The sequence below is a fragment of the Alkalihalobacterium elongatum genome (assembly GCF_019024285.1).
In the GTDB taxonomy this organism is placed as follows: domain Bacteria; phylum Bacillota; class Bacilli; order Bacillales; family Bacillaceae_F; genus Alkalihalobacterium; species Alkalihalobacterium elongatum.
Genome location: NZ_WMKZ01000005.1, coordinates 1 through 57,671, shown reverse-complemented (window position 1 = coordinate 57,671; position 57,671 = coordinate 1). Strand labels below are relative to the sequence as shown.

The 57,671-nt window shown below is 35.7% G+C and carries 55 protein-coding genes, 2 pseudogenes and 1 riboswitch (1 of these 58 running past the window's edge); of the genes and pseudogenes, 39 read left to right on the top strand and 18 right to left on the bottom strand.

Annotated features, from left to right (window positions below; translation table 11 throughout):
- The 21 genes and pseudogenes from GKP30_RS08680 to GKP30_RS08580 all read left to right on the top strand — a co-directional run.
- Positions 1-825: the 3' portion of a glycosyltransferase gene (locus GKP30_RS08680; RefSeq protein WP_216829036.1), read on the top strand. 366 nt of this gene lie to the left of the window's left edge; the window shows 825 of its 1,191 coding nt (coding positions 367-1,191); its start codon lies off the left edge, out of view; the stop codon is at positions 823-825.
- Positions 826-831: 6 nt separating this feature from the next.
- Positions 832-2,019, top strand: coding sequence for a glycosyltransferase (locus GKP30_RS08675; protein WP_216829035.1), 1,188 nt, complete (start codon positions 832-834; stop codon positions 2,017-2,019).
- A 14-nt stretch (positions 2,020-2,033) separates the two neighbouring features.
- Positions 2,034-3,242, top strand: a complete 1,209-nt coding sequence (locus GKP30_RS08670; protein WP_216829034.1) for a glycoside hydrolase family 88 protein — start codon at positions 2,034-2,036, stop codon at positions 3,240-3,242.
- A complete protein-coding gene (locus GKP30_RS08665; RefSeq protein ID WP_236034979.1) occupies positions 3,226-3,786 on the top strand; it encodes an acyltransferase in 561 nt (186 codons plus the stop codon). The genes GKP30_RS08670 and GKP30_RS08665 overlap by 17 nt, the downstream gene beginning before the upstream one ends.
- Positions 3,787-3,819: 33 nt before the next feature.
- On the top strand, positions 3,820-5,373 hold the full coding sequence (locus tag GKP30_RS08660) for a lipopolysaccharide biosynthesis protein (protein WP_216829033.1): 1,554 nt from the start codon (positions 3,820-3,822) through the stop codon (positions 5,371-5,373).
- Between the two features lie 133 nt (positions 5,374-5,506).
- Positions 5,507-6,526, top strand: a complete 1,020-nt coding sequence (gene galE, locus GKP30_RS08655; RefSeq protein ID WP_216829032.1) for a UDP-glucose 4-epimerase GalE — start codon at positions 5,507-5,509, stop codon at positions 6,524-6,526.
- A 48-nt stretch (positions 6,527-6,574) separates the two neighbouring features.
- A pseudogene (locus tag GKP30_RS23465) lies at positions 6,575-7,750 on the top strand (glycosyltransferase family 4 protein).
- The gene (locus GKP30_RS08640) at positions 7,747-8,574 is read left to right on the top strand and encodes a glycosyltransferase (RefSeq protein ID WP_236034978.1); all 828 of its coding nucleotides are present in this window, start codon (positions 7,747-7,749) and stop codon (positions 8,572-8,574) included. Before GKP30_RS23465 ends, GKP30_RS08640 begins: the two are co-directional and overlap by 4 nt.
- A 298-nt stretch (positions 8,575-8,872) precedes the next feature.
- Positions 8,873-8,998 (top strand): hypothetical protein, encoded by a 126-nt coding sequence (locus GKP30_RS23755; protein WP_268884679.1) that lies wholly within the window; start codon positions 8,873-8,875, stop codon positions 8,996-8,998.
- Positions 8,999-9,733: 735 nt separating this feature from the next.
- The gene (locus GKP30_RS08635) at positions 9,734-9,889 is read left to right on the top strand and encodes a hypothetical protein (protein WP_216829030.1); all 156 of its coding nucleotides are present in this window, start codon (positions 9,734-9,736) and stop codon (positions 9,887-9,889) included.
- Between the two features lie 28 nt (positions 9,890-9,917).
- Positions 9,918-12,797, top strand: coding sequence for a hyaluronate lyase N-terminal domain-containing protein (locus tag GKP30_RS23460; RefSeq protein WP_236034977.1), 2,880 nt, complete (start codon positions 9,918-9,920; stop codon positions 12,795-12,797).
- 289 nt (positions 12,798-13,086) lie between these two features.
- The gene (locus GKP30_RS08625) at positions 13,087-15,027 is read left to right on the top strand and encodes a lasso peptide isopeptide bond-forming cyclase (RefSeq protein ID WP_216829029.1); all 1,941 of its coding nucleotides are present in this window, start codon (positions 13,087-13,089) and stop codon (positions 15,025-15,027) included.
- Between the two features lie 14 nt (positions 15,028-15,041).
- On the top strand, positions 15,042-15,197 hold the full coding sequence (locus GKP30_RS08620) for a paeninodin family lasso peptide (protein ID WP_216829028.1): 156 nt from the start codon (positions 15,042-15,044) through the stop codon (positions 15,195-15,197).
- A 454-nt stretch (positions 15,198-15,651) separates the two neighbouring features.
- A complete protein-coding gene (locus GKP30_RS08615) occupies positions 15,652-17,607 on the top strand; it encodes an asparagine synthase-related protein (RefSeq protein WP_216829027.1) in 1,956 nt (651 codons plus the stop codon).
- Positions 17,608-17,621: 14 nt separating this feature from the next.
- A pseudogene (locus tag GKP30_RS23455) lies at positions 17,622-17,705 on the top strand (paeninodin family lasso peptide); the annotation flags it as partial.
- A 227-nt stretch (positions 17,706-17,932) separates the two neighbouring features.
- Complete coding sequence (locus GKP30_RS08605; protein ID WP_216829025.1) at positions 17,933-18,871, top strand: aldolase; 939 nt, start codon at positions 17,933-17,935, stop codon at positions 18,869-18,871.
- Complete coding sequence (locus GKP30_RS08600; RefSeq protein ID WP_216829024.1) at positions 18,868-19,167, top strand: lasso peptide biosynthesis PqqD family chaperone; 300 nt, start codon at positions 18,868-18,870, stop codon at positions 19,165-19,167. Before GKP30_RS08605 ends, GKP30_RS08600 begins: the two co-directional genes overlap by 4 nt.
- Before the next feature lie 33 nt (positions 19,168-19,200).
- Positions 19,201-19,677 carry a lasso peptide biosynthesis B2 protein gene (locus tag GKP30_RS08595; protein ID WP_216829023.1) on the top strand — a complete coding sequence of 159 codons (477 nt, stop codon included), beginning with the start codon at positions 19,201-19,203 and terminating at the stop codon, positions 19,675-19,677.
- Positions 19,670-20,842 (top strand): nucleotidyltransferase domain-containing protein, encoded by a 1,173-nt coding sequence (locus GKP30_RS08590; protein WP_216829022.1) that lies wholly within the window; start codon positions 19,670-19,672, stop codon positions 20,840-20,842. The genes GKP30_RS08595 and GKP30_RS08590 overlap by 8 nt, the downstream gene beginning before the upstream one ends.
- 12 nt (positions 20,843-20,854) lie before the next feature.
- On the top strand, positions 20,855-22,666 hold the full coding sequence (locus GKP30_RS08585; RefSeq protein ID WP_216829021.1) for an ABC transporter ATP-binding protein: 1,812 nt from the start codon (positions 20,855-20,857) through the stop codon (positions 22,664-22,666).
- A gap of 274 nt (positions 22,667-22,940) precedes the next feature.
- Positions 22,941-23,420, top strand: coding sequence for a VanZ family protein (locus GKP30_RS08580; protein ID WP_216829020.1), 480 nt, complete (start codon positions 22,941-22,943; stop codon positions 23,418-23,420).
- Between the two features lie 80 nt (positions 23,421-23,500).
- On the opposite strand, the gene GKP30_RS08575 is transcribed toward GKP30_RS08580, so the two are convergent.
- Positions 23,501-24,304: a class I SAM-dependent methyltransferase gene (locus GKP30_RS08575; protein ID WP_216829019.1), complete on the bottom strand. Its 804-nt coding sequence runs from the start codon at positions 24,302-24,304 to the stop codon at positions 23,501-23,503.
- A 308-nt stretch (positions 24,305-24,612) separates the two neighbouring features.
- Positions 24,613-24,822 carry an anti-repressor SinI family protein gene (locus GKP30_RS08570; RefSeq protein ID WP_216829018.1) on the bottom strand — a complete coding sequence of 70 codons (210 nt, stop codon included), beginning with the start codon at positions 24,820-24,822 and terminating at the stop codon, positions 24,613-24,615.
- Positions 24,823-24,860: 38 nt separating this feature from the next.
- Positions 24,861-24,956, bottom strand: a riboswitch (cyclic di-GMP riboswitch).
- A 494-nt stretch (positions 24,957-25,450) separates the two neighbouring features.
- On the opposite strand from GKP30_RS08570, the gene sigK reads away from it, so the two are divergent.
- On the top strand, positions 25,451-26,185 hold the full coding sequence (gene sigK / locus GKP30_RS08565) for an RNA polymerase sporulation sigma factor SigK (protein ID WP_216829131.1): 735 nt from the start codon (positions 25,451-25,453) through the stop codon (positions 26,183-26,185).
- 45 nt (positions 26,186-26,230) lie between these two features.
- Here the strand turns inward: sigK and GKP30_RS08560 are convergent, their stop codons facing one another.
- Positions 26,231-26,806 (bottom strand): class D sortase, encoded by a 576-nt coding sequence (locus GKP30_RS08560; RefSeq protein WP_216829017.1) that lies wholly within the window; start codon positions 26,804-26,806, stop codon positions 26,231-26,233.
- 157 nt (positions 26,807-26,963) lie between these two features.
- On the opposite strand from GKP30_RS08560, the gene GKP30_RS08555 reads away from it, so the two are divergent.
- The 3 genes from GKP30_RS08555 (at position 26,964) to GKP30_RS08545 (ending at position 31,329) form a co-directional block, all read left to right on the top strand.
- On the top strand, positions 26,964-28,118 hold the full coding sequence (locus GKP30_RS08555) for an iron-containing alcohol dehydrogenase (protein WP_216829016.1): 1,155 nt from the start codon (positions 26,964-26,966) through the stop codon (positions 28,116-28,118).
- Positions 28,119-28,130: 12 nt separating this feature from the next.
- Complete coding sequence (locus GKP30_RS08550) at positions 28,131-29,798, top strand: ATP-binding protein (RefSeq protein ID WP_216829015.1); 1,668 nt, start codon at positions 28,131-28,133, stop codon at positions 29,796-29,798.
- Between the two features lie 67 nt (positions 29,799-29,865).
- Complete coding sequence (locus GKP30_RS08545) at positions 29,866-31,329, top strand: sigma-54-dependent transcriptional regulator (protein ID WP_216829014.1); 1,464 nt, start codon at positions 29,866-29,868, stop codon at positions 31,327-31,329.
- Between the two features lie 66 nt (positions 31,330-31,395).
- Here the strand turns inward: GKP30_RS08545 and GKP30_RS08540 are convergent, their stop codons facing one another.
- The 5 genes from GKP30_RS08540 to pssA all read right to left on the bottom strand — a co-directional run bounded on the left by GKP30_RS08540 (position 31,396) and on the right by pssA (position 36,270).
- A complete protein-coding gene (locus tag GKP30_RS08540) occupies positions 31,396-32,052 on the bottom strand; it encodes a carboxymuconolactone decarboxylase family protein (RefSeq protein WP_216829013.1) in 657 nt (218 codons plus the stop codon).
- Positions 32,053-32,084: 32 nt separating this feature from the next.
- Positions 32,085-33,605, bottom strand: coding sequence for an aldehyde dehydrogenase (adh, locus tag GKP30_RS08535; protein ID WP_216829012.1), 1,521 nt, complete (start codon positions 33,603-33,605; stop codon positions 32,085-32,087).
- Between the two features lie 185 nt (positions 33,606-33,790).
- The gene (locus GKP30_RS08530) at positions 33,791-34,951 is read right to left on the bottom strand and encodes an iron-containing alcohol dehydrogenase (RefSeq protein WP_216829011.1); all 1,161 of its coding nucleotides are present in this window, start codon (positions 34,949-34,951) and stop codon (positions 33,791-33,793) included.
- A gap of 373 nt (positions 34,952-35,324) precedes the next feature.
- The gene (locus GKP30_RS08525; protein WP_209122946.1) at positions 35,325-35,597 is read right to left on the bottom strand and encodes an HU family DNA-binding protein; all 273 of its coding nucleotides are present in this window, start codon (positions 35,595-35,597) and stop codon (positions 35,325-35,327) included.
- A gap of 133 nt (positions 35,598-35,730) precedes the next feature.
- On the bottom strand, positions 35,731-36,270 hold the full coding sequence (pssA, locus tag GKP30_RS08520; RefSeq protein ID WP_216829010.1) for a CDP-diacylglycerol--serine O-phosphatidyltransferase: 540 nt from the start codon (positions 36,268-36,270) through the stop codon (positions 35,731-35,733).
- Between the two features lie 121 nt (positions 36,271-36,391).
- Between pssA and GKP30_RS08515 the strand changes: the two genes are divergently transcribed.
- The 4 genes from GKP30_RS08515 to GKP30_RS08500 all read left to right on the top strand — a co-directional run bounded on the left by GKP30_RS08515 (position 36,392) and on the right by GKP30_RS08500 (position 41,217).
- Positions 36,392-37,189: a phosphatidylserine decarboxylase gene (locus GKP30_RS08515; protein WP_216829009.1), complete on the top strand. Its 798-nt coding sequence runs from the start codon at positions 36,392-36,394 to the stop codon at positions 37,187-37,189.
- Positions 37,189-38,313, top strand: a complete 1,125-nt coding sequence (locus tag GKP30_RS23750) for a CdaR family transcriptional regulator (protein WP_216829008.1) — start codon at positions 37,189-37,191, stop codon at positions 38,311-38,313. The genes GKP30_RS08515 and GKP30_RS23750 overlap by 1 nt, the downstream gene beginning before the upstream one ends.
- Before the next feature lie 160 nt (positions 38,314-38,473).
- Positions 38,474-39,886, top strand: a complete 1,413-nt coding sequence (gene glcD / locus GKP30_RS08505; protein ID WP_216829007.1) for a glycolate oxidase subunit GlcD — start codon at positions 38,474-38,476, stop codon at positions 39,884-39,886.
- Positions 39,883-41,217, top strand: coding sequence for a (Fe-S)-binding protein (locus GKP30_RS08500; RefSeq protein ID WP_216829006.1), 1,335 nt, complete (start codon positions 39,883-39,885; stop codon positions 41,215-41,217). The genes glcD and GKP30_RS08500 overlap by 4 nt, the downstream gene beginning before the upstream one ends.
- Before the next feature lie 525 nt (positions 41,218-41,742).
- On the opposite strand, the gene mnhG is transcribed toward GKP30_RS08500, so the two are convergent.
- From mnhG to GKP30_RS08465, 7 genes are read right to left on the bottom strand one after another with little or no spacing between them, the layout of a single operon-like run.
- Positions 41,743-42,111, bottom strand: coding sequence for a monovalent cation/H(+) antiporter subunit G (gene mnhG, locus GKP30_RS08495; protein WP_216829005.1), 369 nt, complete (start codon positions 42,109-42,111; stop codon positions 41,743-41,745).
- Complete coding sequence (locus tag GKP30_RS08490) at positions 42,086-42,367, bottom strand: Na(+)/H(+) antiporter subunit F1 (RefSeq protein ID WP_216829130.1); 282 nt, start codon at positions 42,365-42,367, stop codon at positions 42,086-42,088. Before GKP30_RS08490 ends, mnhG begins: the two co-directional genes overlap by 26 nt.
- Positions 42,367-42,843 carry a Na+/H+ antiporter subunit E gene (locus GKP30_RS08485; RefSeq protein ID WP_216829004.1) on the bottom strand — a complete coding sequence of 159 codons (477 nt, stop codon included), beginning with the start codon at positions 42,841-42,843 and terminating at the stop codon, positions 42,367-42,369. The genes GKP30_RS08490 and GKP30_RS08485 overlap by 1 nt, the downstream gene beginning before the upstream one ends.
- Positions 42,844-42,848: 5 nt before the next feature.
- Entirely contained in the window at positions 42,849-44,330 is a 1,482-nt protein-coding gene (locus GKP30_RS08480) for a Na+/H+ antiporter subunit D (protein WP_216829003.1), read from the bottom strand.
- A complete protein-coding gene (locus GKP30_RS08475) occupies positions 44,323-44,661 on the bottom strand; it encodes a Na(+)/H(+) antiporter subunit C (protein ID WP_216829002.1) in 339 nt (112 codons plus the stop codon). Before GKP30_RS08475 ends, GKP30_RS08480 begins: the two co-directional genes overlap by 8 nt.
- Positions 44,661-45,086: a Na(+)/H(+) antiporter subunit B gene (locus GKP30_RS08470; protein ID WP_216829001.1), complete on the bottom strand. Its 426-nt coding sequence runs from the start codon at positions 45,084-45,086 to the stop codon at positions 44,661-44,663. Before GKP30_RS08470 ends, GKP30_RS08475 begins: the two co-directional genes overlap by 1 nt.
- Positions 45,083-47,506: a Na+/H+ antiporter subunit A gene (locus GKP30_RS08465; RefSeq protein ID WP_216829000.1), complete on the bottom strand. Its 2,424-nt coding sequence runs from the start codon at positions 47,504-47,506 to the stop codon at positions 45,083-45,085. Before GKP30_RS08465 ends, GKP30_RS08470 begins: the two co-directional genes overlap by 4 nt.
- A gap of 538 nt (positions 47,507-48,044) precedes the next feature.
- Here GKP30_RS08465 and GKP30_RS08460 point away from each other — a divergent pair.
- The gene (locus GKP30_RS08460; RefSeq protein WP_216828999.1) at positions 48,045-48,248 is read left to right on the top strand and encodes a hypothetical protein; all 204 of its coding nucleotides are present in this window, start codon (positions 48,045-48,047) and stop codon (positions 48,246-48,248) included.
- A 135-nt stretch (positions 48,249-48,383) separates the two neighbouring features.
- Here GKP30_RS08460 and sda read toward each other — a convergent pair whose 3' ends face one another.
- Positions 48,384-48,524 (bottom strand): sporulation histidine kinase inhibitor Sda, encoded by a 141-nt coding sequence (gene sda / locus GKP30_RS08455; RefSeq protein WP_216828998.1) that lies wholly within the window; start codon positions 48,522-48,524, stop codon positions 48,384-48,386.
- A gap of 715 nt (positions 48,525-49,239) precedes the next feature.
- Between sda and yqeH the strand changes: the two genes are divergently transcribed.
- From yqeH to GKP30_RS08420, 7 genes are read left to right on the top strand one after another with little or no spacing between them, the layout of a single operon-like run.
- Positions 49,240-50,346: a ribosome biogenesis GTPase YqeH gene (gene yqeH, locus GKP30_RS08450; protein ID WP_216828997.1), complete on the top strand. Its 1,107-nt coding sequence runs from the start codon at positions 49,240-49,242 to the stop codon at positions 50,344-50,346.
- A 15-nt stretch (positions 50,347-50,361) separates the two neighbouring features.
- Positions 50,362-51,201: a shikimate dehydrogenase gene (aroE, locus tag GKP30_RS08445; RefSeq protein WP_216828996.1), complete on the top strand. Its 840-nt coding sequence runs from the start codon at positions 50,362-50,364 to the stop codon at positions 51,199-51,201.
- A gap of 4 nt (positions 51,202-51,205) precedes the next feature.
- Positions 51,206-51,499, top strand: a complete 294-nt coding sequence (yhbY, locus tag GKP30_RS08440) for a ribosome assembly RNA-binding protein YhbY (RefSeq protein WP_216828995.1) — start codon at positions 51,206-51,208, stop codon at positions 51,497-51,499.
- Between the two features lie 26 nt (positions 51,500-51,525).
- The gene (locus GKP30_RS08435; RefSeq protein ID WP_216828994.1) at positions 51,526-52,122 is read left to right on the top strand and encodes a nicotinate-nucleotide adenylyltransferase; all 597 of its coding nucleotides are present in this window, start codon (positions 51,526-51,528) and stop codon (positions 52,120-52,122) included.
- On the top strand, positions 52,091-52,663 hold the full coding sequence (gene yqeK / locus GKP30_RS08430) for a bis(5'-nucleosyl)-tetraphosphatase (symmetrical) YqeK (protein WP_216828993.1): 573 nt from the start codon (positions 52,091-52,093) through the stop codon (positions 52,661-52,663). Before GKP30_RS08435 ends, yqeK begins: the two co-directional genes overlap by 32 nt.
- An 8-nt stretch (positions 52,664-52,671) precedes the next feature.
- Complete coding sequence (gene rsfS / locus GKP30_RS08425) at positions 52,672-53,025, top strand: ribosome silencing factor (RefSeq protein ID WP_216828992.1); 354 nt, start codon at positions 52,672-52,674, stop codon at positions 53,023-53,025.
- 21 nt (positions 53,026-53,046) lie between these two features.
- The gene (locus GKP30_RS08420; protein WP_216828991.1) at positions 53,047-53,799 is read left to right on the top strand and encodes a class I SAM-dependent DNA methyltransferase; all 753 of its coding nucleotides are present in this window, start codon (positions 53,047-53,049) and stop codon (positions 53,797-53,799) included.
- A gap of 43 nt (positions 53,800-53,842) precedes the next feature.
- On the opposite strand, the gene comER is transcribed toward GKP30_RS08420, so the two are convergent.
- Together comER and GKP30_RS08410 are read right to left on the bottom strand one after the other, a co-directional pair.
- Positions 53,843-54,679, bottom strand: coding sequence for a late competence protein ComER (gene comER, locus GKP30_RS08415; protein ID WP_216828990.1), 837 nt, complete (start codon positions 54,677-54,679; stop codon positions 53,843-53,845).
- 127 nt (positions 54,680-54,806) lie between these two features.
- A complete protein-coding gene (locus tag GKP30_RS08410; protein WP_216828989.1) occupies positions 54,807-55,061 on the bottom strand; it encodes a DUF2533 family protein in 255 nt (84 codons plus the stop codon).
- A 33-nt stretch (positions 55,062-55,094) separates the two neighbouring features.
- Here GKP30_RS08410 and GKP30_RS08405 point away from each other — a divergent pair, with 33 nt between their 5' ends.
- Positions 55,095-55,712 carry a helix-hairpin-helix domain-containing protein gene (locus GKP30_RS08405; protein WP_216828988.1) on the top strand — a complete coding sequence of 206 codons (618 nt, stop codon included), beginning with the start codon at positions 55,095-55,097 and terminating at the stop codon, positions 55,710-55,712.
- 113 nt (positions 55,713-55,825) lie between these two features.
- Positions 55,826-57,112 carry a homocysteine synthase gene (locus GKP30_RS08400; protein ID WP_216828987.1) on the top strand — a complete coding sequence of 429 codons (1,287 nt, stop codon included), beginning with the start codon at positions 55,826-55,828 and terminating at the stop codon, positions 57,110-57,112.
- Positions 57,113-57,671: the final 559 nt, after the last annotated feature.

Below are 57,671 nucleotides of genomic sequence, written 5' to 3'. Positions count from 1 at the left end.
GAATATGATGTTGCAATAGGATACCTTGAAAAAGCATCTATTTATTTTGTAATAGATCGAGTAAGCTCACAAAAGAAAATTGGTTGGATACATACAAATTATACTAACTCTGGTATGGATAAGGAAATAGATTACCCCTACTTTAAAAAGCTAGACTACATTATTACAGTGTCAGAAGAGTGTGCAAACTCAATTAAGGGGACTTTTCCAGGATTCAATGACAAAGTAAAAGTAATATACAATATTCTGTCTACTACAACGATAGAATCGTTATCAAATAAAAACGAAGAAATCAAAATGGATACAAATTTTATTAATGTTGTAACTATGGGAAGATTAAGTTACGAAAAAGGAATTGACATAGCAGTAAAGGCATGCGATATCTTAGTCAAAAAGGGTTACGATATAAGATGGTATGTGTTAGGTGAAGGGAAAGAAAGAGAAAAGTTAGAATCTTTAATAAGTAAAAAAAAATTAGAAAGTCATTTTTTCTTACTGGGACTAAAAGAAAATCCATATCCTTATATAAAAAATGCAGATATCTACGTACAACCTTCGAGATATGAGGGAAAGTCTATTGCTGTTGATGAAGCAAAAATATTAAAAAAACCCATTGTAGTAACTAATTTTAGTACAGCAAAAGATCAAATTACTAGCAATGTAAATGGGTTAATTAAAGAATTAAATGAATTTGAGCTCGCACAAGGAATTGAGTTTTTAATAGAAAATGAAGAAAATAAAAATAGTTTAATAGAAAACCTTCATAAGGAACAACTGGGTACTGAAGTAGAAATTGAAAAACTTTATCAAATTATAAGGCGGTGATAAAGTGTGAAAAAAAACATTCTATTTATACTAAATAATTTAAACTGTGGAGGTGCGGAAAAAGCACTAATTTCACTATTAGAAACAATTGATTATTCAAGCTTTAATGTTGATCTGTTCCTCTTTAAACATGAAGGAATATTCTTTAGCCAAATCCCGCAACAGGTAAATATATTAAAAGAGCCCAATAATTATATTTATTTTGATATGCCAATAAAGAAAGCTCTTCTAGAAAGTACAAAAAAAGGAAATTTTTTCTTAGCGTTGTCAAGGGTGCAGGCAGGTTACATTTTCAAAACAGAAAAAAATCCTGCTAGATGTGAACAAAGAGTATGGAAATATCTTAAAAGAAACTTAGATAGTTTACATAAGGAATATGATGTAGCTGTTGGATATTTAGAAAAAAATCCAGTTTATTTTTGTTTGGATAAGGTAAAGGCAAAATTAAAGTTTGGATTTATCCATAATGATTATGATAAGTTGGGAATGGATTCACAGATTGATAAAAAATACTTTGATCGATTAGATAAAATATTAACTGTATCTAATGAATGTGCAAATGTATTGAAGCAAAAATTTCCACAGCATAATGAAAAAATTGGTGTTATGTACAATATTGTATCCCCTAGTATTATTCACAAAATGTCAATGGAAAAACTAGATATTCGCTACGATGGAGTTCGAATTGTAACTGTTGGTAGATTGAATTATCAGAAGGGCCTTGATATGGCAATAGAAGCTTGCGAAATATTAGTCAATAAAGGATACAAAATTAAATGGTTTGTAATAGGTGAAGGAGAAGAAAGAAGGAAATTAGAATTATTAATAAAGGATAAAAAGCTTGAAGATATATTTATTCTTTGTGGTCTAAAAGACAATCCATATCCTTATATAAGGACTGCTGATATCTATGTTCAACCTTCAAGGTTTGAAGGGAAGTCAATTGCAATTGATGAAGCTAAAATCCTTCAGAAACCCATTATTGTTACAAACTTTTCAACAGCAAAAGATCAAATTAATCATGAAGAGAACGGTTTAATTGTAGATATGAGTGGTGACTTCTTAGCACAAGGTATGCAACGGTTAATTGATGATGAAACAATGAAAAACACATTAATAAAAAACTTATCACAAGAAAACTTAGGTACAGAAGATGAAATCAAGAAATTCTATAATTTTATTAATGCAGTATAGAGAGGACTAAAATAATGTTCCTATTATCGATAGGTATTGTAACTATTCTTCTTTTTTTTGTTCTAATAATTTTTTTAATTGATATAGTCCCATTATTTAAAGACTGGTTAGGTAGAATACACATTGGTCGATACTCTGATAGCGATCATTGGAAACAAACAATCACCAGACAAGGGATTCGTTGGTTAAATCATACACCTAAAATAAAAGTGACGGATAATACGAGGTTAGTTTTTATAGATATGTTAAAAGGAAGGTATACTAAGGATCAAATTCAACATTGGCAAGAGGCTGCGGTATTATTAGGTTTAAGTGAATGCTTGAAATTTAAAGATGATGAAATTATAAAGAAAGAAATAAGAACGTACCTAAATCGTAAATTTGATCAAACAGGACATTGGGTAGAAAAGCCTCAACATGTGGATGGTGCCATTCTTGCTTATGCCATAATTAAGTTAGGATTTTTAGAAACAGATCAATATAAAAAAGCATTAGATTGTACATGGCAATTAATTAAAGAGCACATTGGTAAAGACGGTACAGTAGGATATAGGAAATCTATGATGGACTACAGATACGTAGACACAATAGGTTTCATATGTCCTTTTTTAGTGGCTTATGGCTTGAAATATCAAAATGATGAATGCATTGACTTGGCTGTGAAGCAAATAAAAGAATATGAACAATGGGGGATGTTAAAAGAACATTTTATTCCCTGTCATGCCTATAAAGTTGAGAATAAAACTCCACTTGGCTTGTATGGTTGGGGTAGAGGCCTTGGTTGGTATGCAATTGGACTTATTGATGCTTGGGGAGAATTACCGCAAGATCATTATTATAAGGCCATCCTAGAAGAGAGTGTTAAGAAGTTTGCTAGAGCAGCTATGAGTCTTCAGCAAGACAATGGTAGTTGGAACTGGACAGTAACCAGAAATGAAAGTAGTCCAGATTCTTCAGCAACAGCAACTTTAGGTTGGTTTTTACTTAATGCAGCAGAAATAAAAAGCATTTCAAAAGAATGTCTAAAAAGCACCGAAAAATCTATCGGTTATTTAACGAGTATCACAAGAAAAAATGGTTCAGTTGACTTTTCCCAAGGAGACACTAAAGATATTGGAGTATATTCTACAGTATTTAATATACTACCTTTTACTCAAGGTTTTTCTATAAGGTTAATAAACTCTATTACGTTAAGGAGTTCCGATATTGTTAAAAGTAATTAATTTTTTAAGAGTAAGGTTAAGAAAATATTTTTTAGAGGAGAAATGGTTAGAAGACTACATCAGGTTAGGACTAAAGATAGGAGAAAACTGTTCTATACAACCAGGTGTACTCTTTGATTATTCCCATTGTTGGTTAATAAAAATAGGAAATAATGTAACTATAGCGCCACAAGCATATATTTTAGCTCATGATGCTAGTACAAAAAGATTAATTAATTATACAAAAGTAGGTAGTGTAACAATCGAAGATAACGTTTTTATAGGGGCTAGGGCATTAATTATGCCAGGAGTAACTATTGGCAAAAACTCTATAGTTGCAGCTGGAAGTCTAGTAACAAAATCAATACCTCAAGGTAGTGTGGTAGCTGGTAACCCAGCTAGAATAATAACTACCGTAGAAAAATATATTGAGGAAAAAGAGGAGGAATTATCTAAAAGTCTATTAGTTTTTGATAATTCTTATACTTTAAATGGAAATATATCAACTTTTAAAAAAAATAAAATGTATGAAGGGATTATAAATGAGATGGGTTATGTTAAATAAAAAACTGTAGAATATAAACCAAAAGGAGTATATATGAGAGTTAAATATTCTCTTCTAAACATAGTTACAGGTTTAGGAAGTCAAGTAATCATAACCTCTTTAAGTTTTATTTCCAGAACAATCTTCATCACTTATTTAGGTATAGAATACCTAGGTATAAGTGGGTTGTTCACTAGTATATTAGCTATGTTAGCACTTGCAGAAGCTGGGATAGGGGCAAGTATTGTTTATAGCCTATATAAACCAGTAGCTGACAACGATCAAGAAAAAATAAATGTACTAATGAAATTATACCGAAATGCTTACTTAGTAATAGCATTAATTGTTTTACTTCTAGGTTTAGCAATTATGCCATTTCTTGATTTTTTTATAAATGATACGAGTATAGAGAACATTCATTTAATTTATTTTATCTTTTTAGTAAATACGGTTTTACCTTACTTTTATTTACACAAAAACTCTTTTTTAAGTGTATGTCAAAAGACATATATTGTTACAGGAATTTATTCGGCCTCATCTATTGTTACGGTGTGTATTAAGATAGCAATACTTTATTACACACAGAACTTTATATTGTATCTTGTTGTAGAAAGTGTTATTACCTTAATTACATCTATTATTTTAGCAATAATTGTTAATCGTATGTATCCTTTTTTGAAAAACAAGGTTACAACAAAGTTAGACGAAGAAACCAAAGGAAATATCATTCGGAATATTAAAGCAATTGTTTTACAAAATATAGGAGTTTACTTAGTTTTTGGTACTGATAATATAATTATTTCGGCTTTTGTTAGTATTACAGCAGTTGGAATTTACTCTAATTATCATATGTTAATTGAAATTTGCAGAACTTTTGTCAATCAAGTATTTAATAATATTTATCATAGCGTAGGTAATTTAGTAGCAAAAGAAAATAGGGAAAAAGTATATAGTATATATAAAGTTACGCAATTACTTAATTTTTGGTTATATTCATTATTTACAATATTTTTATGTATCATGTTAGAACCATTTATCTCTATATGGATAGGTTCAGAATATTTAATGAGTAATAGCGTTTTAATTTTATTAATGGTTATTTTTTATGAAAGAGGAATGAGAAATTCCATTTCAACTGTAAAAACGACATCAGGGATTTTTCATGAAGATAGATATGCTCCTTTGTGCCAAGCTGCTGTGAACTTAGGAATTTCTATTGTTTTGGTACAACATATTGGAATAGCAGGTGTTTTTATTGGGACCTTAGTAAGTGCGCTTGTAGTACCATTTTGGGTAACTCCTTATCTGGTATACAAAAAAGTATTTAATAAGCCATTAATAATTTATTTTACAAAATATGTATTCTATTTAGTGATTGGGATAGGAACGTATTATATTACTAGTTATATTTCAAACTTGATTACACCAACAAGTTTTCTAACATTAATACAATCTGGTTTAGTTTGTTTAATTATTCCAAATTTAATTTATATAGCAGTTTTTCATAAAACCAGTGAGTTTAAATATTTATTTAGTATCATTAGAAATATTTTAACGATGTTACAAGATATGCTTAAAAATAGAACTAGAACCAAAAAATCTGCATAAATAAATTGTTAATAAAAGTAATTTGATTTTGAAATAAAGTAAGGTGGTGCGACTCAATATTTATTATTGAGTTGTTTTTTTGGAGGGGATACAGAACTAATTATAATTTTTTAAAAGGTTAGGTGAGGTAGAAATGAAAGTATTAGTAACAGGCGGTGTAGGATATATAGGTTCACATACTTGTGTTGAGTTATTGAATGCAGGATATGAGGTTGTCGTTGTTGATAATTTAATGAATAGTAAACAAGAGGCATTAGAAAGAGTGAAGGATATTACGGGTAAGGGAGTACTGTTCTATAATGTAGACTTACTAGATAAAGAAGCACTTAGCAAGGTGTTCTTAGAACATGAGATAAGGGCTGTTATTCACTTTGCTGGACTTAAAGCAGTAGGAGAGTCTGTTTTTTTACCATTGAAATACTACCACAATAATATTACTGGGACACTTATTTTATGTGAGGTGATGGAAGAGTTTGGAGTTCACCAAATGGTTTTTAGTTCATCTGCCACTGTCTATGGACTTCAGGATTGTGTCCCATTTCATGAAGGCTTAACTCTTCAGGCAACCAATCCTTATGGAAGAACAAAACTGATGATAGAAGAGATATTACAAGATGTCTATGATTCTAATAATAACTGGGGAATTGCTTTATTGCGTTACTTTAACCCAGTAGGTGCTCACTTGAGTGGGGTGATAGGAGAAGATCCAAACGGGATACCGAATAATTTGTTTCCGTACATCACTCAAGTAGCAGTAGGGAAGCTAGAAAAACTAAGTGTTTTTGGTGGCGATTATCCTACACATGATGGTACGGGTGTACGAGACTATATCCATGTTGTTGATTTAGCCATTGGCCATTTAAAAGCATTAGAACATGTTCTAAATACAACTGGAGTCAATGCATATAATTTAGGAACAGGTAAAGGTTATAGTGTTCTCGAAATGATCCACTCTTTTGAAAAAACAACTGGTAAGAAAATCCCTTACCAAATCACTGAACGTCGATCAGGTGACATAGCTATTAGTTATGGGGATCCTTCGAAAGCGAAAAAGGAGTTAGGGTGGGAAGCTGTAAAAGGAATAGATGAGATTTGTGAGGATGCCTGGCGATGGCAATCCAAAAATCCAAATGGGTATGAAACAAAATTGTAAAGGCAAGTTACAAGATAGTGATAGATTACTAAAAGAGAGCGTGAGAATGTGAATAAGGTTAAGCTCTGTGTTGTAACAACAACCTCGATAACAATTAGAAGCTTTCTGATAGAACAACTAGAATTTCTAACGAATAATGGCTTTGATGTTACGGTTATTTGTGACGAAGATGAAGAGTTGAGAAGAGAGTTACCTAAAGGTATTCAATATCTATCCATTAGAATGAAGAGGGGATTGGCCCCATTCGGTGCTTTAAAAAGTATCTATCTTCTCTATCAAACATTTAAGGAAGAAAAATATGACATTGTGCAATATTCCACACCTAATGCTGCTCTATATACTTCACTTGCTTCCTATTTAACAAAAACTCCCGTTCGTTTATATTGCCAGTGGGGTATTAGGTATGTTGGTTTTAAAGGGCTGCGTAGAAAGCTTTTTAAGATGATTGAAATGATCGTTTGTTCGTTATCCACCTCTATACAGCCTGATAGTTTAGGCAACCTTTCTTTCAGTCATCAAGAAAACCTTTATACCGCTGAGAATAGTAAAGTAATTGGGAACGGTAGTGCAAACGGAGTCAACCTTTTAAAGTTTGCTGTTTCTAAAAGAGAATATTGGAGTCGTGAAATTCGCCAAAAATATAATCTACTAGAAAGCGATATTATCTTTGGTTTTACAGGAAGAGTAACGAAAGATAAGGGAATTAATGAACTTTTAGAGGCATTTCAGGTTCTATCAAAAAAAATCAATAACGTGAAGCTATTAATCGTTGGCCCGAGTGAGAACTATGGTATAGACTCGAGCTTATATGATTGATCCAAGCAAAGTAATTCCGTTATTTATTGTGGATATACAGATCAAGTCGAGAAGTATTATGCGGCTATGGATGTGTTTGTTTTACCAAGTTACCGTGAAGGTTTTGGCACTGTTGTTATTGAGGCGGAAGCTATGGGTGTTCCTGTGATAGTGTCCGATATTCCTGGTCCTACGGATGCGATGCTAGAAGGAATAACGGGAATGGTCGTACCAAAAGCTGAAGTGGAGCCATTAATAGAAGCGATGAAGAAAATGTTAGATACTTCACTTCGAAAAGAGATGGGAAAACATGCGGTGAAGTTTGTATGTAAAAAATTTGAACAAAAAAAACATTGGCAACATATTCTTAATGATCGCAAACAACTTGTAGCTGAGTTAGAGAACGGCAAAAGGGAGGGTTCCCTTTGACTATACAGCTGAAAGTATCCATCATTATGGGGGTATATAATGATGCACAAACCTTAAATGAAAGTATAGATTCATTATTAAGCCAAACCTATACCAATTGGGAATTAATTATCTGTGATGATGGTTCATCTGATGAAAGCTACCAAATATCAAAGCGGTACGAAAAGATATATTCGAATATTAAGGTAATTAAAAATGATCAAAACCAAGGACTAGCGTCTAGTCTTAACCGTTGTCTAGAATATTGCAAGGGCGAATATATTGCCAGGCAGGATGCTGATGATCGTTCTCTTCCTACTCGTTTAGAAGAAGAGGTGGAGATATTAAATCAATATCCTAAATTTGATATTGTCAGTACTGGGATGAGGTTTTTTGATGAAAATGGTACCTGGGGAGAAATCCGCCCTGTTAAAGAGCCATTAGCAGCTGATTTCATTATTCAATCTCCTTTTTGTCATGCCCCATCTATGGTCCGACGCAAAGCTCTGTTAGCTGTAAATGGGTATGATGTTACTAAAAAGACGTTACGAGTAGAAGATTATAACCTATGGTTTCGGATGTACGCAAACGGTTCTCGTGGACGAAATATTATCGAACCTCTATATGAAGTACGAGATGATCGACATGCCATTAATCGAAGAAAATACTCATTGAGGATCAAAGAAGCTTATGTTCGTTTCACTGGTTACAGAATGTTATGTTTACCAAAGTCTTCTTATATATATATTTTAAGACCACTTATTGTAGGTTTACTACCAGCGAGTGTTTATAGATTTCTTCGTAAGTTTAGATATATGAGACACGAAAAAATAGTAGCCAAATAAACATACAATATAGGGGTATTATCATAAAAGGTTGCTGACATATGTAATCAGCAGCCTTTTTGGTATGTTACTTTTGAGCATCTGTTCGTACTTAAAATATTTTTCTTTAATTCAAGGAGTGGCATTATAGAGTCTATTGTCTTCGATAATATAGGGAGAAGTATTTTTCCCAGAATAAATCTTAGAAATTCCTTAGTTTTCAAGATTTGATTTGATTAAATAGTATTTTTTCTTATCGTGTTCTAAGCCCTTTAACTATCTGAAATAGTAAATAACCATTTGGATGGAACAAAAATTTATGCCTACAATTACGCAAAGCTTTCAAGAAAATAATACGAATAATGAATTAGCAGCTTTCCTCGGTCATAATTTAGTAGGCACTGATATGGAGTTTACGGATAGTTTTCATAGAACCACCATTTGATAAACCATCCCCTGTGAAATTTATTACTTTCACGTTATCAAACGTAATTTTATTTCCCACACTCAGAATAATTCCAATGCCATGCTCATGAGTTCCTTTTCTTGAATAGTCATGAGTGTCTTTATCCCCTTTTAAAGTTACATTTTAAACGAAAGGTCAAACGTGTAGCAACTTATAAGAAGAATAATCATTCGTTTCTTTTTGTACTACAGCCTTTTCATCTAACCAGAATGTGACGTTATAAAACATCTCAATGTGACTATATTTGTCTATTAGATAAGTACCTTCAGGGACTGTGAAAACAGTATAGTTGTTTTCACTTCCTAATTGAAGTGCGTCATTGATCCCTTTAGTTGTTTTAATAGGGGGAGTCCCATTGTTGTATATCTTCCATTCCTTTAAGTCTAATTCATAAATGGTTTCATCTATTGTAAAACATTGTGAGAAGGTCTTGTTTTCCTGGAACTGATAGAAATGTTATTTGTACATAAAAAAGGGAAAAAAACATGTCAATACATACATTGCAATTTTTTTCATATAGCATATACCTATATTATAGCATTCAATCTATTACCTAGACTTTTCATTAATCCAAAACATATACATTTTAAGTATTGGTAGGTCCCCAGAGTATTAAACTTTTTGACAAAAACTCAACTTAAGTAGTAAGGAGCACAAGAAATTGATTTTTTATTTAATATAGATAAATTAAGAGGAGAATTGGAGGTGCATAAAATGAAATTTGGAAATGTAAATAGAACCTCTATTCCATCTAATATTACAAAAATTGATGGTGGCAATTTTATAACGATTGTAATAGATGGTGGTAACTTTTTAAGTGAACCAAATAACCTTAGTATAAACGGAGGTTATTTTGACGAATTAGCTTAAGAATGAAAAACTTTGTGGAGGGATATAAATGTCTTATAAGATTCAAATAAGGCGTGGACTAAAAGCTGATTTACCAGCATTAGATGAAGGCGAGTTAGGATTATGTACAGATACTGGTGAATTGTTTATCGGTACAAGTGAGGGAAACCGTCAATTAGGTGACCATACAGAGATACATGAGGTACTGAGCTCAAAAGTAGATCATGAAGAATTGTTGAATCAGTTAAAAGGCTTAACTAACGGACTCAGTAATAAAGTTGATGCTCAATATGTTGTTGAGCAATTAGAAAATAAAGCGGACGCAGATCATCAACATATCCTAGAGGATATTTTAGATGTTGATTTAACAATAAGTGAGCCGAAGAATGGAGATGTACTATCATTTCAAAACGGTACATGGAAGCCTTCACCAATGACTACTCCTCCGCCAGGAGAAGGTTCTTCTATTACGAGTGCGGTGTATATGATTGAGCTCGAAAGATGGGGAATTACAGAAGGAATACCTTCTAAACCTTATACGAACGATAATTATTATATGGCAGATGCAAATGTTCAAGGTATAAATCAAGCTTTAAATTACGCTTATAATAATGGATTTACACAAGTAGTCCTTCCTAGAGGGCAATATGCAATATGTTATCCTCGAACGATACAAATGCAGAGTCAGCTATCCTTTCACCTTAATCAATCGGTTCTAAAGGTGATTTATGACTCAGATAGTAAATCTCCATTTGATACACGGACAGGAACGGATTATTACAACTTTACAGGAACAAGTATAACTTTTAGTAATGTGACAAATGCACATTTAATTGGTGGAACAATAATCGGCTGTAGAGCTGACCGTAGTTTTGTGAATTCAAACGAGAGAAGACAGGAACACACTTATGGTGTCTTACTATCTCGTGGAACCAATCATAGCTCAGTAAAGCACTGTATTGTTAGAGATTATATGGGTGATGGTATTTCTATGGATAGTAGGTCTCCATCAGAGTTAGCTGAATTTAATTTGAATTTGTCATTAAACAGTATTGATAATTCGACAGGTGAATTGATTAGCTCGAATAATTCATTAGCATCAGGGTTTATTAGTTTACGAGACTATCCTTCTTTTCAAGTCACTGGGTTTGGGTATACCCGTACAACAAATATTCTTACTAAAGAAGTAGATGTTTTTTTCTACAGAGAAGATAATACCTACTTACAAAAAAGGCAAATGAATAGAAAAATTTATACACCGATTTCTATCCCAGTTGGTGCAAGAAAAGTTAGATTTGTTTTTAGGCAAGAAACGAATCCTTTGAAGAATATGGGAATCACATTGAGATTTGGTAATCCTCCACATCATAATGTTATAGAGCATAATGAAGTATTTGCTAACCATCGGGGAGGAATTACTCTCGGAGGCAGTTATAATATTATACAGCATAATGTAATTAGGGACAATGGATTTAATACGTTAGATGATAAACCACTTTTTAACGATCCAACTAGATATGGGATAAATCAAGAAGACTCCTATGGAGACAATTGTGTCATTAGACATAATCTTATCTATAACACCAATCACGCCATTTTAGCAGGTTGTTATTCCATACACATTGAAAATAATCATATATACAATGTATCTGGGATTGGAATAAATCTTTACACGTTATCATTTGCTACAGTGAAAGGTAACTATATATATAGATGTGGCACGAGTGCTTTTGGGTTAATGACTACGAATTTACCTGGTGCTCATGTCCATATTACTGATAATAGTGTTCATAATACCAATATTAACTTAAACATTTCCAATGGCTATACACTATATGTTAGAGGAAATACTTTTGTTGATATCCCAATGATAAATATGCCTGCTAACACGGTAACTGATGCATTTAAAGAAAATGCACTTAAATATACGGGGCATTATTTAGGAAATGAGCCTGTACTACGCATAGATAAAATAGAGAATTGTACATTTGTATTTAATTCAAATTCTCTTCTGCAGGTACGTTTAATAACTACTAGCATATCGGGATCAGTGTTTAATAGTATTGGTTTATATTTAGATACAAGAAATAGTAACACAGTTGAGGGAGAAATATCTATTCATGACTGTACTTTTAATAATAGTAGAATAGATAATCATATTTTTGGAGGAAAGAAAAGAGCGGTTAATGTTACGGATAGTGTTTTTCAAAATTCAAGGCTATATGTTGGTAATATTAACACACCACATGAAAATCCACTATTGACTGTAGATAATAGTAAGTTTTTAATAAATACAATTACTACTCTAATCAATAATGATATCAATAATGAAGATGGTTATGGGATTATCAAAATAAGGAACTCTAATATTGAAATTGCTAATGCTAACTTTAATCCATTAATTACTAACGCTTTTACGAGGAGAACGTTTGAATTCCATATGAAAAATTGTAACTTAAGATATACAGGTGAAGGACCTTTAAATCTTGTGTATTACAGTAGACCAACAAGTATGAGAAAATTTGTATCCGCAAATAATCACTTTTTAAATATTAACCTTCCTGTAGAAGATCCCGATTTATTTATCGGATACGATCCTGAAACTCATAGCACGAATAAACCTAGTTCGGGTTATTATATGTTAAGCCAAATTATAAAAAATGCAAAACCGGAAGTGGGAAATTATATTGGCTGGGTTTGTATTCATGAAGGTTATGCTAGTCAAAATTTCTGGACTGCAAATACTAGTTACTCTATTGGAACACTTGTTACTTCTAATAATAACGTGTATGAATGTACGGTAAGTGGAGTAACGGGAACGCTCTCTCCATCCCATACTTCTGGAAGTTATATTGATGGAACCGTCACATGGAAATATAAGGGGAGTAGTGCATTATTCGAACCTTTTGGGTTAATTGGAAGTAACTAATTACAATAAAATCAATTGTTAATAACTTTACCACTATGTAAAGTTACCTATATATTATTACCTTTAGCTTTCCTTTTGGAAGGCTTTTTTGTAGTTTTATAAATTATTGTTAATCATATTGACACTTATATTAGAAAATGATATCTTAGTATTGTTCTTTATTAAGAACAGAGTTTCAAGGATAATACAAAAACATTTCAATAATAGGAGTCTTTTTGTATTAATTGTTCTTACTAAAGATCAATTATTGGTTTGGAATTGACAAGCATGTTTTATTTGGGGGGAAAAAATGAGTGCTATAGCTGGAATTTACAACATTAATAAAGAGCCTATTAGAATAGAGCATATGAATAGCATGATGTCCTCTTTACAAGTTTTCCCTGCTAACGATACAAGAACATATTATAAAGAAAATCTCTTCCTAGGTTGCCATATGCAATGGGTTACTCCCGAGTCGGTTTTTGAGCAGTTACCTTTTTACGATCGACAGAGGCAATTGATTATTACAGCAGATGCTATTATAGATAATCGCCAAGAGCTATTTGATAAATTAAATATTGAACAATCAAACCAAAAAAAAATTTCTGACAGTCAGTTAATTTTACTTGCTTATAATAAGTGGGGAGAAGAGTCACCAAAGTATTTAGTAGGTGATTTTGCGTATATGATATGGGATGAAAAAAAACAAAAGCTTTTTGGTGCGAGAGACTTTTCAGGAAGTAGGACTCTTTATTATTTTAAAGATAACGAGTATTTTGCTTTTTGCACAGCTATTAATCCGTTATTGTCGTTACCATATGTAGAGAAAAGGTTAAATGAACAATGGTTAGCTGAATTTCTTGGAATTGCAGGAATGATTGATACGGTAGATGCTTCCATTACTCCTTTTAATAAAATTGATCAAGTTCCTCCATCCTATAGTATTTCGATAGTAGGTAATCAAGTCAAACTTAAAAGATATTGTATATTAAAAAATGAGTGTACTCTTAAGTTAAAATCGAATGAAGAATATATAGAAGCATTCCAAGATGTTTTTCAACAGGCTGTTAATTCACGTTTGCGGACTCACCTTGAGGTTGGGGCACAACTTAGCGGTGGATTAGATTCAGGTTCAATTGTAGCTTTCTCTGCAGATCCTCTTCGAAAGGAAAATAAGGCACTACATACATTCAGTTATGTTCCTCCTAGTGATTTTAATGATTTTACCCCTAGGAATCTTATGCCTGACGAGACTTCCTTTATTCGCTCAACTGTTGAATATGTTGGTGGAATAAAGGATCACTATTTAAATTTTGATGGAAGAGATCCATATTCAGAAATGGATGATTTTCTTGACATTATGGAAATGCCTTATAAATTTTTCGAAAATTCTTTTTGGCTTAAAGGAATGTTTGAAAAAGCTCATGAGTCAAATGTTGGAATATTATTAAATGGTGGTAGAGGAAATTTGACAATATCTTGGGGGTCGGCCATAGATTATTATTCCATTTTATTAAAAAAATTTAAATGGCTTCGTCTTTTTCAAGAATTAAATCAGTATAGCCAAAAAGCTGGAGGAGCTCGCCTTAGAAGAATTCCCTTTATTGCCAAAAAAGCATTTCCATTTTTGCAGGAAATAATTCCTTCAAAAATTTCGTACTCTAACCCAATGCTTATTAACCCAGAGTTTGCTAGTGAAATAGATGTTTTTAGTAAACTAAAAAAGCACGGTATGGATGAGTCTGGCTGGTTTTCATCACAAAATATTTATGAACAAAGAAAAAGGCATTTTGAGGATGTATTTCATTGGAATGCTAGTAATACATTAGCAACCAAATTGTCATTAAGGTTCCCACTGTGGAAAAGGGATCCTACTAATGATCTTCGAGTGGTTCGTTTTTGTTTATCATTACCAGAGGATCAATATGTTCAAAATGGGCTAGATCGTGCTCTGATTCGGAGAGCAACCGAAAGTTATTTGCCAGATAAAGTACGTTTAAATCAACGAATTCGTGGTGTGCAAGGTGCGGATTGGGTCCATAGAATGTCACCTGTCTGGACAATTTTCATTGAGGAAATTAATCAGCTTATTAGTAATAAAACATCTATGTATTATTTAAATGGACAAGTAGTTAAAAATGCCTTTGAAAAAGCAAGAAATGGAGTTCATCCTGATTATGTTAAAGACCCAAGTAGTAAAGTACTTATGCGTAGTTTAATAGTTCATAGATTTCTAAGAAAGTTTACTTGAAAGGGGGTGACAATATGAAAAAGCAATGGTGCAAACCAGAATTAGAAGTTTTAAATGTTAATGAAACAATGGCTTCAACTGTATGGGGACCATACACTGATGAAGCTTATGTTCCTGGTGAAGAAGTGGATAAAGAGGACCCTGGGACATGGAATCGTTTTACGAGCTAATCTATACTTAGTATCATTATTTTGCATTACTATCGAGTACTTTTCCCTTATATACTCTAAAGTGTATATAAGGGAACTTTTATTTCTGTATTTAAATTTATGGGCTGTTAGAGTTTAAAGTTGGTAAGGTTCATTTTATTTTTCAACCTTTTAGTCTTGGAAGCCTTGTGAATATAAAATTCCACACGATATTTTAAAATTAACGTATAACAATTGCTTTAAAACAGCAAAAAGTTATAAAAATGCTTTTTGGTTATTGACTTGTTTCAAAGATGATGTTAGTTTATGTATATAGTACTGTTCGTTATAAAGAATTAAGTGGAGTGGAATAGCTAAATATACCTAAATTAACTTGTTAAAAGATTATTTTTTTTATCTTTATGTTCTTTATCAAGAACTATTTATTAAAAAAAGATAATTGCCGTAGGAATAACAGGGCGGGTTGGAGGAACTAATGAGTGCGATAACTGGTGTCATTCATTTTAATAAGCAACCAATTAATAAAATACATAGAGACAGTTTATTAGAAATTTATAGTCAATATATTTTTGATGATATTGGTTTTTGGTTTAAGGAAAATGTCTTCCTAAGCTGTCATGCTCAATGGATCACACCAGAATCAATTGGAGAAAAACAACCTTATTATGATTATGTCCGTCAATTAGTTATAACATCTGACGCTATCATTGATAATCGAGAAGAATTATTCTCGAAGTTGCAGATACATTCTAACCAACAGAAATATATTTCTGACAGTCAGTTAATTTTACTGGCCTATGAAAAATGGGGAGAGGAAATTCCACAGTATTTATTAGGTGATTTTGCTTTTATGATTTGGGACGAGAAAAAGCAAAAACTATTTGGGGCAAGAGATTTTTCTGGAGCACGAACTCTTTATTTTTATAAGAATGACACTACATTTGTTTTTTCAACTACTATTAAACCACTCTTTTCATTACCTTATATTGAAAAAAAGATTAATGAAGAGTGGTTAGCTGAATTTTTAGTTATTCCTAGCATGGTTGAAGCTGTAGATATGAATTCAACAGTGTATAAATCCATTAAGCAACTCCCTCCGTCTCATACAATATCTGTAGTAGATGGAAAAGTAACAATAAATAAATATAACTTAATCGACTTTAATAATAAACTTCATTTGAAATCGAACCAGGAGTACGAAGAAGCTTTTAGAGAAGTATTTGAAAAAGCAGTGACTTCAAGGCTACGTACTTATGGTAAGGTTGGCGCACAACTCAGTGGTGGGTTAGATTCTGGATCTGTTGTTAGTTTTGCTGCAAATGCGTTGAAAAAAGAAAATAAAAGGTTAAATACATATAGCTTTATTCCAAGAGGAGATTTTGAAGATTGGACACCAAACTATTTTATTACAGATGAAAGACCCTTTATTAAAGAAACTGTTGATTATGTTGGCAATATTTCAGATCAATATATGAATTTTGCAGAAAAGAGCCCATTTGGAGAAATAAATGATTTTTTAGAACTGCTGGAAATGCCTTATAAATTTTTTGAAAATTCTTTTTGGTTGAAAGGTATTAATGAAAAAGCACAGGAACAAGGTATCAAAATTCTATTAAATGGGGCAAGAGGTAACCATTCTATATCCTTTGGATCTTGGAATTTGACCATTAACCATTACGCTTCTCTTTTAAAGAGATTAAAGTGGATACAGTTATATAACGAATTAAACTTATATTGTAAAAACTACCGAACAGGTAAATCGGTCATTCTTCCAGTGGTTGCTAAAAGAGCCTTTCCGTATATGTATCAAAGCTCCAAAACCAACACTGAATTAGATTACTCCTCCTCTTCAATAATAATAAGTCCAGAATTGGCTAAAAAAACGAATGTTTTTGAAAAGCTTAAAGCATATGAAGTAGACATCACAGGATACACGACTGAAGATGAATTTGACTTCAGAAAGAAGCATTTTGAACAGTTATACTCTTGGAATAAAACGGGCACAGTGACGACAAAATTATCCTTACGCTATTCTTTGTGGGATAGAGACCCAACGAATGATATTCGTGTCATACGCTTCTGTTTGGCAATCCCGAACGAGCAATATGTGCAAGGTGGGATGGAGAGGTCACTAGTAAGAAGAGCGATGGAAAACTACCTTCCTAATAAAGTAAGACTTGATCAACAAAAACGAGGACTACAGGGAGCAGATGTTATTCTACGTATGACATCAAAATGGAAGGAGTTTAGAGAGGAACTTCAACAGCTATCACAGGATCCGAACATTTCTAGCATTCTAAATAATGAACTAATAAAAAATGCCATTAAAGTAATTGGAGAGCAACCTAAACCCGAATTGTTATTTGACGAAAATTTTAGACTGTTGACACGAAGTCTAATTGTTTACAGATTTCTGAAAACTATGTATTGAAAGGAGGTGAGAATATGAAAAAAAACTGGAATCAACCAACCTTAGAAGTATTAGACATTAATATGACAATGGGTGGACCTGGTAATGCAATACCTGATAGTTACTGCACAAATAACCAGAACCACGAAACACATGATGGTCAATCAAACAATAGTTGTAAACAACTTGATAGCTAAAAATTAATGGAAGATACCTTTCCCCTTATACCTTAAGCAAGTATAAGGGATATTTTGGAGAGTTTCTAAATACAAAAATATTTAGAAGCTTTCTAAAGTATTTTTAGCTAAGAGAGTATAGTAGACTATAAAAAATGGAGGAAACATCATTGTTAAATGAAAGTAAATCTTTAATCTACAAAGGCTTTGGGTTTAATATATCTAGTGAAATTCCATTTCGAGAATTAAATATAGTCAACAGTTATGAAGAAGAAATTGATATAACAATTGAATTTGCAGATTTAACGAATATCTGGTTAGAATTGTCGAACGAAAACGATCCTTACTTTGTAATATATGAAAGCTTTATTTTGTTTCATATGCCCGAAACTGCGATCTTTCTAATTGAAGAAGGAAAGAGAATTTTTGTTTCTCCAATGAAAGGTGCACTCGATGACCACCTGCGGCTTTATCTCCTAGGTACGTGTATGGGCGGAATTTTAATGCAAAGGAAAATACTCCCACTTCACGGTAGTGCTATCGAAATTGATGGGAAAGCTTATGCGATTGTAGGTGATTCTGGTGCAGGTAAATCAACCCTTGCTTCTGCATTCTTGAAGAGAGGTTACCAATTAATAAGTGATGATGTGATCCCAGTTACATTGAATAATGAAAACATTCCCCATATAACACCAGCTTACCCACAGCAAAAGCTGTGGCAGGAAAGTTTGAATGAATTTGGAATGGAGTCTCACGAGTTCCGTAGGATCATTGATCGAGAAACCAAGTTTGCTATACCTGTTGTTTCTCAATTTACAGATGAAATCCTTCCATTGGTAGGCATTTTTGAATTAACGAAAACAGATTCAAACGAAATTAAGTTGTTACCAATCGAAAACTTACAAAGGTTTCAAACACTTTTCTACAATACGTATCGCAATTTTTTTATTGAAAGAGCTGGATTGATGGAATGGCATTTTGAAACATCTGCTAGGATAATTAATCAAATTGAATTTTTTCAAATTCATAGACCTGTTTCAAGTTTTACAGCACACACGTTAACAGATCTTATTCTCGACACTATTCAAAGGGAGGCAAAAGTCGTATGACAGAAAATAAAATTAAACTAAGTACCATTGTTAATCAAGGAGCTGGAAATATCGTAAGTGATATGGACGGGGAAAAAGTAATGTTAAGTATTTCTAAAGGAAAGTATTACAATTTGGGTGATATCGGTGGTGACATTTGGGAACTCCTCGAAAATCCCATATCAGTTGAAGAACTAGTTAACATCCTTTTAACACGTTATGAAGTTGAACGGTTTGATTGCGAAGAACAAGTAGTTTCATTCTTATCATTATTAGCGAAAGAGAATTTAATTCAAGTTAGAGAATTAGCGAGGTAATAAATGGTAGTCTGCTAGAGGTGATGAAGTGTTATGTTACAAAAAATAAAAGCATTTCTTTTACTCGATTTTAGAACTAAATTGATGTTTCTAGAGGCTTATCTTTATTTAGGATGGGGGCGTTTTCTTAAAGTTCTTCCATTTTCAAAGGTAGCTCCTTCACTTGGGGAGCCTATGCAAGAAACATCTAGAAAATTTCTCGAACATGAAAAAAAAGCCTTAGCCGAAGTGTCAAAGGCGATCCATATCATGAGCAAATATACATTTTGGGAAAGTCAATGTTTAGTGAAAGCTATTGCAGGAATGAAGATGCTCGAAAGACGTGGCATCGAGAGTACACTTTATCTTGGTACAGCAAAAAATGAACAAGGTTTATTAATTGCACATGCATGGTTACGCAGCGGTCCTTATTATGTATCTGGTGCAGAAGAAATGGAGAAGTTTACTGTTGTCAGTATATTTGCAAAAAAAATAAGTGATCGTAAAATTGAAGGAGACCATTATGGATAATATCAATTCTCTGAAAGTAGATCATATGCCTAGGGAATTAACTCTAATATTAGAGCTAATTAATCAACAGGATAACTCGGTAAATAGTAAGTTAAAAGAGGACATCAATTGGGATCTATTCGTTGATCTTGTTATGCATCACCGATTATATCCTTTGTTGTATTCGAAATTAAAGAAGGTCAATGATTTTGTTCCATTAGATGTAATACAGATGATGGGAGGTTATTATAAAAGAAATACATTCCAAATGCTACACCTTTGTGGTGAAATGGAACGAGTTAATGAGATTTTTTCTATAAAAGGCATTCCTCTTTTGTTCTTAAAGGGGCCCGTCATTTCTCAGTCATTATATGGGAATCTATCTCTACGTACATCCAGTGACATAGATTTTCTTATTCCTATAGACGAACTTAAAGAAGCTGAACAAATATTAGTTGAGTTAGGCTATGAAAAGGATGATTATATCGATACAGTATTAGAAGATTGGAGATGGAGACATCATCACGTTACTTATTTTCATTTACAAAAAGGGATTAAATTAGAAATTCATTGGCGACTACATCCAGGACCAGGTAAAGAACAATCGTTTCAGGAATTATGGGAACGAAAACAAATCAGTTCATACACTCGTTATCCAGTCTATATGCTTGGAAATGAAGACCTGTTTCTATTTCTAGTTTCACATGGTGCTAGGCATGGGTGGTCAAGACTTCGTTGGTTAGTGGATATTCATATACTTTTACAAAAAGGTTTAGATTGGATAGGTCTTTACCAGCTTTTAAAACAATATCAAGTAAAACATATCGGCGGTCAAGCAATTATTTTATCTCAACAATTACTTCAAACGAGGCTTCCTCGCGATCTAAAATCTGCTCTTATTAATAAACGGTCCATCAAATTAGCTCAAGAGTCAATCTTTTATTTAGAACGGATGGTTAATCTTCATACTGACCCAGTTCCGGAAGAAGTGTCAATCTATCATAAACGGTACTTGTTTTCTTTAATGTCTTATCAGCAAAAATTATTGTTTATCTTAAGTTTCTTGTATCCTTATCCAGAGGATGCCCAAACCTTGCCGTTACCTAAGCCACTTCACTTCTTGTATTTTCCATTACGTCCATTTCTATGGGCATGGAGAAAAACAAGAAAGCATGCTGTTTCATAGGGGGACCTTATCGTGGAACATATTTTTTACTTTTTAAAGAAAATACATGGATATGCGGGTAAAGTACTTTATATTAATCTCCTAGCAATGCTCTTCATTAGTTTATTAGATGGTATCGGAATTTTGCTATTAATACCGCTCATTAGTATGAGTGGTATCGTTGAATTTGATACTGCTGGCGTACCATTGTTAGGAGCATTTCAGTTTTTTAATAAAATCCCCAGTAACATTGGGTTACCCATTATTTTAGGTGTTTTTGTACTGATTGTTATTGGACAAAATCTGTTGCAAAAGCAAATTACTATTAAAGGTACAATCATTCAGCACGGCTTTTTTAGATACCTTCGTGTCAAAACCTATGATTCTATTCTTCATGCGAATTGGAGCTTTTTCATTAAAAATCGCAAGTCAGATTTGATCAATTTATTAACAGCAGAAATTGCTCGTGCGAGTGCTGGGACTCATTCATTTTTACAATTTTTATCATCTCTTATTTTTACTTTTATCCAAATTGGGATTGCCTTCTGGCTTTCACCGACCATTACTACGTTTGTTTTAGTTTGTGGTGCAGTGCTAGTCTTTTTAAATCGAAAGTTCCTTAAACGATCTCTTGAGCTTGGAAGTAGAAACTATACGTTAGGAAAACAATACTTAGGTGGTATTACGGATCAAATTAATGGTATTAAAGATATTAAAAGTAATACTTTAGAAGAGTCACGAATGAATTGGTATCGAATGGTGACCAAAAGTATGGAGCAAGAGCAAATTGAATATACCCGATTAAAAACGACATCGCAATTATATTATAAAATTGCATCAGCTATTTTTATAGCTACGTTTATCTTTTTTGCCGTTAACTTATTCAATGCTCAAATTGCGCAACTCATGCTTATTATCATCATCTTCTCACGTTTATGGCCACGTGTTGCTGGAATTCAAGGTTCACTTGAGCAAATAGCAACAACTATTCCTGCTTTGCAAGCTGTTATCGCCATGCAAGAAGAATGTGAAAAAGCAAGAGAGTTTACGTTAGCTGATAATAAAAAAGTGTTACCTTTGCAGGTTACTCAGGCTATCGAATGTTCTAATGTAGCTTTTCGCTATAACAAAAATGAATCAAAATATGCATTGAAGAGCATTAATGTTCGTATACCAGCCAACCAAATGACGGCAGTAGTTGGGCCATCTGGTGCTGGTAAGAGTACATTGATTGATTTGTTAATGGGGCTTAATCAACCTGAAGAAGGTCAAATATTAATTGATGGGGTTACTTTAACCAATTCTAATTTAATCTCACTTCGAAAAGCTATTAGCTACGTCCCGCAAGATCCGTTTCTATTTAATGAGTCGATCCGAGAGAACTTGCAATTGGTGGTACCAGATGCAACGGAAGAGGAAATGTGGGAAGCGCTTGAGTTTTCATCGGCTGCCGAATTCGTGAGAAAGCTTCCAAACGGTTTGGACACTCTTATTGGTGATCGTGGTATTCGCTTATCAGGTGGAGAACGTCAACGCTTAGTCCTTGCAAGAGCTATTTTACGAAAACCTTCGATCCTTGTACTTGACGAAGCGACAAGTGCACTTGATACAGAAAACGAGTCAAAAATTCAAGAAGCTATCGATCGATTAAAGGGAAGTATGACCATTATCGTCATTGCTCATCGTTTGTCGACGATCCGAAATGCTGATCAAGTGATCGTATTAGATGAAGGTGAGATTATCCAACAAGGTGGCTTTAGCCAACTTGCTCGAGAGAAAAAGAGCATGTTTAGTAAACTATTAAATAAACAAATGGAAGTCTTACAATCACAGACACCTACTTAATATAGCGGGTGTCTTCTTCTATTTTTCTTTTATGGTACGAAACATTATTAAAGAATCTTATTTTCATCTCATGATCACGGCAATCTTTGTAAAGTGTTAGGTTGTACCCATACAAACAACGATGGTAGGTTTTCTTTACTTTTAAATACACTTTGTTGAGAAATATGAGCATTTTTATGACCTCCTCTATAAATAGTATTACTATCAAGAAGGAAGTATTCAATTCATTAATCCTCGGTTTTTCATTGGCCGTACATGAAAGTAGGGTAGTTCCATGTATTTAAATTTTATTCGTCTTTTCTTTTTATCCATGCCATTGCTGTATATTTGGTTGATCTGGCTTCAGTCAAGTCGATTGAACCCGAGTCAATTAGAAGTGGTCGCTCCTAATATAAACTACAATTTACTCTTGGCCGTTGGCATCTTACTTGAGCTAGGGCATTTGATTTTATTTGGTATGCTGTACCTATTTATTGTCCTGTTTTTTTTAACATTTGGCCCGTTGACTCGTATAAAAGAATATATTGCTTTGGCCATATCTCTTTCGTACAGCGTCCTTGATGAAATCCACCAGTACTTTATCCCATTTCGTTCCTTTGGGTTTGATGATATTGCTAAAAATATGATTGGAGTGCTTTTATTGTGGGTATTAGTTAGAAGGAGCTATGGAAAACCTAACTCAAAGATTGGTTTGGTGTTACATATATTAGCGCGATCTTCTAGTAAAGTAAGTAAAAAAGATAGAGCGCTGTAGACTCTATCAGTAAATAGAAAACATCTTTTTTAAATAAATCTGTCAAGTGAGAATTGATTAGTATAATAAAAGAAATTTAATTATATTCCGTTTGATTTAATGAAGATGGTGTTAAGTGGTTGGTTGTTGTTTACTATAATACTTTCCTGATCAAAAACAGGCGAAACATAATCATGTTGAGTTATGTTTCCTAGGGCTCTATATTTGTAGCCAACCTTTGTGTCAAATAGTGAAAACTGTGTATAGTGGACAATTAATAAGCCATTCGGTTTCACAAGTTGGTCTAGTTCAATTATTTGTTTTTCAAACTTTTCAAAAGGATATATAGTTTTTAAACTTGTGATATTGTTATTAGCAATATCATGAGGGGTCCGTTGCAGAACAGCCATGCAAAAAATGGCATCGTAAGGACCTTGTTTTTTTAGGTTCCTTGGTGTAGAAAAGATAAAGGAAATTTTATTATCTGTCGAAAGACTTCTACATATTTTTAGGCTACGTTTGTTTACATCAGCTCCTGAAATCTGTGCTGTAGGGAAATAATTACGTAGGGTAAGTACTTCTTCACCTGTAGAGCAACCATAGGAAAGGATTTTTAGGTCGTGTTTATCTTTCAAGTAATTCTTACAAGCTGAAAAAATTTCAGGGTATCTATTCATTCCTGTAAGAGGTGTCGTTTGGTGAACATTTCTTGAATTTAATAGTTGCATAGAAAAGATTGATCGAAAAATAGGGTCACTGATAAAACGTTTGGTTGTATAAAAAACTTTCCACATACTTTCTATAATTGAAACACCAAGTTTTACTACTCGAATTTCAGAGGAACGGAGTGATCTTACTGTCTGTTTAGCAGTACCTATAAGTTGTATCCTCATTTTTTGACTCATAACGATTGCCCCTTCTTAATAATCTCTCCCAGTTATTATAGTAATAATAGTACCATTGTTCTTAATAAAGAACAATAATTATTTTAATTGTTCCTTATACTCTGTCCAAATGTTTTATTGTGTAAGTAGTTGGTTAGACTTCGGTCTTAATATTTAAATTAATAGGTTTAAACGTATAATAAAAAGGGTATATGTTAAAGGTGGATCAAAGATGGTTCAAAATAAAAAAGTGATAAATGATGGGCTACATCATTTATCACTTACAAATCATCGTATACGAAATACTGTGGTAGAACGAGGCGTTAAAGTCATATGTGAGAAACTCTTGCTCTGTACTCACTTAATTGATCGAAAAATGGGTGTCTTTTGTTAAGGACAAACATTTTTGGGACTTGGGTGCGCTTTTGACTCGTTACTAAGAACCTTCTAATTTCTTTTTTACTTAATCCGAGTTCTATTGCTTCTTTCATTAAGTCTACCCAGTCTAGGTCGAGCTTCTCTTTAACACTGTTATCCATTCGTTATTTCCTCCTAAAATACTAATTTTTATAGCATTTAAGGCAGCCCAGCCATCATCATTGAAAATTATAGTATCAACCTTAGACCTGTGACTTTGCGTCCCTATTTTTCAATAGGTTTGCCCTTTTCTGAATAGTTTTTAGTATTTTATTCTAGTTTCTTTAGACTTTTTTTAGATTTTTTATGACTAAGGGCTTATTAAAATTAGTATATACTATCGAAATTATTCAGTGTGTTGAAGTGTGTCGAGAGTTTGAATTCAAAATTAAACAAAAACTTGTATTTTTTTACATGAGCAGGAGTAAATTCATAATTTTTTTTATGGTGTATGTAGTAATATATTAAGTGAATAGTAATTAAGTCCTGTTAATGTATGTATCTCACATACTATATTGAATTTATCTGAAAGTGAAATTTGTAAAATTTACATATAAAACCTCGAAACTTTTCTTGTAATTTTCTGAAAATTTTTAAAAATAAGTGAGTTTATTTTAAAGTTATTAGTTTTATTAGGATTGATTAATTCTTTAAATATCTAATTTTAAATATTTATTTTATAGTAGGAAAAATTTTTTTGCTGAACTATTTTAATTGTACAGACACGACCGAGCCTACATAAACATAGACATAAGATATCAACCTTATGGGGGTGAGGAAGTGTCATTATTTGCAGCCATCACCTATTTCTTCAAGGAAGTCATTGTTTTTGTATCGTACGTAAAAAACAATGCCTTCCCGCAACCGCTTTCGAAAGCAGAGGAGCAAAAGTACTTACAGCTCATGGAGCAAGGAGACGAAGAAGCTCGTAATCGCCTTATTGAACATAACTTACGATTGGTTGCCCATATCGTTAAAAAATTTGAAAATACACGAGAGGATACAGAAGACTTGATTTCGATAGGTACGATTGGGTTAATTAAGGCGATTGAGAGCTATTCGCAAGGTAAAGGAACGAAATTAGCGACATATGCAGCTAGGTGTATTGAAAATGAAATCCTCATGCACCTTCGTGCATTAAAGAAAGTAAAAAAAGATGTTTCACTCCACGATCCTATTGGAACGGATAAGGAAGGAAATGAAATAACCTTAATTGATGTCCTTCAGGAAGAAACCGATGACATTGTTGATGCGATTCAACTAAAAATGGAAAAGAAACAAATTTACGATTATATCCACGTATTAGACGAACGCGAAAAAGAAGTGATCGTCGGCCGCTTCGGCTTAGACTTAATGAAAGAAAGAACGCAACGTGAAATTGCAAAGGAACTGAACATTTCAAGAAGCTACGTCTCTAGAATTGAAAAGCGCGCATTGATGAAGTTGTTCCATGAATTTTATCGAAGAAATAATGGTTCCGTGTAGTTTGGAAAAGGAAGTAAGAGAGTTTGATCTCTTACTTCCTTTTATTTAATGAATGGGTTTTGCATAAATGATATATCGGTCGGGGGCACTCCCCACATAAGTAAATGGATAACATGTCGTAACGACTAAAACCTCATCTGGAGCAGTTGAGCCAATAATGGTCAGATCATTGGCGTCAACTATCTTTGTACTTTCGATTTCATAGGCAAACTCCCCATATGGAAGTTTAATAATGAAGTGATCACCTATTTCAAGTTCACCCATTCTACGAAAGACGGTATCTCGGTGACCTGATAATACAATTTGGTCATTTTGAGTCGGATAGGCTGTACCTTTGAAGTGGCCAACACCTTTTTCTAATTCATCTTCATCTGTTCCTTCAACAATTGGAAGCTCCGCTTCAATGGCAGGTATCGATAATATTCCAACCGTTTCTCCTACTTTTGGATTGAAGTCGTCGATGGTGGATTGAACGTTTTCTTCTGTTTCTTTCGTTTCGAGAAGTTCATATGCAGATGCAAGACTGGCTTTTTGAGCTGACTGAGTTTGCCAATATTGATATCCACCGTATAGAAGTAATCCTAGTCCAGCTATGATAAAAACGTATGAAAGTCCTTTCATAAATCTCTTCCTTTTGACCAATAGTTTAGTACTTCTATTTTATACTGTAACAATTAAAACCGCTACAAAAGCTTGTCCCCTAAATCCAAAATATAGTAAAATGAATGAAAACGATTACAAATTTTGCTAGATTAATAGGATGGGTTGCTGATAATAGATGATCAATAAGTTTATGTCTCCTGAAATTATTTTTGGCAAGGGTTCGCTTGAGCATGTAGGGGAAAGCTTTTTACGTTTAGGTGCGAAAAAAGTGTTGATTGTCAGTGATGCGGGGGTTTGTCAAGCGGGCTGGGTTGAGAGAGTGATGGATAATTGTTTGAATGCTGGATTGGAGTATTCGACTTTTTTTAATTTGACGACAAATCCGAAAGACTATGAGGTTACATACGGTGCTCAAGTGTTTGCCGAGACGGAATGTGATGCTGTGCTTGGTATCGGTGGTGGAAGTGTTCTGGATGTCGCCAAGGCGATCGCGATTGTAGCTACGAATGGTGGCGAGATTAATGACTATGAAGGGGTAGACAAGCTGGTGGCACCGCTGCCACCGACGATTATGGCTTCGACAACGGCTGGTTCAGGCTCTGAAGTTTCTCAATTTTCTGTCATCGTTGACTCAAAAAGAAAAAAGAAGATGACGATTATTTCAAAGTCGCTAATCCCTGATATTTCAATCACGGACCCACTTACATTGTCGACGAAGGATGCGAGCTTAACGGCAGCGACTGGTTTAGATGTTTTAACCCATGCGATCGAAGCGTATGTGAGTATCGCGGCTACTTCGCTCACGGATGTTCAAGCGAAGAATGCAATACAACTAGTCAGTAAATATTTACGACCGTCTGTGGCTTCTAAGTCAAACGAAGAGGCGAAAAATGCAATGGCAATGGCGAGCCTTCAAGCAGGATTAGCTTTTTCTAATGCGATATTAGGAGCGGTTCATGCGATATCTCATGCTGTAGGTGGTCGTTATGAATTGTCACATGGAGAGGTAAACTCGATTCTCTTACCTCATGTGATGGATTTTAACCTTTTAGCAAAACCAGAAAAGTATGTTGAAATTGCCGAGTTACTTGGAGTGGATACACGGTCGTTACAGCCGATGGAAGCGGGGAAAAGGGGGATTGATGTCGTGCGACAGTTAACTAAAGAAGTCGGGGCACCGCAACATTTCTCTGAACTGGGATTACATTCGCCTGATGAGGAAAGCATTAACGAAATGGCTACGATGGCACTTGAAGATGCGTGTATGATTACAAATCCTCGTGATATCACGACAAAAGATATAAAGGATATTTTTTCACGAGCGATGTAGGGGAGATTACCAATGCCAATAAACCAGAAACAGATAATGATTGAGAGATTAACAGGGGTGAAATCGTCAAAGAAAAACTATTATACCGAATTAAAAAAGATGGTTGAACAACTAGAACAGAAAAACATGAAATTAGAGATCATAAATGATGTGACGAAAAGCTTTACAATTGATATGACGATCGATGAGATGTTGAAGAACATCATGGAGAAGCTTGAAAAGCTTTATACATTTGATCGAATCAGTCTTACCATTTACGAGAATAAACAATTAATTTTAACGAATGTGTATCCGCAAGATTCATTTTTCCTAAAAGTCGGAGAGATACTTCCGAATAAAAACTCATTGTATTACCAAGCGGTTCAGGAAAAGAAAATTCTGATGAATGATGTAGATGGAACCTTTGGGCAATTATCAGATGTGGAAAAGAATACGATGAAGTTATTAGGGATTGATACAGTGTTATGCTTGCCTCTTTATCGGAAAAAGCAAGTGATGGGTGTACTTAGCCTCGGGAGTAAGACAAAAATGGAGTACCCAAATGATGATTTTCTTGAACAATTAGCCGATCAAATGGCCGTCTGTATCGAAAATTCTTCATTATATAATGCAGTTTTAAACGGGAAAAAAGAGTGGGAAGAAACATTTCGTGCAGTTCAAGATTTAATTTTGTTTGTTGATTTAGAGAAAAATATTATTCGCTTTAACGATGCGGTCAAAACATTTTTTCAGTTAAATGATGAAGAGTTATATGGAAGAAAAGCGGACGAAGTCATTCAATATCAGGATCCGATTGAATGTCCTGTAACTGAAAGTTATCGTACGAAGAAGACTGCTTTTCGTCAGTCCCGACTTGATAATAAAAGAATTTGTGATATTTATACGTATCCAGTTTTTAATGAAACAAAAGACATGTATGGTGTCATTATTTATTTAAAAGATGTGACGAAAAAATTATATACAGAAGCACAATTAATGCATTCAGGAAAGCTTGCGGCAATTGGAGAAATGGCTGCTGGAGTAGCCCACGAGTTAAATAGCCCGTTAACGGCTATTATTGGAAACAGCCAGTTGCTATTACGAGATTTTAATGAACAGGATCCCGCTCATAGGCTATTAAATGATATTCATAATTGTGGGCTTCGTAGTAAAAATATTATTCGTAATCTATTAACTTTTTCACGCCAAGATGAATATGAATTTCATCAATGTGAACTAAATAAAGCAGTTGAAAAAGTCTTGAGCTTAATTCGTTATCAAATTGAAAGACAATGTATCTCGTTACGTGTTGATTTAGATCCCACGCTTCCATTAATCGATGGGAATTTACAGCAACTAGAACAAATCGTTATAAATTTTTTATTAAATGCAAGAGATGCACTTGAAGAAAGTGATCAACTCGAAAAAGAGATTCTTATTCAAACAGGGGTAAAACAGATTAAGAATGAAACATTTGTATATTTATCTATAAAAGACAATGGAGTAGGTATCAGTGAACAAAAAATTACCGAAATATTCCGTCCTTTTTATACGACAAAGGATGCGATGAATGGAACAGGTTTAGGACTATCAGTAAGTTTAGGAATTGCCAAAGAACATGGCGGTGGTATTGAAGTAACTAGTGAAGAGGGTAAGGGGAGTACATTTATTTTGTTGGTACCGAAGAAAAAAAGTGAATGACATCTAGTAAAACAAAACTAAGTTTTTTCATGATAGTGTAAAGCTCTCAAACGTAAGGAGTGTTCGAATGACAAGATTACTCGTTGTTGATGATGAATATGAAATTGGTAACTTTTTAAGTTATTTGTTTACGAAAAAAGGCTATGAAGTAAGTGTCGCTAGAACTCATCAGGAAGTACTTGATCACCTAGAGCAAAAGGATTTTCACCTAGCAATGGTTGATTTAAAAATGCCAGACACGAATGGCTTGCAAGTGTTACAAATGATAAAGAAGAAAATGCCTTCTTGTAAAGTGATTATTATGACAGGCTATAGTACGGTAAAAACAGCTGTTGATGCGATTAAAAATGGTGCCAATGACTATATTGAAAAACCGTTTGATGATATAGATGAACTAGAAAAGCATATTGATAACTTACTGCATATACCAGGAGCTTATTTAGATGAAGAAATTAATAAAGTTGCTCAACAAATAGGGATGGTTACGGGGCATACGGCATCAATGAATACGATGCTGAAGATGGCTTATAAGTTTGCAGGAAAAAATATTAATATTTTACTAGAAGGTGAAACGGGAACAGGAAAAGAGGTGCTGGCTCGTTTTATTCACGAAGCGAGTCATCGTGTCCAAAATCCGTTTATTGGCTTAAACTGTGGAGCTTTAACAGAAACTTTGCTTGAAAGTGAATTATTTGGACATGAAAAAGGGGCTTTTACTGGAGCTGGTCAGCAGCGAAAGGGCTTATTTGAGATTGCGAGCCATGGAACGCTGTTTCTCGATGAAATAGCAGAAGCCTCACCAGCCATCCAAGTGAAGCTTTTACGAGTGTTAGAGACGAGAGAATTTATGAGAGTAGGTAGTGAGCATACGTTAAGGACGAATGCGAGAATTATTGCTGCCTCACATGCCAATTTACATGAGGCCGTACGTAACGGTTCGTTTCGGGAAGATCTACTCTATCGTCTTGATGTCGTGAAATTACAAATCCCACCTTTACGAGAGAGAAAAGAAGATCTACCACTGCTTATCCAAAAGTTGTTGGAAAAGTATCCTGGTGTCGAGTTTTCAAACGATACAATGGGGATGATGGAAAACCATTATTGGCCGGGAAATATTCGCGAATTATCGAATGTTGTGACGAGAGCTGTCGCATTAGCAGAAGGGGAAACGACCGTTATAACCCCCGACTACTTACCTGTGAATATTAGAGACGCGAAAAAGGTAATTCCGATTGAAAGAAAAGTAGAAAAGACAGACTCATCACTTGTCGTTAAAGACTTTTCAAAGTCTGATCTTAAACATTTTCTAGATGGTTGGAATGCAGAAATGGTCGATCTTTTAGAAGGGCAAGAGGAGCTTGATTTAGAGCTAGTCAAAGACAATATCAAAAGGTTAGAAGAAGTCGTTGAAAAAGCATTTGTATATAAAGCGCTTCGTGACACGTTAGGAAATCGAAAAGAAGCATCCAAGAAACTGAATATTACCGTAAGAAAATTACGTTACATATTAAATGAAAAAGGGCATGGCTGAACTCGTGTTTTGAGTAGCAAAAAGTGAGAACCATCCAGTTGGATTCGGTTCTCACTTTTCGTGATATTAGGCATCATAAGCTTCGAGCATATTCACAGCATGAGCAAGTGCTGATCCAGCCTTTAGAGCTGTTGCCACCATAACGGCCTCTGCGAGTTCATTTAATGAAGCGCCTGCTTTTTTAGCTGCTTTTGTATGAAGGTCAATACAATATGGGCAGCCTGTCGTATGTGCACAAGCTACTGCGATTAACTCTTTTTCTTTGCTTGATAAAGCCCCGTCTTTAAGTGCTTTTTGATCAAAGTCAATAAATGCGGCAAAAGAGTCTCCTGTGATTTTGGAAAATTCCATAATCCGATCAAAGTATTGTTGTTTGTAGAGTACCTCTTTGTCGTCCGTATACGAATTCAGTGCATTGACACCGTGAGCGAGTGCGGAACCAGCTTTAAGAGCTGTTGCCACCATTATTGATTCTGTTAACTCCTCAAGTGTCACTTCTTCTTTTTTACTGTTGTTGACATGAAGGTCAATGCAATACGGGCAGCCTGTAATATGAGCAATTGCTACGGCAATGAGCTCTTTTTGTTTGGTCGTTAATTCACCACTACTTAACGCTTGCTGATCAAAGTTTAAAAAAGCTCTAAACGAATCGGGTACATACTTATTAAGTTCTCCCAAACGATTAAATGTTGATTTTTTATATAATATCTCTTTATCTGACAATACGTTCACTCCCTTATAAGTTATCGATGATTTTAAAAGAAACCTAATGCATCTTCACTATAGCTCACGAGCATGTTTTTCGTTTGTTGGTAATGGCTGAGCATCATTTTATGATTTTCTCGACCGATACCAGACTTCTTGTAGCCACCAAATGCGGCATGAGCAGGATAAGCGTGGTAACAATTCGTCCATACACGTCCAGCTTCAATGTTACGACCAAAGCGGTAGGCAGTATTAATGTTACGAGACCATACACCAGCCCCTAATCCGTATAAAGTGTCGTTGGCAATGGCAAGTGCTTGTTCAGCGTCTTTAAACGTTGTCACAGCTACAACAGGACCGAAGATCTCCTCTTGGAAAATCCGCATGCTGTTGTCACCTTTAAAAACGGTTGGCTTCACATAATAACCATCTTTAAATTCATTACCGAGCTCATTTCGCTCTCCACCAATTAAGCATTGTGCACCTTCTTGCTTTCCAATTTCTAAGTAGGAAAGGATTTTTTCTAGCTGTTCTTGAGAAGCCTGTGCTCCCATCATTGTATCTGTATCTAGTGGGTTACCTGTTTTGATTGCTTCTACACGTTGTAAGACGCGCTCCATAAACGGCTCATAAATAGACTCATGAACAAGTGCTCGAGACGGGCATGTACACACCTCACCTTGGTTTAGGGCGAACATAACAAACCCTTCAATCGCTTTATTAAAAAAGGCATCATCTTTTTCCATAATGTCTGGGAAGAAGATATTCGGTGATTTTCCACCAAGCTCAAGCGTGACTGGAATGATATTTTCAGATGCATATTGCATAATTAAACGACCTGTGGTTGTTTCACCAGTAAATGCAATTTTTGCAATGCGATCACTTGAAGCGAGTGGCTTTCCTGCTTCGACACCGAATCCATTGACGATGTTTACAACACCTTTAGGAAGTAAGTCTTCAATTAGTTCCATAAGAACCATAATTGAAACTGGCGTTTGCTCGGCTGGCTTGAGGACAATGCAGTTTCCAGCAGCAAGTGCAGGAGCTAGTTTCCAAACAGCCATTAAAATAGGGAAGTTCCACGGAATAATTTGCCCAACCACACCTAGTGGTTCATGGAAATGATACGCAACTGTGTTATTGTCGATTTGCGAAATACTTCCTTCTTGGCTACGAACGACACCAGCAAAATAGCGGAAGTGGTCAATCGCAAGTGGAATATCAGCATTTAACGTTTCACGAACGGCTTTTCCGTTTTCCCACGTTTCAGCAACCGCAAGCGTTTCTAAGTTTTCTTCCATGCGATCAGCGATTTTATTTAAGATATTTGCACGTTCAGTAGGCGACGTCATTCCCCAGCTCGTTTTGGCTGCGTGTGCGGCATCAAGAGCATGCTCAATATCATCAGCTGATGAACGAGCAACTTCACAAAAAACTTGGCCTGTAACCGGTGTTTTATTTTCAAAATACTCACCGTTAACAGGAGCTGTCCATTCTCCGTTAATATAATTTTCATAGCGCTTTTTAAATGTTACTTTTGAGTTGAGTTCCCCAGGGTTTGCGTAAATCATGTCCATTACCTCCATATATATGAAATAAAGGATGGGAATAGACCCATCCCGATTTGTGATTGTGATTTGCGAACTATTTTACGAACCGAATTTCTTAACCTTTATGTTTGTGTTTGGACTTCATTAATCAATAAGTAAAGTAAACGATTCCAGTTGGACCTTATGAAATTCCCTAAGTTTTCTCCTTAATAAGAAGCGCGGATAATTTCTTGAAGCTCATCCATCGTCGCTTTGCGTGGGTTCGTCAATGCGCAAGCATCTCTCATTGCGTTTTCAGCTAGTACAGGAATGTCTTCTTCTTTAGCTCCTAGCTCTTTAAAGCCTGTTGGAATACCAACGTCTTTCGTTAGTGTTTCAATCGCTGTGATTGCCTTTTCAGCAGCTTCTCTTGTAGATAAACCGCTTACATTTTCTCCTAAAGCAACTGCGATATCGACAAAGCGCTCTGGTTTAGCAATTAAGTTAAATCGCTCAACGTGAGGCAATAGGATCGCGTTACATACACCATGAGGTAAGTTATAAATTCCGCCAAATTGGTGAGCGATTGCATGGACGTAACCTAAAGATGCGTTGTTAAATGCCATTCCTGCTAAAAATTGAGCATAAGACATTTGGTTTCTCGCTTCGATATCTTCACCGTTCGCAACGGCTGCACGTAAGTTTTTACTAATAATTTTCATAGCCTGTAGTGCGCACGCATCAGTAATTGGTGTTGCGTTTGTTGATACATAAGCTTCAACAGCGTGAGTCAATGCATCAACACCAGTAGCTGCTGTTAGTCCTTTAGGTTTTTTTACAGTTAAGATAGGGTCATTAATAGAGATTGTTGGTGTAGTATGTTTGTCTACAATCGCCATTTTTACTTTTCTTTCTGTGTCTGTAATAATACAAAAGCGTGTCATTTCACTAGCAGTACCCGAAGTTGTATTAATTGCAACAAGTGGAGGCATCGGTGACGCTGATTGGTCCACTCCTTCGTAATCGTGGATTTTTCCACCGTTTGCAGCAACTAGACCAATACCTTTCGCGCAGTCATGCGAACTTCCGCCACCTAAAGAAATGATCGCATCGCATCCGTTTTTTTGATAAACAGCTAATCCATCATGTACATTTGTATCCGTTGGGTTCGGTTCAGCACCAGGGAAGATTTCAACTTCAACACCAGCTTCACGAATCAGGCTAGCGACCTCATCTGCAACACCCATTTGATTTAAACCTTCGTCTGTTACGATTAACGCTTTTTTACAACCTAAAGATTTCACTCGTGGTCCAGCTTCTTTAACTGCACCAACCCCCATTAGATTGACGTTAGGAATAAAAAATCCATATACTTGTTCGTTTGCCATTGTAAAACTCCCCCTTAATTTGAATTCATAACTCATATTGCAAACGTTGTGCCAAAGTTAAAATATTTTTAAAATTTTGTTAATATTATTACCTTCTAAGGATGAGAGATTACTAGAATAAGGACTGCAAATCCTTAATAGATCAAGGGATATTATGGTAAAAAGAAAAAATCGACGAAAAGATTAAAAGTGATGAAACCTTAAGTTGTAAGGGGGGAGCATTAGAATGAGAAATTAAAATAATGTGCCGAGGTTTCGGCATAAATGGACGAAACCTCGGTGAAAGTAGCCAATTGAATTCATTAGGGGGAATTTTATAACAAACAAAAAAAGCAATGGAGCTTGTCCATTACTTTTTCATCTAAATATAAAATTAGTTTACAGCGTCTTTTAATTGTTTACCAGGTTTGAACGCAGGGTTTTTAGTAGCTGGAATTTCAATCTCTTCGCCAGTTTGTGGGTTACGTCCTTTACGTGCAGAACGCTCACGTACTTCAAAGCTTCCAAATCCAACTAACTGAACTTTTCCACCATCTTTTAATGCGTCAGTAATACTCTCAAATACAGCGTCTACTGCTTTCGCTGCGTCCTTTTTAGATAATTCTGCTTGTTCAGCAACTGAATTAATTAAATCTGTCTTGTTCATGGAAAAACTCCCTTTCATTACTATAAATAATTGCCTGCATCTCAAATTTAATCGTGAAAACCTTGTAGTGTCAAGACTTTAGAGAGAATTTCATGAAAAAATGCCATTTTTTTCTCGTTTTTTTGATAAAATTCTATACTTTTTTTATTTTAAACGTACCAATCATTAGAAATGCTAGAATTAAAGTTAGGAACATAAAGACATATTCAGGGATGAAACCAATAAGTAAGAAACTTAATGTTAATAGGAGACCCGCTGCTGTTATTGGTAGTCCAACAAAAAAGCCATTCGTTTCCATAACGTTAAATCGTGCAAGTCGAATCGCTCCGCAAGCAATAAAAATAATGGCGAAAAATGCACCTGGCATCCCAAATGTAATTAGAATTCCTTGGTATAATAAAAGGGCAGGAGCTACACCAAATGAAATGATATCACTAAGTGAATCCAATTGTTTTCCAAGTTCTGAAGTAATATTCATTTTTCGAGCGACCATCCCGTCGAGACGATCGAATACGCCAGCGATGGTAATAAGTAATAAACTAGTCCTTAGTTCTCCTTGTAAAACAAATAAAATCGCCATAGCACCTAATCCTAAATTAATTAATGTAATTAAGTTCGCTGCTTGACTTTTTATTTTCTTAAAAGATTGATCCAAGTGGTGTAATAAAAACATAACTTCACTCCTTAAGTTTATGTAAAAATGGAGTAGATATTGAATTGTCTTAAAATTTTATGATATCATAAAGGACTGTCGCCTACTAGAGAAAAAAGTAATATCTATTCGGAGGTATTCTGTGAAAAAGCAATTATATCGAACGTTTGTAGAATTATCAGGAAATCGTTTCAATTCACATTTGTTACGCACATTTACGACTTCTCGTTTAAGTAAAGGAATCAACCGTTCTTTTACTAAAGTTTACAATTTAAATATAGATGAAATGGAAAAACCACTACATGAATATAAAAGCTTACATGAATTGTTTACGAGACGACTAAAAGAGGGGACTCGACCAGTAGATCCTGATGAACGCGTTCTCGTAAGTCCAGTTGACGGTATACTTGCTCATGTTGGACCATTGAATGAGCAGTCTGCTTTCCGTGTGAAAGGCCAAGATTATACACTTGAAGAAATGCTCGGTAGTTCAAATAAGAGCCAAATGTATTGTGGAGGTACGTTTGTTATTCTTTATTTAAGTCCTAGTCATTATCACCGTATTCATAGTCCAATTTCTGGGCGAGTCCTTGAGCGCTGGTATCTAGGTCGAAAATCGTATCCAGTTAACCGCCAAGGGTTAGAGTATGGAAAGCGACCGTTATCTAAAAATTATCGCCATATTACCGAAATTGACGTAAATGAAAAACGGATGGCGATTGTTAAAGTTGGGGCATTAAATGTAAATAGCATTGAGGTTACCCATCATGAAGAAGAGGTGACTAAAGGAACGGAAATCGGCTATTTTACGTTTGGTTCAACGGTCATTCTTTTATTTGAACAAGGCTTAGTCGATATCGATCCACAGCTACAATGCCCTACAGATGTAAAAGTAGGTATGAGAATAGGTACACTACATACAACAAAGGATGAAAAGTAGTGAAACTTCTTTCGCTATTAGCCCAACGGATCGTAAATGAAGTTACGAAAGTCATTGATGAAGAGGTTATTGTTGTTAATGATGATGGTACGATCATTGCGAGTAGTGATCGTCAACGGGTTGGTACTTTTCATGAAGGTGCTTTACGAGTTTTTCATTCAAGAGAAAAGATGGAAATTACTGAAGCTGATGTTCATATGCTCCAAGGTGTAAAAGCGGGATTGAATTTACCGATCTTTTTTCAAAATGACGTCATTGGTGTCATTGGGATCACAGGTGACCCACGAACGGTAGCTCCATTTGGCGAGCTAATTCAACGGATGACAGAACTTATAATTCAAGAAGCACATTCTGCTGAGAAGTTAAACACTGAAGTCCGAGGAATTGAAGCATTCGTATATGAGTGGTTACATAACCGTGAGTTTGATGAAGGTTTTCACGCACGTGGTGAGTTGTTAGGGCTCGCAATGGAACTTTCAAGAATATGTGTCTTAGTCGAACTAAAGAGTAAGAATGAAGAAGACCTTCATTTACTAGAAAAGGAAACCTATGAACGCTTGCGACTGTTGTTCCCTGATCAAGCTAAAGATACAATTATACGAGCTGGACAAGGCCGGATTTTGCTCTTGAAAGGTCTTAAACATTTAAAAGATGAAGAAACTTTTCTACAGGGTGTGCAATCATCAAGAAAGCAATTAGAACAGTTAACCCAAACTACCATTTTTATCGGTATTGGTACAAGACAATCACCAGAGTTAGTATTAAAGTCATATAGTGAAGCAAAGAGAGCCTTACAGACGGCTTCTAGTGCTACTCCAGTCGTTTTTTATGAACAGTTAACGTTAGAAGGTATACTTGCTGAAATAAGCCTAGAAATGAAGCTTGAAGTGGTAGAAAAGGTCTTAGGTAAAATATCTGATGATACCGAGCTCATGGAAACATTAGAAACGTATTTTCATTATCATATGTCTTTAAAGGACACGGCAGAACACCTTCATATTCATATTAATACACTTCATTACAGATTAAAGCGAATGAATGAACGGTTGGGTGGCAATCTGAAAGATCCTAAATTTCTCGCCACTTGTTACATTGCTTACATGTTCTGGAAAGAAACTAGATAAACATACAAAAAGGTACAGATAATCCTTGTTTAACTTTGTGTTTTTACACATAGATCAATAAGGGTTATTTTTTTATAATTAAAGGTAGAAAAAATGATCAGATGACCTGATTAGATGAAATCTTGCATAGAACAATATGTTCATGAACAGGGGGATTATTATGTTACGTGCGGAAGTTAAAGAGAAACTAGTCCAAATTGTCGGACCTAAAAATCTATTAGACTCACAAGAAAGTTTACTTGTGTATTCATATGACGCGACACCGAATTATCAAGCGATGCCTGATGCGGTTATTAAACCGAGAAATACGAAGGATGTTCAAGAGATTGTAAAGGTTTGTAATGAGTACAAGGTGCCGATTGTTCCTCGTGGTTCAGGTACGAATCTTTGTGCAGGTACTTGTCCTTTAGAGGGCGGTATTGTCATGCTGTTCACACATATGAATAAAATCTTAGAAATTGATGAAGAAAATCTAACTGTAACGGTTCAACCAGGAGTCATTACGCTCGATATGATTAATGCTGTTGAAGCAAAAGGGCTATTTTATCCACCAGACCCAAGTTCAATGAAAATCTCAACGATCGGTGGAAATATCAATGAAAATTCAGGCGGTCTTCGTGGCTTAAAGTACGGGGTAACGCGTGATTACGTCATTGCTTTAGAAGTTGTGTTACCAAACGGAGATGTCATCCGTACGGGTGGAAAGCTTGCTAAAGATGTTGCAGGCTATGATTTTACGAGATTAATGGTAGGAGCGGAAGGAACGCTAGGGGTCATCACGGAAGCAACATTAAAGCTTATCCCAATTCCTGAAACGAAAAAGACGATGCTCGCTCTTTTTGATTCTCTAGAGGCTTCAGGAGCAGCAGTCTCATCGATTATTGCCAATAAGATTATTCCAGCAACTCTCGAGTTTATGGATCAAAGTACGTTAGAAGTGGTAGAGGACTTCGCTAAAATTGGATTACCAACGGATGTTGGTGCTGTACTATTAATTGAACAAGATGGACCACGTGAGGTAGTAGAGCGTGATATTGAAAAGATTGCTCAAATTTGCCGTGAGGAACAGGCGAAATCTGTTCAAATTGCACAGACAGCTGAAGAAGGATTAGCACTAGCGACAGCAAGACGAGCAGCGCTGTCAGCATTAGCACGTAAAAAGCCAACGACAATTTTAGAAGATGCTACAGTACCACGTTCAAAAATTGCAGAGATGGTAAAAGCCATCGATGAAATTGCAGAAAAGCATCAAGTGGAAATCTGTACGTTTGGCCATGCAGGAGATGGAAACTTACATCCAACATGTATGACAGATGCCCGTAATAAAGAAGAAATTGAACGTGTTGAAGAAGCGTTTGCTGATATTTTTGCTAAAGCGATAGAGCTAGGTGGCACGATTACAGGAGAGCATGGTGTAGGTGTGATGAAAGCTCCTTACCTTGCATGGAAGCTTGGTGAAGAGGGTGTTAATGCCATGAAAACATTGAAATTTGCTTTCGATCCAAATAACATCATGAACCCTGGTAAGGTGTTTGCGAAAGAGACGAAGAAACGGGTGATTGTACAACGATGAGTAAATTAACAGAAGAACAAAAAAATCAAACCGTTATTGAATTTCAAAAGCGTATGGATTATGACGAACTGTTAAACTGTATGCGCTGTGGTTTCTGTCTACCAACATGTCCTACTTATGGCGATGATCAAAATGAAGCAGCGTCGCCACGCGGACGTATTGCGTTAATGAAAGCAGTTGTCGATGGAAAAATGGAGCCAGATGAAGACTTTGAAAAGCAATTAAACTTATGCCTTGGATGTCGTGCCTGTGAAACGGCGTGTCCATCTGGAGTTAAATATGGACATCTATTAGAAGAAGCGCGGGACATTTTAAATACAACGAAAAAACACAGCATGCCTGTTCGTGTCATTCGCAAAACGGTGTTCGAACAATTATTTCCTTATCAAAACCGGATGCGCTCTTTAAACAGCCTCCTCTGGGTCTACCAAAAGTCTGGTGTGCAAAAAGTCGTTCAAACAACAAATATCTTAAAATTAATGCCAGGTAGTATGGCAACGATGGAAAAAGTTCTTCCACAAATTCCATCACCTAAAGCGATGAAAAACCGCCCAACTCATGTTGAGGCAGAAGGTGTGACGAAGAAACGTGTAGCCTTCTTTTCTGGTTGCCTTATGGATACGATGTTTATGGAAACAAACGACTCGACGCTATTCTTATTAAAGAAAGCTGGTTGCGAAGTCGTCATTCCACAAAATCAAGGATGTTGCGGAGCGTTACATGCTCATAGCGGTGAAAAAGACCAAGCGAAAGAAATGGCCAAGAAAAATATTGTCGCTTTTGAAAATGAGCAAATCAATTATATTATTTCTAATGCTGGGGGCTGTGGAGCGTTATTAGTAGAATACGATCATCTATTAAAAGACGAACCAGATTGGGTGGAACGAGCGCAACGCTTTGCTAGAAGTGTAAAAGACATTTCTGAAATTCTAGTTGAAGTGGGAATGCCTAAAATGAAGCTCCCAGAACAGGTTGTAACGTATCAAGACTCTTGTCACCTACGCAATGTAATGAAAACAGCTTCAGCGCCACGTAAGCTACTACAGTTAATCGAAGGCGTTGAATTTAGAGAAATGACCAATGCCGATCATTGCTGTGGATCTGCGGGGATCTACAATATCATTCAGCCGCAAATGGCTAATGAGATTTTAGACTATAAAATGGAGCAAGCAAAGCATACAAAGGCTCAAACAATTGTAACTGCCAACCCTGGCTGTCTGTTACAAATGAAAGCTGGAGTAGAGCGCGAGAAGCTAACAAAAGAAGTAACTGCTGTACACATTGTCGATCTGCTAGCTGACGCAGTAAAGTATGCAGAACAGCACAAATAACTGAAAAGATTAATAATGTCCGTAAAGCCTGGTTTTGCTCTTGCTGAGTAAAACTGGGCTTAATGTGTTGATGCTGGTGAGAGAGTGGAGCGGTAATCAAAGAGGAGCAATGGTGCCCGCAAGAGGGAAAAAGAGAAAGGAGCGGTAACCAAAGAGGAGCAATGGTGCCCGCAAGAGGGAAAAAGAGGAGAGAGCGGTAATCAAAGAGGAGCAATGGTGCCCGTAAGAGGGAAAAAGAGGAGAGAGCGGTAACCAAAGAGGAGCAATAGTACCCGCAAGAGGGAAAAAGAGAAAGGAGAGGTAATCCAAGAGGAGCAATGGTGCCCGTAAGAGGAAAAAAGAGGAGAGAGCGGTAACCAAAGAGGAACAATGGTGCCCGTAAGAGGAAAAAAGAGAAAGGAGCGGTAACCAAAGTGGACAATGCTAACAGAGCTACCCCTAGATTGACACTAGCAATTAATCTCACTCCTGTACTCTCTCAAATAGGCTTCTTTTCCCAAAAAAAAGCTAAAGGAGAAATCTCCTTTAGCTTTTTGCACGAGTCTTTTTCTTGTCTTTTTCCATCTTCGCTTTAAGATCATCTTGAATGCTATGTTCCCAAAGGGGGACACCGATACGATAGGCTGATCTAGACATCATAAGTCCAGCAACAGGTGCTGTTAAGAATACGAAAAGGATTGTTAGTAAGATTTTTGCAACAAATAGTTGTTCCTTAAAGAGAAAGAACAAGAAGGTTGCTGTCATGATTAAAATAACGCCTAATGTCGCACTCTTTGTAGCCGCGTGTAAGCGTCCGTATACATCAGGGAAGCGTATCATACCCACTGCCCCTAAAAGGCTTAGAAGGCCCCCTAATAGGACGAATAGGCTAATTACTATCTCGATCAAAGACAACACCCCTTTCTAAAAACTTGGCTAGTGCAATGGAACCGACAAATGCAAGAATACTTAGGACAAGAATTATTTCTGCATAAGCTGTTGTTTCTTGAATAATCATGAGGATCCCAACAAAGCCAATTAAGTTAATACCAAATGTATCTAATGCGACGACACGGTCAGACATGGTAGGTCCAATAATCGCTCGAATGAAGCAAACGAATAGTGAAATTGACATGATGATGAGTACAATTTGTAATACAGTTTGCAGCATCAATGGGTCACCTCCATGATGGCTTTTTCAAACGTATTTTGAATTTGTTTAATCATTTCTTCTTTATCAGGAACATGGATCGAGTGGATATAAAGAATTTTATTATCATCCGAGAAATCCATCGATAATGTACCAGGTGTTAACGTGATGAGGGAAGCAAGTAATGTTAATTCCCAATCAGTTTTTAATTTGGTAGGTACTGCAATAATTCCAGGCTGAATATTCATTTTAGGGCTCAATACGATCTTAATAACATCCCAATTGGCTAGAATTAATTCTTTACTAAACAATAAGATTAGCTTGATTATTGCAACCACACGTCTGAAATAGAAATCGAATTTAAGAAAACGTCTGAGTACAAATAGTATAAATAAACCAACTACATAACCGATTAAAAAGTCGACCCAGGTGTAGCTATTTTGCAAGAATACCCAAATGACGGCAATTACGAGATTTAATAGAATTTGAAAAGCCATAGCAACTACTCCTTAAGTACAGAATTAATATAAATCGAAGGATTTAAAAGCTCTTCTGCAACTTCTAATGAATATGAGAAGATCGGTTCTGCGAAGAAGCCTAACACAATCGTTAAAATGACCAAAGGAACAATTGGGAGAATTAACTTTCCAACCTTTTGTTTTGCTTGCTTTTCAGTCATCTTCTGCTCTCCCCAGAAAGCATAGATAAAGATTTTCATCATCGAGAAGAGGGTTAATAAACCTACGACTAAGGCGACAGTAACGATAACGTAACGTCCTTCTTCAAAGCCCGCAAGAATAAGGGCAAACTTACTGAAGAACCCACTAAGTGGTGGAATTCCTGCTAAAGAAATTGCAGAGATAAAGAACAACCAAGAAAGCCAAGGATGTGTTTTTAATATTCCACCCATCTCTTTTAAGTTCGTTGTACCTGTTAACTTTTGTGTAGCCCCTGCAAATAGGAATAGTGCAGCTTTTACGATAATGTGGTGAGCGATATAATAGATCGCACCTGCAATAGCAAGTGGTGTAAAAATACCGAGGCCCATTACCATGTAACCAACCTGACTAATGATGTGGTAGGAAAGGATACGTTTAAAATCAAATTGTGATACCGCACCTAATACCCCAAAGAACATTGTCAGTCCAGCTAAGATTAAAATGATCGTATGTGTAAAGCCAGGGTCATGATTAAAGATTAGTGTAAACGTTCGAATAATCGCATACATCCCAACCTTTGTTAACAATCCACCAAATAGTGCTGCAATCGCAGCAGGCGGGCCGTAGTAGGAGCGAGGTAACCAGAAATATAGTGGAAATAGAGCTCCCTTCATCCCAAATACAATTAGGAAGAGAATAGCTATAACATTCAATACACCTTGTTGCTCTAATAGAGCAACTTTAACAGCTAAATCTGCCATATTTAATGTTCCTGTTGCTGCGTAGATATAAGCAACACCAACAATAAACAGGATTGAAGCAAATATATTAATAGCTACATATTTTAATGATTCACGTAGCTGATATTTTGTCCCTCCAATTACGATTAAGATATATGATGCGATTAGCATGACCTCGAAGAATACGAATAAGTTAAACAAGTCACCTGTTAAAAACGCACCGTTTACCCCTGTTAAAAGGAAAAAATAAAACGGATAAAAGTAATATTTTTCACGTTCACTAGAAATCGTTTGAAAGGCAAAAAATAAACAGACAAGACCTACGATACTTGAAAGCACGACCATCATCGTAGCAAACATATCAGCAACCAGGATAATTCCAAACGGTGCTTGCCAATTCCCTAGCTCTAATGTTTGTATGCCTTCTTGATAGACTAAAACGGCTAAATAGATAGATATACCAAGAAGAGCAAAAACTGTAAACCCACTAATCACGCGTTGGAGCGTGTGCTTTTTTGCAAATAAGATGAGTACAGTACCGATGATAAATGGTATTAATATTGGTAATATTACTAAATTATTCATCGCCAGTTCCCCTTAATTTATCTAAATCATCTGTTTTGTGCTCTTTATACGTTCGATAAGCTAACACGAGTAAAAATGCCGTAACACCAAAGCTAATAACAATTGCTGTAAGAATTAAAGCTTGTGGCAGCGGGTCGGCATAGAAGGGAGCTTCTTCTCCTAGTAAAGGAGGAGCTCCTCTTTTTAACCCCGACATCGTCAATAACAATAGATGCGCACCGTGAGAAAGTAGCATTAATCCAAGAATTACTCGCAGTAAGCTTTTAGTTAAGATTAAATACGTACCAACCATAAAGAGGACACCAACTGTGATGGACATTAATATTTCCATTAAGCATCATCCTCCGCAATCGTTAAAATTATTAACAATGCAATACCGACTACAACTAGGTAAATGCCTAAATCAAACGGTAATGCAGTTGTTAAGTGAAATTCACCTAGAAACGGGACTGTAACATAACGATCAAATTGAGTTAAAAAAGGAAAACCAAGACCGATACTTCCAAGACCCGTAAAGATTGAGATTAATAATCCAACTGCAATCATATGAGTGAAGTTGAAAGGAATTGCTTTTTTTACACTTTTCATATCAAAACCTAAATACATAAGCAATAAAGCACTTGCCGTCATTAATCCACCAATAAATCCTCCACCGGGATTGTTATGACCAGCGAAAAATAAGTAGACAGAGAAGGCAAGAATAGTGAAAGTAACAATCCGAGTGATTGTGTGAAGCATTACATTGTTCGACCTCATACATCTTCCCTCCCAGTCATTCTTAGCTTAATAAGTGTAACGACTCCGAGTGCCGCAATTCCAAGTACGAGAACCTCTAGTAACGTATCAAGTCCACGGAAATCAACAAGGATGACGTTAACCATATTTTTACCAGCAGCTAAAGTATAAGAGTTTTCAACGAAGTATAGAGAAATCGGCTCAATACCATTTGACGTACTAAGAGCAAATGCACTGAATGCTGTAACTGTAATAAAAATACCAACAGCGACAGATATGATTAAGTTCACACCATTGAAGCGCGGAGTGAATTTTTCTTTTCTAAGCTCTGGTAAATGATAAAAGGCAAGTAATAAAAGAACAACCATTACCGTTTCAACAAGTAATTGCGTTAAAACTAAATCAGGAGCTCTAAATACTGCAAAGAATAGAGCTAATAAGAATCCAATTACCCCAACGATAATAATAGCGGTAATTCGATGGTTAATAAACGGAACTGCGAGCGTTGCTGCAATAAACACAAGGGTTAAGATCCACATATAAGGAGAAATAACAGCAACATTTGTTGTATCAATAGCAAATACATCGTACCTTACAAAAGTGTATCCGAGTAGAAGGACCGTAAATGTAATCATGTAAGCAAAATAATCACGCAATAACCCAGTCATTTGAATTTGAGTAACGCTAGTAGAGCCTTTAATTAATCCAACTAATGATTGATCGTAGAAATAGTTTAATGGATCGCGCTCTTTCAAATAAATGTTTAATTGCATCCACTTCTTCGCTGTCAGATAAATGAATATCCCAACACCGATAACCCCAATCGTCATGAGTAATTCAGTATTAAACCCATGCCAGTGATAGATATTGACATAAAAACGTTGGCCTTCATCTAATAAGCCTGGTAGGATAGCTGCCATTGCAGGCTCAATAATTGTGTAAGATAAAATGTTCGGGAAGAACCCAAAAATAACAACTAGTGATACTAAAATAATCGGACTGATTAACATGCCAATAGGTGCTTCGTGTACATGTTTCACATCAAGTTTTTCAGGCTGGAATTTACCAGTAAACGTTTTGAAGAACATGATCGTACAGTATACGAACGTGAAGACACTAGCAATCCAACCAATTACTGGGAATAGTAAGCCCCAAGTTTGCATATTAAAAATATCTAACTCAGATGCCCTAAGAATTCCAGTGAAGAACATTTCCTTACTTAAGAAACCGTTCAATGGAGGTAAACCTGCCATTGCTGCGAGACCAATTAATGAGATTGTAAAGGTAATAGGCATAATTGCCATTAATCCACCGAGTTTACGAATATCTCGTGTACCTGTTTCATGGTCAATAATCCCAACAGCCATAAACAAGCCACCCTTAAATGTCGCATGGTTAATTAAGTGGAAAACAGCCGCTAATGTTGCTGCAGAATAATAGAGAGCTGCTTCTGTACCTGTACCATAATATAAAGCAGCAGACCCTAAACCGAGTAAGGACATAATTAAACCAAGCTGGCTTATCGTTGAGAAAGCTAAAATGGATTTTAAATCTTTCTGACGAACGGCAGATACAGAGCCCCAAAGTAAGGTGAATATACCAAACGCTGAAACAATCCAAAACCATTCTGGTAGGCCACCAAATGCAGGTGTTAAGCGGGCAACAAGATAAATACCTGCTTTAACCATCGTCGCTGAGTGTAAGTATGCACTAACAGGTGTAGGTGCCTCCATCGCATCAGGTAACCAAATGTGGAAAGGAAACTGTGCTGACTTAGTGAAAGCCCCCAATAGAATGAGAAGCATTGCTGGTAAAATTAACGGATCGTTAGCAATGATCGCTGCTTGCTCAATAATGCCGCGGATACTGAACGTGTTTGTCATAACGTAAAGTAATGAGAAACCACCAAGCATTGCAAAGCCGCCAAATACAGTAATAAGCATTGATTTTTGTGCCCCGTATATGGACTTCTCACGGTGGAACCAATAACTAATTAATAGCGAAGAAGCTAAACTAGTTAATTCCCAGAAAACATATAAGACAATCAAGTTGTCAGAAATAACAACTCCAAGCATTGCCCCCATAAACATTAATAAATAAACATAGAAGTTATTTAGAGATTCAGTTTTCTTAGACAAGTAATAAATAGAATAAAGAACAACGAGTGAACCTATCCCAGTGATAAGTAGTAAAAAGAGTAAACTCAGTCCATCAACGTAAACAGTAAAGTTAATACCTAAAGAAGGTACCCATGGAACTGTATGTTTTACTACATCCCCATTCGAAGTGACTGGAAGAAACTGAATGAAATAAATAAATAGGAATACAGGTAATGCAAGTACGAACCAGCCCGTATGTATGTTTCGAAGATACTTATAAAGAAATGGAACAAGAATGGCTAGTAAGAATGGTGATATTGTAGCCCAGTGTAGAGCAGTCAATGTTTATTACCTCCTTAAATTATTTTTCGTGACATATCACAATTAAAGAGGCCGATCTATAGTGTTTAGCTTCTTATAAAGAAAACAAATAGTTGCTAGGGCACTTTGAACTAACTATTTATTTTTTAACTTGAGGAGCTCACCACTAATTTTGATACAGCCTCTTTAGAGAACACCGAATTAGCTATGTCATAGAGATACTTATCGAACACAAAAATTTACTTCAGTTTAAAACAGGTGCTTTCATAGTTGATGATATGCGGACATTACAAGGCTAAAACAAATTATATAATAAATTAAAAACACTTGCACCTTAGAAACCATAGCAAAACGATTAGTATTTATTGTTCTTTATAAATAAGTAGAAATTCGCAAAAACGGAAAAAAAAAATTTTTTTATGCGAGTAAAAACACTGGCAGTTTTCACAAAAAAGACAAAAATATGTAATTTTTTTCTAAGATCTATGTATATTTTTTAGATTTATTTTTCATTCTATAACTAACATCTATTTTCTTAGACGACACTGGAGTGAAAAAAATGAGACTTAGAAAAGGATTGGTTGCACTAGCGATCTTTACAATCATGTTTATCGGTGCATGGCAAGCCGATTCTCTAAATGATCGACTAATCCAAATGTATAATTTAGATGAAGAACATGAAAATATGGGGATTTTGGAGGCCCCTCGACAAGTGGAGCGAATCGAGCCATTTAGGCCAAGAGAATACATTAAAATCCGTTAGGAAAAGGGATATCCTGATTACGATAATTGGGTGTCCTCTTTCATGATGATTGATAAACAAGGGAATTAGTAACCTACAAAAAGCAGACCAACTCCTTATGAGTTGGTCTGTTGTGTTAATTTATACGATGTTGTTTTATGAAGTAAGTTTAATTTTGTCTGATAGAGATCGACGGTCAATTTCAAGTTTAATCAAGTAAATAAAATCTTCACTTAATTTAAGTTCAATAGCTTTGAAGTAAGTTTCAATTAAAAGATCATCTGATAGTTTCTTCATTAATAATTAACCTCCTTCAAAATGAAATAGGATAGTCGAGAGTAACAGTTTAAAAATTATTTTTTATGTATAAGGCATGTTATAGTAGTGAATTCATATACTAATAGGATTTCCAATGTGTTGTAACTTAATCCTATCATGTACAAAAAAATAGAACAACCGTTCGTTTTATCCACAATTAATCGTGGATAACTTGTTGATTACTTGTTTATAAATGTAAAAATTCCAGAATTTATAAGATGTTGATAGGTGTATAAAGTTATCCACAGTGTAGATAACAGCCAATTTTTGTCGAAAACTTTTTTTATTTTTTTGAAAAATAACGAATTTTTTCGGAATATCTCTAGTATTTTTATAATTTGTCCTTCACGCTATAGGCTGAAGGTTTTGTTCAAAAATTGGTCCAGTAGCAACAAAGTTAACGAAAACGGCTTGAATTTTATAATGAGCGTCAACTCCTTTATGCAAAATAATTGAATTCTAATGAAAAAAATTGTATACTTACGGTTTGATTAAAGGTATGGAACATTTATCCTTTAACAATAAATTGACAGGCTAGTAATGCTATACCCGAAAAGCAAAGAACTTACACTTTTTCCAAAAAATCATTACATATTAGAGGATAACAACATACTCGTTTCAAATAATACAAATAAGGAAAAGTGTTAAGAAAAAAGAAAAGATCACTTAACGTACGAACATTGGAGGATGAATAGTGGAAGAAAGAGATATTATTTGTGCTGGCTGCGGTGTAAAAGTTCAGACGACTGACAAAAGTCAACTTGGGTATGCTCCAACTTCAGCTTTAGAACGTGATGTAGTTATTTGTCAACGCTGCTTCCGTTTAAAACATTATAATGAAGTTCAGGATGTCGAATTAACTGATGATGATTTCTTAAAAATCTTAAATACATTAGGAAAAACAAATTCACTTATTGTTAAGATTGTAGATATTTTTGACTTTAATGGAAGTTGGTTACCTGGACTACACCGCTTTGTTGGGAATAATGACGTTCTTTTAGTAGGAAATAAAGTCGATTTACTACCGAAGTCGCTTAACAATAACAAGTTAATTAATTGGATGAAGAGATCATCTAAAGATTTAGGGTTAAAACCAATTGATGTAATGCTGATTAGTGCAGAGAAAGGACTTGGTGTTCTAGATGTTGCTAATCGTATTGAAGAACTTAGAAAAGGAAAGGATGTCTACGTTGTAGGTTGTACAAATGTTGGGAAGTCAACCTTCATCAACAGAATTATTAAAGAATTTGGTGGAGATGAGGAGCAGTTAATTACAACTTCCCATTTTCCAGGAACTACATTAGATATGATTGACATTCCGTTAGATGATGGTTCTGCACTTTATGATACACCTGGTATTATAAATCACCATCAAATTGCACATTACATTGATAAAAAAGAATTAAAAGTAATTACACCAAAAAAAGAAATCAAATCAATGGTATTTCAATTAAACGAAGAACAAACATTGTACTTTGGCGGGTTAGCGAGATTTGACTTTATAGAAGGTGAGAGAGGTTCATTTGTTTGTTACTTCTCGAATGAAATCAACATCCATCGAACGAAACTAGACAAAGCCGACGAGTTATATCAGAATCACTTAGGTGAATTGTTGTCACCCCCAGGCCCAGAAACAAAAGATAATTTACCTGAATTAGTGAAACATGACTTTTATATTAAAGAAAAAAGTGATATCGTCTTTTCAGGTTTAGGCTGGGTTGCAGTACACCAAGAAAATGTTCACGTCCAAGCATACGCTCCTAAAGGTGTAGGGGTAACAATTCGACCAGCGCTCATTTAAAAAGGGGAGAGAACGATGGGGAAATTATTTGGATTGCTAGGGAATCCTGTAAGTCATTCAATGTCACCAAGAATGCACAATGATGCTTTTCGAAGTTTAAACCTTGACCATCATTACCATGCATTTGATGTTAAAGTGTCAAACTTAGAGAGCGCTGTAAATGGAATTCGTGCACTAGATATAACTGGTTTTAATGTAACTATTCCTCATAAAGTCGAGGTCATGAAATATTTAGACGAAGTAGACGAGGAAGCAAAATTAATTGGAGCAGTTAATACCGTTGTCAATAAAGACGGAAGATTAATCGGTTATAATACAGACGGAGAAGGGTACTTGCAGTCATTACAAAAAATTACTGGGGAACAGCTACAACATATGAAAGTCTTAATAATCGGTGCAGGTGGAGCTGCCCGTGCTGTATTTACAGTACTTTCAAGATATGGTGTTCCTGAATTACACATTGCTAACCGCACGAAAGAAAAAGCAGCCATTCTAGCAAATGAATGTAACTGCGGAAATACGAATGTAATGGTTTGTTCAGTTGAAGAAGCTGCTATGTGTTTAGATATCTATGACCTAATCATAAATACGACTTCAGTTGGAATGAGTCCAAACATCGATCAATTACCGATTGATTTAGGAAACCTAAGAGTGGATTCAGTGGTAAGTGATTTAATCTACAACCCATTGAAGACAAAATTTTTGCAAGAGGCTGAAGCGAAAGGGGCAACCATTTTAAATGGAGTCGGAATGTTTGTGGGACAGGGGGCACTTGCCTTTGAAAAGTGGACAGGGCACTCGCCCGATCGCAGTAAAATGGAGAAAGTTGTATTACAACAATTAGGAGGATCATAAGTACATGTTAACAGGAAAACAAAAACGTTTCTTACGCTCAAAAGCACATCATCTTACACCAATTTTCCAAGTAGGAAAAGGTGGCGTGAATGAGAATATGATTAAACAAATTAATGATGCATTAGAAGCAAGAGAATTATTAAAAGTAAGTGTATTACAAAACTGTGAAGATGAAAAAGATGAAGTGGCGAACGATTTAAGCAAAGGAGCAAAAGCTGAACTTGTACAAGTGATTGGGAATACGATTGTATTGTATAAAGAATCTAAAGAAAATAAACAGCTGGAGCTCCCACAATAATAGAACAATAAAGGGGAGTAATGATTGTGCGAAAAATCGGTATTCTTGGAGGTACATTTGACCCTCCACATATCGGGCACTTACTTATTGCTCAAGAAGTATTAGAGCAATGTAAGTTAGATGAAATATGGTTTATGCCAGCAAATATTCCTCCCCATAAAAAAACGAACGATGTTTCATCTATTAATGACCGGATTGAAATGGTAACAAAAGCAATTGAAGGTAAAGAGCAATTTATTCTTTCTACTGTTGAGTTAGAACGAAATGGTCCATCCTATACGGTAGATACACTAAAAGAGCTAAAAACGAAGTTACCTGATGTGGAATTTTATTTTATTATCGGTGGAGATATGATTGAGCAGCTTCATACATGGGAGCGGATAGATGAGTTGTTTGAATATGTAACATTCGTTGGGCTGCAGCGCCCTGGCTACTCACAACCCACTATGTATGAAGACAAGATGAAATTATTAACGATACCACAGGTAGATATTTCTTCAACAGATATTAGAGAAAGACTTAAGAAGGGACGTAGTATTCGTTATTTTGTTCCTGAACAAGTCCGTCATTTTATTGAGGAGAGAGAGTTATATGGAACGAGCGCAAGCATTAGAAATCGTTAAGCCTCATTTGACTGATCACAGGTACACTCACACAATCGGAGTGATGGAAACAGCTATCCAATTGGCTAAGCAGCAAGGTATTGACGAAGAAAAAGCAGAGCTAGCTAGTATTTTTCACGATTACGCTAAATTTAGACCGAAAGATGAAATGCGTCAGCTTATAAGGGAACAAAACCTTGGAGATGACTTTCTGCACTATGGAAATGAATTATTACATGCCCCGTGTGGAGCCTATTGGGTAGAACATGAGGTTGGCATTAAAGATGATGAAATATTGTCTGCGATTCGTTACCATACAACGGGTAGACCAAATATGACAACATTAGAAAAGGTCGTTTTTTTAGCGGACTATATTGAACCTGGGAGACAATTTCCAGGTGTAGAAGAAGTAAGAGAAACAGCAGCAAACGATCTTAATTATGCTTGTATTATGTCATTGCGAAATACGATGACGTTCTTAATGAAAAAAAGTCAACTGATTTACCCTGATACATTAGCAGCTTACAATCAACTTTTAACTGAATGGAAAAAAGGGAGGTAATCATCTTAATGGATGTAAACAACGTATTAAAATTAGCTGTAAATGCAATTGATGATAAAAAAGCCGAGGACATAGTAGTTCTAAATATGAAGGGTGTTTCTTTAATTGCTGACTACTTTATTATTTGCCACGGTAATTCAGATAAACAAGTGCAGGCAATTGCACATGAATTAAAGAAAGTTGCTCAAGAAAACGGCATGGATTTAAAGCGCTTAGAAGGGTTTGAACAAGGACGTTGGGTTCTTGTTGACTTAAATGATATAGTTGTGCACGTGTTCCATCGTGATGAGCGTTCTTATTACAATTTAGAAAAGCTATGGGGCGACGCACAAGTAATGGAACTTGAAGGGGAACTACTGTAGTCTGTTAGGAAAGGAAAAAAGATGAACTACGAGCAGTTTGCTTACTTATATGATCAATTAATGAAGGATGCACCTTATGATGCATGGCTGACGTTTACTAAACAAAAGCTTCAAATGTATGCACCAGAAGCTAATGAAATATTAGATGTTGGTTGTGGTACCGGTGAGCTTCTTATCCGTTTAGCTAAAGAAGGTTTTCTAGTCACAGGTGTAGATTTATCAAGTGATATGTTAGTCGTTGCCAATAAAAAGCTGGAAGCAGCCAAGTTAACTGCGCGCTTATTTGAGCAGGATATGAGAGATCTCGAAGGACTTGGGGAATATGATGCTGTTCTTACGTATTGTGACAGCCTGAACTATTTAACAAATCCAAGAGATGTTCAAGCTGCGTTTTCAGCTTTTTACCAAAACTTAAAAGATAATGGCTTATTAATTTTTGATGTACATTCTTGTTTTAAGATGGACCATGTATTTGCAGGACAAGTTTTTGCTGACGACGAAGAAAGTATTTCGTATATTTGGAAGGCGTTTACAGGAGAGGTTCCACACAGCGTGGAGCACGACTTAACGTTTTTTGTTCAAAATGAAGATGAGACATATACAAGGCACGAAGAATTTCATGAACAGCGTACCTATCCTATTGAACAATATATTCAGTGGTTAGAAGAAGCTGGATTTTCTATTCTTGAAACTAGTGCAGATTTTGGTGTAAAGATTGCCGAAGCAAGCGAGAGAATTTTTTTTGTTGCGAGAAAAAAATCAGCAGGAATTTAACGATGAACAAAGAATAAGACAAGAGACGCATTAGTCTCTTGTCTTATTCTTTGTATGTTTTAGAAGAAAATTGTTGTTCAATCAATTCTTTATCTTCATAGTATTTAGCATGAGTTTGTTGAAAGAGATGATCAAACATTTGCCCGATTTCCTCTTCTAATACTTTAATTCCTTCACCAGTTATGCCCCCAGGTACACAGACTCTTTGTTGTAATGTAGGTAAAGTAAAAATCTCCTTTTCTAACAACTTCCCCATTCCGATAATCATGTTAGTTGCAAGTGTAGTTGCATCCTCTTCTGTAATTTCAGTTTGCCTTACCGCAGCATCCACAAATCGTTGCAAAATATAACTAAAAAAAGCAGGCCCACAACTAACAATATCTGAAGCGACTCTTGTAACGTTTTCTTCGATTTCAAGTGGATTAGATATGTTACTCAAAAGGGAGGTGAGTAGCTTTTTATCTTTAGTTGTACAGCGTTTCCCGAAGCTCAATAATGAAGGTCCGGCATGTGCTCGATTTAAAATGCTAGGAATGGCTCTGGCAACTTTACAATTGACCATTTGCTCCAATTGTTTTACAGAAATTGGACTCGTAATTGAAACGAGCAATTGATTGCTATAACAATCGGCTTGAATTGTCTCTAACAATGAGTAGAATTGTAAAGGTTTAACACAAATAAAAATGAGATCTGTTTGTTTTACTACATCATTTGGGGTTTCGCATATGTGAAGTGAATGATGTTTCTTCTCAATGACTTTTACTTTTTCTAAAGTACGATTATGAATGAACAGCTGGGATGGAGTGACAGCTTTTGCTTCAATTAAGGAATCAATTAAGATGGTTCCCATACTTCCTGTACCTATTATCCCAATATTCATGTTGCATCCCTCCTTTTCCTCACGCTGTGCTCACATAGGGGCTACAGAATGTCCTCTAGACAGTCTTTAACGTAAATATATGAGGGGGATAATCGTATTATGTTTGTTTTTCATTAATCGTTAGTTTTTAAGATCTCTCCGCAAATTCTTTAACCATTTCTTTTGTCACCGTTTTTCTGGTTGGAAAACCAAACTTCATTGCAATTCCGTTCATTTCATTTGTAATTTGATTAATTTCTGTTACAGAAAAATCAATACCTTTCTTTGCATCAGCAACTACTTTTTCGATTGTTGCTTCACGCATAGCGTCTAGTCTTTTGAATTCAGTTTGTCCATTTATATGGTTTTGAACTTGTTTAGATATCGCTAAATGTACACTCATGTTTAACATCCTTTCCTATAGCGAGGTGTAATGATGAAATTCTCCAAGCGTGAATTAGGGCTAATTACTATGATTGGAGTATTGCTTCTAGTAGTAAGTTTAAGCTTTATTTATCACTTTTACAACAACAACGATAACGAATTAGAAGAAATGAATTGGTACTTTGAAGGAGAGGAGACAAAAGAACAAGATGTCACTGAACAACAACAACAAATTATTATTGATTTAAAAGGGGAAGTGGCTTATCCAGGTGTATATGAACTCGAGGAGGGGCAGAGAATGAAAGACTTAATACAATTGGCAGGCGGCCTAACACCAGCTGCAGACGAAATGAAAATCAATTTGGCAGCAGTTCTTTCTGATGCGATAGTTGTTTATATCCCAAAAGTGGGTGAAGAGGAAGTACCTATGGTTGAAGCGATGATAGGAGGCAATCAAACGTCTACAAGTCAGGATGGAAAAGTAAATATTAATCAGGCGACTAGTGAGGAACTACAGCAACTTCCTGGCATTGGTCCAGCTAAAGCCGAGGCGATAATATCATATCGTGATGATAATGGACCTTTTCAAACGGTCGAAGATTTACAAAATGTATCAGGAATTGGACCGAAGTCTTTAGAAAAATTGAGAGATCATTTACAAATAAAATAAACTGACAGAAAACTCATAATACATTGACAAACAGAGGAGATAAAGGATATAATCAGCGCAAAATTCATATTTTCCTATCGGTTTTTTTAGGTGGGAGTGGGAGGAAGAAAAAAATGAGTGATAACAAGTGGTCTTTAGAAACGATAGCTGTTCATGGTGGACAAGAAGTAGATCCAACAACACAATCAAGAGCTGTGCCTATTTATCAAACGACATCGTACGGTTTTAAAAGTACTGAACATGCTGCAAATCTTTTTTCTTTATCAGAATTTGGGAATATCTATACTCGAATTATGAACCCTACACAAGATGTATTTGAGAAGAGAGTTGCGGAACTAGAAGGTGGAGTAGCTGCTTTAGCTACTGCAAGTGGGAGCTCTGCTATACATCTTGCTATCCTAAATATTTGTGAAAATGGCGATGAAATCGTCGCTTCTAGTGCATTATATGGCGGAACGTACAATCTATTTGTACATACGTTAAAAAAGATGGGGATTACAGTTCATCTTGTAGATGGTACAGATCCTGAAGCGTTTGAGCGTGCAATAACACCTAATACGAAATTACTTTACGGCGAAATGATTGGGAATCCACAAGGAGATATTCTTGACGTTGAAGCTGTAGCAGCAGTGGCTCATAAACATGGTGTTCCGCTCATGGTTGATGCGACTCTAGTAACACCAGCTTTATGTCGCCCGATTGAACATGGCGCTGACATTGTCGTTCATTCTGCAACTAAATTTATGGGTGGACATGGAACATCGATTGGCGGGGTTATCGTGGACGGTGGAAATTTCGACTGGGGTAATGGAAAGTTCCCTGGTTTATCAGAGCCTGACCCAAGTTATCACGGTTTAGTATATACAGAAGCTTTAGGAAATCTAGCATACATTATCAAAGCCCGAGTGCAATTATTACGTGATTTAGGACCTGCCATTGCACCGTTAAATTCATTCTTATTATTACAAGGCCTGGAAACGCTCCATTTACGTATGGAACGTCATTGCGAGAATGCAGAAAAAGTTGCTCAATTCCTAGACAATCATGAGCTTGTTGAATGGGTAAGCTATGCTGGTTTACCATCACATCGCTCATATGACTTAGCTAATAAGTACTTACCAAATGGTAAGGGGGCCATTCTTACATTTGGTATCAAGGGAGGTACTGACGAAGGAAAGAAATTCATTAATGCATTAGAATTACTTTCTCATGTTGCCAATGTTGGTGATGCTAAATCATTAGTCATTCACCCTGCTAGTACAACTCATCAGCAATTATCTGAAGCAGACCAGCGCTCAGCTGGAGTTTCTCCAGAGTTAATTCGTCTTTCTATTGGAATTGAGAACGTAAATGATATTATTAGTGATATTGAGCAAGCGCTCGTTAAAAGTCAAAGCTAAAGAGGAAGAGGCGATCTAGCATCGCCTCTTTATTTGAAGTTAAGAAAAAGTGTTGGAATCCAATGTGGGATTTTTCTTCTAATAAGGGCCTCTTAAGACTACTAAAATAAAAACATGCTCTAGCGCCACCTACATTATATGGCTGATCAAAGGTATTCGAGTCTCTATGCCGCTTCGGTCCATCAAACGTGCCCAAAGAGCAGGGCACGGATTGCTGGCTCTCCAGCGCTTGTCGCCGCTAACCAGGCACCTTCCGCTTTTCTATTCTAGCTCCAGCGCCCAGCGTCTAGTAGATTTCGCTCTCCTCCTTACGATAAGACAACATGGACTCGTTTGCACTCATCGTGTTTCCTTTATCTCATACGGAGGGCTCCAGTCTCTACGCCGCTAAACGGTCGCTTTCGCTTTTCTATGTCTAGCTGCAGGTGCCATCGGCTCGAGGTCGCTTCGATCCATCAACGTGTCCAAAACCAGGACACTAATGCTGGCTCTCCAGCGCTTGTCGCCGCTAACCAGGCACCTTCCGCTTTTCTATTCTAGCTCCAGCGCCCAGCGTCTA

Bases quoted from the DNA above. Each gene is read 5' to 3' on its own strand.
- GKP30_RS08670 (WP_216829034.1), top strand. From the start codon at position 2,034: ATGTTCCTATTATCGATAGGTATTGTAACTATTCTTCTTTTTTTTGTT.
- GKP30_RS08660 (WP_216829033.1), top strand. From the start codon at position 3,820: ATGAGAGTTAAATATTCTCTTCTAAACATAGTTACAGGTTTAGGAAGT.
- galE (WP_216829032.1), top strand. From the start codon at position 5,507: ATGAAAGTATTAGTAACAGGCGGTGTAGGATATATAGGTTCACATACT.
- GKP30_RS23755 (WP_268884679.1), top strand. From the start codon at position 8,873: ATGCCTACAATTACGCAAAGCTTTCAAGAAAATAATACGAATAATGAA.
- GKP30_RS08635 (WP_216829030.1), top strand. From the start codon at position 9,734: ATGAAATTTGGAAATGTAAATAGAACCTCTATTCCATCTAATATTACA.
- GKP30_RS23460 (WP_236034977.1), top strand. From the start codon at position 9,918: ATGTCTTATAAGATTCAAATAAGGCGTGGACTAAAAGCTGATTTACCA.
- GKP30_RS08625 (WP_216829029.1), top strand. From the start codon at position 13,087: ATGAGTGCTATAGCTGGAATTTACAACATTAATAAAGAGCCTATTAGA.
- GKP30_RS08620 (WP_216829028.1), top strand. From the start codon at position 15,042: ATGAAAAAGCAATGGTGCAAACCAGAATTAGAAGTTTTAAATGTTAAT.
- GKP30_RS08615 (WP_216829027.1), top strand. From the start codon at position 15,652: ATGAGTGCGATAACTGGTGTCATTCATTTTAATAAGCAACCAATTAAT.
- GKP30_RS08600 (WP_216829024.1), top strand. From the start codon at position 18,868: ATGACAGAAAATAAAATTAAACTAAGTACCATTGTTAATCAAGGAGCT.
- GKP30_RS08595 (WP_216829023.1), top strand. From the start codon at position 19,201: ATGTTACAAAAAATAAAAGCATTTCTTTTACTCGATTTTAGAACTAAA.
- GKP30_RS08590 (WP_216829022.1), top strand. From the start codon at position 19,670: ATGGATAATATCAATTCTCTGAAAGTAGATCATATGCCTAGGGAATTA.
- GKP30_RS08580 (WP_216829020.1), top strand. From the start codon at position 22,941: ATGTATTTAAATTTTATTCGTCTTTTCTTTTTATCCATGCCATTGCTG.
- GKP30_RS08575 (WP_216829019.1), bottom strand. From the start codon at position 24,304: ATGAGTCAAAAAATGAGGATACAACTTATAGGTACTGCTAAACAGACA.
- GKP30_RS08570 (WP_216829018.1), bottom strand. From the start codon at position 24,822: ATGGATAACAGTGTTAAAGAGAAGCTCGACCTAGACTGGGTAGACTTA.
- GKP30_RS08560 (WP_216829017.1), bottom strand. From the start codon at position 26,806: ATGAAAGGACTTTCATACGTTTTTATCATAGCTGGACTAGGATTACTT.
- GKP30_RS08555 (WP_216829016.1), top strand. From the start codon at position 26,964: ATGATCAATAAGTTTATGTCTCCTGAAATTATTTTTGGCAAGGGTTCG.
- GKP30_RS08550 (WP_216829015.1), top strand. From the start codon at position 28,131: ATGCCAATAAACCAGAAACAGATAATGATTGAGAGATTAACAGGGGTG.
- GKP30_RS08545 (WP_216829014.1), top strand. From the start codon at position 29,866: ATGACAAGATTACTCGTTGTTGATGATGAATATGAAATTGGTAACTTT.
- adh (WP_216829012.1), bottom strand. From the start codon at position 33,605: ATGATTTACGCAAACCCTGGGGAACTCAACTCAAAAGTAACATTTAAA.
- GKP30_RS08530 (WP_216829011.1), bottom strand. From the start codon at position 34,951: ATGGCAAACGAACAAGTATATGGATTTTTTATTCCTAACGTCAATCTA.
- GKP30_RS08525 (WP_209122946.1), bottom strand. From the start codon at position 35,597: ATGAACAAGACAGATTTAATTAATTCAGTTGCTGAACAAGCAGAATTA.
- pssA (WP_216829010.1), bottom strand. From the start codon at position 36,270: ATGTTTTTATTACACCACTTGGATCAATCTTTTAAGAAAATAAAAAGT.
- glcD (WP_216829007.1), top strand. From the start codon at position 38,474: ATGTTACGTGCGGAAGTTAAAGAGAAACTAGTCCAAATTGTCGGACCT.
- GKP30_RS08500 (WP_216829006.1), top strand. From the start codon at position 39,883: ATGAGTAAATTAACAGAAGAACAAAAAAATCAAACCGTTATTGAATTT.
- GKP30_RS08490 (WP_216829130.1), bottom strand. From the start codon at position 42,367: ATGCTGCAAACTGTATTACAAATTGTACTCATCATCATGTCAATTTCA.
- GKP30_RS08485 (WP_216829004.1), bottom strand. From the start codon at position 42,843: ATGGCTTTTCAAATTCTATTAAATCTCGTAATTGCCGTCATTTGGGTA.
- GKP30_RS08480 (WP_216829003.1), bottom strand. From the start codon at position 44,330: ATGAATAATTTAGTAATATTACCAATATTAATACCATTTATCATCGGT.
- GKP30_RS08475 (WP_216829002.1), bottom strand. From the start codon at position 44,661: ATGGAAATATTAATGTCCATCACAGTTGGTGTCCTCTTTATGGTTGGT.
- GKP30_RS08470 (WP_216829001.1), bottom strand. From the start codon at position 45,086: ATGAGGTCGAACAATGTAATGCTTCACACAATCACTCGGATTGTTACT.
- GKP30_RS08460 (WP_216828999.1), top strand. From the start codon at position 48,045: ATGAGACTTAGAAAAGGATTGGTTGCACTAGCGATCTTTACAATCATG.
- sda (WP_216828998.1), bottom strand. From the start codon at position 48,524: ATGAAGAAACTATCAGATGATCTTTTAATTGAAACTTACTTCAAAGCT.
- aroE (WP_216828996.1), top strand. From the start codon at position 50,362: ATGGGGAAATTATTTGGATTGCTAGGGAATCCTGTAAGTCATTCAATG.
- yhbY (WP_216828995.1), top strand. From the start codon at position 51,206: ATGTTAACAGGAAAACAAAAACGTTTCTTACGCTCAAAAGCACATCAT.
- yqeK (WP_216828993.1), top strand. From the start codon at position 52,091: ATGGAACGAGCGCAAGCATTAGAAATCGTTAAGCCTCATTTGACTGAT.
- rsfS (WP_216828992.1), top strand. From the start codon at position 52,672: ATGGATGTAAACAACGTATTAAAATTAGCTGTAAATGCAATTGATGAT.
- GKP30_RS08420 (WP_216828991.1), top strand. From the start codon at position 53,047: ATGAACTACGAGCAGTTTGCTTACTTATATGATCAATTAATGAAGGAT.
- comER (WP_216828990.1), bottom strand. From the start codon at position 54,679: ATGAATATTGGGATAATAGGTACAGGAAGTATGGGAACCATCTTAATT.
- GKP30_RS08410 (WP_216828989.1), bottom strand. From the start codon at position 55,061: ATGAGTGTACATTTAGCGATATCTAAACAAGTTCAAAACCATATAAAT.
- GKP30_RS08405 (WP_216828988.1), top strand. From the start codon at position 55,095: ATGAAATTCTCCAAGCGTGAATTAGGGCTAATTACTATGATTGGAGTA.
- GKP30_RS08400 (WP_216828987.1), top strand. From the start codon at position 55,826: ATGAGTGATAACAAGTGGTCTTTAGAAACGATAGCTGTTCATGGTGGA.